This window comes from Streptomyces sp. NPDC046876 (assembly GCF_040645035.1).
In the GTDB taxonomy this organism is placed as follows: domain Bacteria; phylum Actinomycetota; class Actinomycetes; order Streptomycetales; family Streptomycetaceae; genus Streptomyces.
Map to the genome: position 1 here is coordinate 1 of NZ_JBEYXK010000022.1, position 56,468 is coordinate 56,468.

Genomic DNA, 56,468 nt, shown 5'->3' on the forward strand with positions numbered 1-56,468 from the left:
GCACCGGGCGCGGAGCGCCCTGGGGGTCCCCCCAGCGGTAGCTGGGGGAGGGTCCGGGCGGAGCCCGGTTTCTGGGGGCACCTCCCAGCGGTAGCTGGGGGAGAAGGGGCGGGTAGGGGACAGGCTCCGCGCAGCGGGACAGCGGCGGCGGCGGGCCGGGGCGGCCCGGTCAGTTCAGGAGGGCTCGGGCGGCGGCGGCCTCGGCGCGGATGCGGGCGGCGGCGTCGGCATCGATCGCCGCGACCACCTTCGCGTACGCGTCCAGCTCCGCGGCCCCCTCCCGGAAGGCCCCCCGCTCCACGAGGAGGCGGGCACGCTCGTACCGCAGCGACGCCGGGTGGGACGGCAGGAGCAGCGAGAGGTCCAGGGCCCACAGGGCGACCCCGGACTGCTCCGGCCGGGCCGCGGCCCACGCCCGGATGTTGTTCAGGATCCGCAGCACGATGTCCAGCGTGCGCGCAGGGGTACGGGGCGCGGCGGCCAGCTCGGCCGGCCCGGTCCCCAGCGCGGCCCCGCCCGCGAACGGGTCGACGACCACGCCCTCCTCCGGGTCCCCGAAGCCCACCACGAAGTGCCCCGGCAGCCCGAGCCCGTACACCGGAGCCCCCGCGCGCCGCGCAACCTCCAGCCACACCACCGACAGCAGGATCGGCAGCCCCCTCCGCCGCCGCAGCACCTCGTGCAGCAGCGAGGACGACAGCCGGTCGTAGTCGGCGGGCGTGCCGTGGAAGCCGAGCCGCCCGCCGAGCAGCTCGGTCACCGCCGACGCCCACGCCCGGGCCCCGCGCAGCCCGTACGGCAGCATGCCGGCCAGCCGGTCCAGCTCGATCTGGGCCCAGTCCATGGCCCGTTCGTCCAGCTCCGGATCCGCCTCGGCGGCCAGCAGCAGGCACAGCACCGCCAGGTCGGGCCGCTCGGAGCGGGCCTCCCGCGCGAACTGCTCCCGGATCTCCGAGGTCACTGCGCCGCCGCCCGGTAGTGGTGGTAGGCGTGGTGCGTCGCGAAGCCCAGCCCGTCGTACAGCCCGCGCGCGGCCCCGTTGTCCGTCTCCACCTGCAGCCAGGCCGCCGAGGCCCCCTCGTCGAGCGCCTGCCGGGCCAGCGCCGCCATCACCGCCGTCGCCAGGCCCCCGCGCCGGTGCCCGGGGTCGACCTCGACGGCCGCGAAACCGGCCCACCGGCCGTCCACGACCAACCGCCCGATGGCCCGTCCGGGCAGCGTCGCGAACCACACCGACGGCCCGGCGACCAGCACCTGCCGGGCCACGGCCGGGTCCTCGACCTTCCCGTAGCGGCCGAGCCACTCCTCGTCCGGGGTCCGGGCGAGCCGCACCTGCGCGGTGTCCGCGACCGTGTCCGCGATCGGCGCCAGCGCCGCGACGCGGACCTCGGCCGACACCTGCCGCGCCCAGCCGCGCCGCTCCAGCTCCGCGCACAGCAGCTCCTGGGTGCCCGCGGACCCGGTCGCGGCCTGCACGTACGCCGGAAGTCCTCGTTCCGCGTACCAGGACGTCACCCGCGCGAGTGCTTCGTCCAGCGGTATCCCGGGGTCGCCGAGCGGCAGGACCGAGTTGGCCCGCCGCGTGAAGCCGGCAGCGGCCCGCAGCGTCCACTCGCCCAGCGGTTCGCTCTCCAGCGGCTGCCAGGACCGCGCGGCCACCCGCGCCAGCTCCTCGAAGGAGGCCGCGGGGCCGCGCCGCCGGGCCGGAGCGGCGGGCACCACCTTGCCCGCTACCAGGGCCGATTCCGCGATGCGGACGGACTCGCCGTTCTTTCGTGTGATCGTCAGCACACCCTGGTACCAGGATGTGAGAACCCCTACCGTGTCCGTGAACGCGGGCGAACCGCCGGACGTGCTTTCCACCCGTCGTACAGAGACCCGTTTACCCACGTCAGCCGGGGTGATACGGATCTCCAGCAGCCCACCGGCAGTGATTTCCACAGCTCTGTCCGCCCCTCCTGTTCGGATCGTGCCCGGGAACGGAGATACTAGGCGTGGGCATCGACGACGCCGCGCTCCCGCGCGATATGGACAGCCCTACCGAGGAGGAACAGAGCGTGACCTACGTCATCGCGGAGCCTTGTGTCGACGTCAAGGACAAGGCATGCATCGAAGAGTGCCCCGTCGACTGCATCTACGAGGGCCAGCGGTCCTTGTACATCCACCCGGACGAATGCGTCGACTGCGGCGCCTGTGAGCCGGTCTGCCCGGTCGAGGCCATCTTCTACGAGGACGACACCCCGGAGGAGTGGAAGGAGTACTACAAGGCGAACGTCGAGTTCTTCGACGAGCTCGGTTCGCCCGGTGGTGCCTCCAAGCTGGGTCTGATCGAGCGCGACCACCCCTTCATCGCCGCGCTGCCTCCCATGGGCGAAGGCCACTGACGGCCCTGCCGCCCCAGGCACGCGCACCTCGGTCCCGTTCGGCCCCCGGGCCGCGCGGGACCGAGTCGTTTTTCCCGCAGTTCCAGGTACGCACGAGAGAGCAGAGAGCACCGTGGCCGCAGTATCCGCACGTCTTCCCGTCTTTCCCTGGGACAAGCTGGAGCCGTACAAGAAGACGGCCGCGGCGCACCCCGACGGCATCGTCGACCTGTCCGTCGGCACGCCCGTGGACCCGGTGCCGCAGCTGATCCAGGACGCCCTGGTCGCGGCCGCCGACTCCCCGGGCTACCCCACCGTGTGGGGCACCCCCGCCCTGCGCGACGCGATCACCGGCTGGCTGCGCGGCCGGCTCGGCGCGAGCGCCGCCGGGCACCGCAACGTCCTGCCGGTCGTCGGCTCCAAGGAGCTGGTGGCCTGGCTGCCGACGCAGCTGGGCCTGGGCGCCGGGGACAAGGTCGCCTACCCGCGGCTCGCCTACCCGACGTACGAGGTCGGCGCGCGGCTGTGCGGCGCAGAGGCGCTGGTCTACGACGACCCGACCGAGCTGGACCCGGCCGGCCTGAAGCTGCTGTGGCTCAACTCGCCCTCGAACCCGACCGGGAAAGTCATCCCGAAGGACGAGCTGGTCCGCATCGTCGCCTGGGCGCGCGAGCACGGGATCCTGGTGTTCAGCGACGAGTGCTACCTGGAGCTGGGCTGGGAGGCCGAGCCCGTCTCCGTCCTCCACGACGACGTCTGCGGCGGCTCCTACGAGGGCCTGGTCGCCGTCCACTCCCTCTCCAAGCGCTCCAACCTGGCGGGCTACCGGGCCGCCTTCATCGCCGGCGACGCCGACGTGCTGGGCGAGCTGCTGGAGATCCGCAAGCACGGCGGCATGATGACCCCGGCGCCCGTGCAGGCGGCCACCGTGGCAGCGCTCGGCGACGACGCGCACGTGGAGGAGCAGCGCGCGCGCTACGCGGCCCGGCGCGAGGCGCTGCGCACGGCGCTCGAGGCGCACGGCTTCCGGATCGAGCACAGCGAGGCCAGCCTCTACCTGTGGGTGACCCGGGACGAGCCCTGCTGGGACACGGTGGCGCACCTCGCCGCGCTCGGCATCCTGGTCGCGCCCGGCGACTTCTACGGCGAGGCGGGCGCGCAGTACGTCCGCGTCGCGTTCACGGCGACGGACGAGCGGGTGGCGGCGGCCGTCAAGCGGCTCGCCTGACACCGCCGGGCACACGGGCAGACGAGAGGGGCCGGGAGTCGCCACTCCCGGCCCCTCTCGTCTGCCCAGTGCTTCGATCAGCCGCCCAGGCCGTTCAGCGGCAGGGTGTTCAGCGGCAGGTTCTGCGTGGGCACCGCGCCGGTCAGCTCCCCGGCCGGCACGGAGTCGGTCACGCCGCCGGCCGGCAGCGCCTTGCCGGCCGGCAGCCCGCCGAGCAGGCCGCCCGCGGTGTCGGAGACCTGGCCGGGGCCGCCGGGCAGGACGTGGGTGGCGGTGTCGGTGGCCGTGTGGGCGGCGGCCTCGCCGGTGCCGACCGCGTCGCCCGCGGCGGCGGTGGCGTCCGAGCCGGTGAGCGCGCCCAGCTGGGGCACGGACTCCAGGCCCGCGGCGCTGGCCGCGCCGGCCGCACCGACCACGGGAGCTGCCCCGGCTGCGAGGAGCAGCGCGGTACGGGCGATCCGGCGGGTCAGGGGGAGGGACATGATGCTCCTAAGCGGTAGCGGCTGAGTACGCCCTGTACAACCGCTCGCGGGGCGGGGCGGGTTGCGGACCCGATCAGTAAAGGATCGGTAACGCATCGTTTTATCGGCTTCCCGGAAAAGTCCCGGGCGTACGTGTTGACCTGCGCTTTCGTGCCCTCCGTCGCCGTGCGGCCCCCTTTGGCGATCACCCCCGCGCGGGGGACGTGCCGTACGCCTGAGCGGGGCGCCGGGCGGCGCGTCACTTCTTGACGAAGATGCGCACCTCGCCCTGGTTCGCGTTGTGCGGGTCCCCGTCGCCCGCCTTGGCCCCCGCCAGGCCCTTGTTCTGCCACTGGCCCTTGGCCTGCCCGGCGACCCAGCCCCGCTGGTTGTAGGAGACCCGCGCGATGTTCAGCCCCTGCGCGTTCGCCACGGCCCAGCCCGCGATCGCCCGGCTGCCGCGCTCCGCGGGCTCCCCGCCGTCGCTCTTCTCCCTCACGAGGACCTCGGACTCCTTGACGGCCCGGCCGCCGCCCCCGTTGAGGCCCGGCGATGCGGGCGTCGTGTGCAGCGCGCCCTTGGCGAAGATCCGCTTCAACTCGCCGCGCACCTTCTCCGGATCGCCCGGCGCGGTCGGTGCGGGCCCGCCACAGGTCACCTCGCCGCCGCCGGCGAAGGCCGCCGTCAGGACCGTCGCGTCCGGCTCGTGCTTCGCGTACGCCTGCGGGAACCCGCTGAGCTGCACCCGCTGCGCGGCCTCCGTCAGCGGCAGCCGCGAGTACCCCTTGATCTCGACCAGCCGGTCGTAGAAGATCCCCGCCGAGTACACCGGGTCCATGATCTGCTCCGGGGTGCCCCAGCCCTGCGAGGGCCGCTGCTGGAACAGGCCCAGCGAATCCCGGTCGCCGTGGTCGAGGTTGCGCAGCGCCGACTCCTGCATCGCCGTCGCCAGCGCGATCGTCACGGCCCGGTCCGGCAGCCCCTTCGCAACGCCGACCGCGGCTATCGTCGCCGCGTTCGCCGCCTGCTCCGGCGTCATGTCGTACGACTGGCGCGCGCCCCGCCCGGCGACATTTCCGGCCGTATCGGAAGCCGTGCAGTGCGGCGCACCGCCGCCGCCCAGCGAGTTGAACTGCACCACGAGGTAGCCGACGAGCGCCAGCAGGACGCACAGGCCGGCGGCCGTCAGTACCCGACGGCGGCGGCGGGGGCGGGGAAGATCGCTCTGGGACACGCGGCCCACCGTACTTGAGCCAGATGCCACGTCCACCGGCCGGACGTGAGACGTTCGCCGCAGCCCGGCGCGTTAGGGTCGGCTCATGACCGAATCCGAGCTCGACCTCACCCTGGACGCCGCCGAGCTGACCGCCCGGCTCGTCGACATCCCCTCCGTGAGCGGCGACGAAAAGGTCCTCGCCGACGCCGTGGAGCTGGCCCTGCGCGCCCTGCCCCACCTCACGGTGGACCGCTACGGCAACAACGTCGTGGCCCGCACCCACCTCGGCCGCGCCGAGCGCGTCGTCCTCGCCGGCCACCTGGACACCGTCCCGATCGCCGACAACGTCCCCTCCCGCCTGGACGAGAACGGCGTGCTGTGGGGCTGCGGCACCACCGACATGAAGTCCGGGATCGCCGTCCAGCTGCGCATCGCGGCCACCGTGCCCGAGCCCAACCGCGACCTCACCTTCGTCTTCTACGACCAGGAGGAGGTCGCCGCCCACCTCAACGGCCTGGGCAAGGTCGCCGAGGCCCACCCCGACTGGCTCGCCGGCGACTTCGCCGTCCTGCTGGAGCCCTCCAACGCCGAGGTGGAGGGCGGCTGCCAGGGCACGCTGCGCGTGCTGCTGCGGACCTCCGGCGAGCGCGCCCACTCCGCCCGCAGCTGGATGGGCTCCAACGCCATCCACGCCGCCGCCCCGATCCTGGCGAAGCTGGCCGCGTACGAGCCGCGCAAGCCCGTGATCGACGGCCTGGAGTACCACGAGGGCCTCAACGCGGTCCGCATCGAGGGCGGCGTCGCCAACAACGTCATCCCCGACGCCTGCACCGTCACCGTCAACTTCCGCTACGCCCCCGACCGCAGCGAGGCCGAGGCCCTCGCCCACGTCCGCGAGGTCTTCGCGGACTGCGGCGTCACCGAGTTCCTCGTCGACGACTCCTCCGGCGGCGCCCTGCCCGGCCTCTCCCACCCCGCGGCGGCCGCGTTCATGGACGCGGTCGGCGGGCGCGCGATGCCCAAGTTCGGCTGGACGGACGTCTCCCGCTTCAGCGCGCTCGGCGTCCCGGCCGTCAACTACGGCCCGGGCGACGCCCTGCTGGCGCACAAGGTCGACGAGCGCGTGGAGACCAAGGCGATCCTGCACTGCGAGGAACGACTCCGCGCCTGGCTGACCTCCTGAATTCCGCTTGCCGTCACCTTCGTGCGCCTACGCTGATCCAACGATCAGCAGGAGGGAGCACATCATGGGCAACCACCGCAACTCCGATGGGTACGCTCGTCCCCGTCCCGAGGAGCAGCAGCTCGGGCCGGTGCTGCGCCGGCGGAGCCAGGTGCAGGCGGGCAGTACGACCGACCAGCGGCTGCTGGACTCGGCCGGCCCCAGCGAGTGGGTCCACACCGATCCCTGGCGGGTCCTGCGCATCCAGTCGGAGTTCATCGAGGGCTTCGGCACGCTGGCGGAGCTGCCGCCGGCGATCAGCGTGTTCGGCTCCGCGCGCACGCCCGCCGGCTCACCGGAGTACGAGGCCGGCGTCCGGATCGGCGGCGCCCTCGTCGAGGCCGGCTTCGCGGTGATCACGGGCGGCGGCCCCGGCGCGATGGAGGCCGCGAACAAGGGCGCCCGCGAGGCGGGCGGCATCTCGGTGGGCCTGGGCATCGAGCTGCCCTTCGAGCAAGGGCTCAACCCGCACGTCGACCTCGGGCTGAACTTCCGGTACTTCTTCGTCCGCAAGACGATGTTCGTGAAGTACAGCCAGGGCTTCGTGGTCCTGCCCGGCGGACTCGGCACGCTGGACGAGATGTTCGAGGCCCTGACCCTGGTCCAGACCCAGAAGATCACCCGCTTCCCGATCGTGCTGTTCGGCACGGACTACTGGAGCGGCCTGGTCGACTGGCTGCGCAACACCGTGATCGCCCAGGGCAAGGCCTCCGAGCGCGACCTGTACCTCTTCCACGTCACGGACGACGTGGACGAGGCGATCGGACTCGTGACGAAGGAAGTCGGGAAGTAGGGAAGCGGCCGCCGCCGGAGCGGTCCCCGGCCGTCCGGCCGGGGACCCGGCTCAGGCCAGTCCCCGGCGGGCGACCGCCGGCGCCCGCAAGCCCTGGATCGACCGGACCATCTCCAGGACCTGCCGGGTCTCGGCGACCTCGTGGACCCGGTAGACCTGCGCGCCCAGCCAGGCCGAGACCGCCGTCGTGGCGAGGGTGCCGAGCAGCCGCTCCTTGACCGGCTTGTCGAGGGTCTCGCCGACGAAGTCCTTGTTGGACAGCGAGACCAGCACGGGCCAGCCGGTGTCGGTCATCTCCGCCAGGCGCCGGGTGGCCTCCAGCGAGTGCCGGGTGTTCTTTCCGAAGTCGTGCCCCGGGTCGATCATGATCGCGTCCCGGCGGACGCCGAGTTCCACCGCCCGCTCGGCCAGACCCACCGTCACCCGCAGGATGTCCGCCATCACGTCGTCGTACGCCGTGCGGTGCGGGCGGGTGCGCGGCTCGACGCCGCCCGCGTGGGTGCAGACCAGGCCGGCGCCGTACCGTGCGGCGACCTCCGCCAGCTTCGGGTCGACCCCGCCCCAGGCGTCGTTGAGCAGGTCGGCCCCGGCCTCGCAGACCGCCTCGCCGACCTCGTGGCGCCAGGTGTCGACGCTGATCACCACGTCCGGGTGGCGGCGGCGGACCTCGGCGACGAAGCCGACCGTGCGCCGGGCCTCCTCGGCCGCGTCCACGTGTTCGCCCGGACCGGCCTTGACCCCGCCGATGTCGATGATCGCCGCGCCCTCGGCCACTGCCTGCTCCACGCGGTCCAGAGCGGGTTCGTCCCGAAAGGTGGCGCCCTGGTCGTAGAAGGAGTCCGGTGTCCGGTTCACGATGGCCATGATCACCGGCTCGTGGGTGTCGAACTCGCGCCTGCCCAGTCGCAGCATCCCGTTCTTTCCTCCTCAGGCGGCCCTCGCGCCTCGTCTGCGACCTTAACCTGGTGACCGGAGTGGGTCTCCCCGGCCGCCGCCGGAGGTGCCCCCAGCCACTGTCCCGGGGAGTTGATCGTGTTCTGGTTCTTGCTGATCGCGCTGGTCGTGGTCGTCGCGGCGGTCACCCTGGCGGTGGTCGGCGGCGGCTCCGAGCCGGTACTGCCCGAGGCGGAGCCGGACCGGGTGGCCGACGCGCTGCCGGAGAGCCGCCCCGTCGCACCGGCCGACATCGACGCCCTGCGGCTGCCGGTGGCACCGCGCGGCTACCGCATGGCCGAGGTGGACGACGTACTCGAGCGCCTCTCGGCCGAACTGGCCGAGCGCGACGCGCGGATCCTCGAGCTGACCGCGGCCGCGGCGCACGCGGCACGCGCGGCGCACACAGCACCGGCGGCCCGCCCGGCCTCCGCCGCTGCGGTGTCCGGGTCCACCGTGGTGGCGGACGCCGAGGCCGGGGAGGCCGTGGACGCGGGCGGGCCGCAGGACGCCGTACCCGCGGACGACGCCGGAACGGTCGACCTCTCGAAGAAGGACGACCGGTGAGCGCCCTCGCCGGGCCCGACGGGGGCCTGCGCTGCCCGTGGGCGCTGTCCACCGTGGAGTACACCGCCTACCACGACACCGAGTGGGGCCGTGCGGTGCACGGGGACGACGCCCTGTACGAGCGGCTGTGCCTGGAGGCCTTCCAATCGGGGCTGTCCTGGCTGACGATCCTGCGGCGGCGGGAGGGCTTCCGTACGGCCTTCGCGGGCTTCAGGATCGCGGCCGTCGCCCGCTTCGACGAGCGGGACGCCGAGCGGCTGCTGGCCGACGAGGGGATCATCCGCAACCGGGCCAAGATCGAGGCGACGCTCGCCAACGCGCGGGTGCTCGCGCAGTGGAAGCCCGGCGAGCTGGACGAGCTGATCTGGTCGCACGCCCCCGAACCGGGCCGCCCGGCCCCGACGAACATCGAGGACGTCCCGGCGGTGACGCCCGAGTCCACGGCCCTGGCCAAGGCCCTGAAGAAGGCGGGCATCCGCTTCGTCGGCCCCACCACGGCCTACGCGCTGATGCAGGCCTGCGGCCTGGTCAACGACCACCTGGCCGCCTGCACCGCCCGCACCCCCGCCGCCTGACGGGGGTACGGCCGGGGAGGTCGGCTCCTCCGGGGTGAACTAGCGGCCGGTGTACTTCGGCTTCTCCTTGGCCAGGAAGGCCGCGACCGCGATCGCGTGGTCCTCGGAGGCGCCCGAGCGGGTCTGGAGCTCGTCCTCCTTCTCCAGCGCCTCCGCGAGCGAGCGCCCCGCCCCGTACGCCAGCGCCTCCTTCAGCCCGGCGTAGGCCACGGTCGGCCCGTCCGCCAGCTGCCGCGCGACCTCGGCGGCGGTCTGCGCGAGCTCCGCCGCCGGCACGAGCCGGTTCACGAGGCCGAGCTCCTGCGCCTCCTGCGCGGAGATCGAGCGCGGGAACAGCAGCAGGTCCGCCGCCCGGCTGGTGCCGACCAGCCGCGGCAGCGTCCACGACAGCCCGGAGTCCGCGGACAGCCCGACCCCGGCGAAGGCGGTGGTGAAGCTGGCAGTGTCGGCCACCACCCGGTAGTCCGCGGCCAGCGCGAAGCCGAAGCCGGCCCCGGCGGCGACGCCGTTGACCCCGGCGACCACCGGCTTCGGCATCTCCGTGATCGCCCGCACGATCGGGTTGTAGTGCTCGCTCACGGTGCTCAGCGCGTTGCCCGAGCCGGACTGCCGGGCGGCCTCCAGGTTCCCGACGTGCTCCTTCAGGTCCTGTCCCACGCAGAAGGCCCGGCCGGTCGCGGTCAGCAGGACCGCCCGCACGCCAGGGTCGGCGCCCGCGGCCTGCAGGCCGTCCCGCAGGGCGACCTTCAGCTCCGTGTTGAGCGAGTTCATCGCGTCCGGGCGGTTCAGCGTGATCGTGGCGAGCCCGTCGGTCACGTCGTACAGCACGGTGTCGGCCATGGCAGGTGGTGTCCCCTCCGTCGCGGACCCGGCCAGCGGATCGGTACTGGCCGGTACAGGGTCAGCATGGCGGACGGGGCCGCTCCAGGGCATGTGATGTGCGTCAAAGAAAGAAGCCGCCGTGTGCGCGCAGAGCGGACACAGACGGGGCGAAGTATCGCAGGCAGGTCCCCGAAATGAGTGGTTTTGGCAGAGCGCGTTGCGCAAGCGTTCCCGGCCGATGTTGGTCATCGGGTCCTGACATGCGGGATAATGGCCGGGAAGCAATGTGTTCGATGCCGGGTTCCAGGCACCTGAATGGGGCCGTCGGCTGACGATGAGCTGGTTTCAGGAAGGGGAACGAGCATGGCGGCCATGAAGCCGCGGACGGGCGACGGCCCGCTCGAGGTCACCAAGGAGGGGCGGGGCATCGTCATGCGCGTACCGCTCGAGGGCGGCGGTCGGCTGGTCGTCGAGCTGACGCCGGACGAGGCGGACGCCCTGGGTGACGCCCTGAAGAAGGTCGTCGGCTGACCCACCCGTCGGCACCAACCTGCATACTCTGCGCTGCCCCGGCCGCACCCTGCGCCCGGGGCAGCGCTGTACCCCCCCCGCGCCGCCGCGCCGGCCTACCTCGCCGCCCCCGCCGCCCCGCCGCGCCGCGGGCCCGGTGCATCCAGCCCAGCCGGCCTCGCCACCACCTGAGCCGCGGGTCCGGCACATCCAGCCCAGCCGGCTCCGCCACCACCTGAGCCGGGGTACCGGCACATCCAGCCTTGCTCTTGCCTGAGCCGGGGGTCCGGCACTCCAGCCTCGCCGGCGTTTGAGGCGCGGGGTCTGGGGCAGCGCCCCAGAAGCCCAGCCGGCTCCGCCCGCCGCCTGAGCCGGGGTCGGCAAATCCAGCCTCGCCCTTCCCTGAACCGGGGGTCCGGCATGTTCAGCCTTGCCGGCGTTTGAGTGGGGGTCCCCCCGGACGGAGTCTGGGGGAGGGTCCGGGCGGAGCCCGGTGCCCGGCGGAGCCGGGTTTCTTGGGGCGCCGCCCCAAACCCTGCGCCTCAAACGCCGGCGGGGCTGGAATGCACGGACCCCGGCTGCGAAGGCCGGCGGGGTCGGGGTTGCTGGGGTGCCGCCCCAAACCCCGCGCCTCAAATGCCGGCGAGGCTGAATTTGCCGGACCCCGGCTGCGAAAGCCGGCGGGGTCGGGGTTGCTGGGGCGCTGCCCTGGACCCTGCGCCTCAAACGCCGGCGGGGCTGGAATGCCCGGACCCCTGCTGCGACAGCGATGGGCTGGGTCGCGGGCGCCGGCGGGGCTGGATTTTGCCGGCCCTCGGCTTCGGGGGTGCGGGCAGGGCCGGATGGGCCCCCGCTTCGGCGGCGGCGAGGCTCAGGGGCGTCAGCGGCGGACGGCGCACAGGAGGCCGTTGCCCACCGGGAGCAGGGCCGCCTCCAGGGCCGGGCTCTCGCGGACGCCGCGCAGCAGCTCCCGTACGCGCAGCACCTCGGTCTCCTGGGCGGAGGAGTCCACCGTCCGACCGTCGGCGAACACCCCCTCGAAGCACACCAGCCCCCCGGGCCGCAGCAGGCGCAACGATTCAGCGAGGTAGTCGAGGGACTCGGCGGGATCCCCGTCGCAGAAGACGAGGTCGTACCCGCCGTCGGCGAGCCGGGGGAGCACGTCCAGGGCCCGGCCGGGGATGAAGCGGGCCCGGTTGCCGGCGAACCCGGCGGCGCGGAAGGCCTGGCGGGCGAAGGCCTGCCGGTCGGCCTCCGGGTCCACGGTGGTCAGCACCCCGTCCGGCCGCATGCCGTGCAGCAGGTGGATGCCGGAGACGCCGGTCCCCGTACCGATCTCGGCGACGGCCTTGGCGTCGGCGGTGGCGGCGAGCAGGCGCAGCGCGGCCCCGGTGCCGGGGGAGACGGCGCGCAGGCCCGCTTCCCTGGCCCGGTCGCGGGCCCACCGCAGAGCGTCGTCCTCGGCGACAAACGCGTCGGCGAACGCCCAGCTCGTCTGCCGGTTGCCGGTAATGACCCTCTCCTGTCCCCATAGTTGGCGCAACGGTGACTGTATCCGCTGACGTCGGGAACCCGCAGATGGGACCGGGCGTTGGAGAGGAGAGGCGATCGGCCGCCGCGCCGCCGCAGCGACCTGTGCAAAGTTAGGGCAAAAACGCTTATCCAGAGCTGACGGGAGGGGTGGCTATGGTAGGGACTCCACTGGACACCACCAGAGCCGATAGGGGAGGTGCGGCTGCGCCTGTGGATCGTCGAGGCGCGCTGAGGCGCCTCTTCTGGTCGGCGGGTGAGCCGAAATCCGTGACCGACATCGCTGACCGTTTCCACACCGCCGCGAGCGCAACCACCGCGACCTTTGCCGCCGATGCGGGCTCCCAGGCGTGGACCCCTCCTTCATGGGAGGAGATCGTCAGCACGCACAGCGTCCGGGTCTACCGCCTCGCCTACCGCCTGACGGGCAATCAGCACGACGCCGAGGACCTGACGCAGGAGGTCTTCGTCCGCGTCTTCCGCTCGCTGTCCACGTACACGCCGGGCACGTTCGAGGGCTGGCTGCACCGCATCACCACGAACCTCTTCCTGGACATGGTCCGCCGCAAGCAGCGCATCCGCTTCGACGCGCTCGGCGAGGACGCCGCCGAGCGGCTGCCGAGCCGTGAGCCGTCCCCGCAGCAGGTGCTGCACGACACCCACTTCGACGCCGACGTGCAGCAGGCGCTGGACACGCTCGCGCCCGAGTTCCGCGCGGCCGTGGTGCTCTGCGACATCGAGGGCCTGTCGTACGAGGAGATCGCCGCCACGCTCGGCGTGAAGCTCGGCACCGTGCGCAGCCGGATCCACCGGGGCCGCTCGCACCTGCGCAAGGCGCTCAAGCACCGTTCGCCCGAGGCCCGCGCGGAGCAGCGGGCGCTGGCCGGGGTCGCGATGGGCGCGCCGGGCGCCGGGGGAGAGGGCGGAGCCGAGTGAGCGGAGTCAGTCCGTCCCCTGCCGAACAGCACCTCGGCGACCGTCTCGCCGCCCTCGTCGACGGGGAGCTGGGCCATGACGCGCGCGAGCGGGTCCTGGCACACCTGGCCACGTGCCCCAAGTGCAAGGCCGAGGCCGATGCGCAGCGCCGGCTGAAGACGCTGTTCGTGGAGAGCGCGCCGCCGCCGCTGTCGGCCGGGCTGCTGGCGCGACTCCAGCAGCTGCCCGGCGGGGGCCCCGACGGGCCGTCGGGACCGCCCGGTGCCGACCTCTTCGGGTACCCGGCCGCCCCCGAACCGCCGCAGCAGGGCTTCCGCATCCACGAGGTCGGCCGACCGCGGCGGCGCTTCGCATTCGTGGCGGCCGGAGCGGTGTCGCTGGCCGCGATCGCGCTCGGCGGCTCGCTGCCGCTGGACTCCGTCGAGCCGAACGTGCGGGGCGAGTCCCCGGCGTCCCGGCCCGGGCCCGCGGTGTCCGTCGCGCCCGCGTCCATCGCGCCCGGCCCGGCGGTCTCCGTGGCCGACGCCGTCGTCCGCGACCGAGAGCCCCGGTCGGGGTTCGCCGTCGCCCCGCGTCCGACCGGGCCCACTGCGCCGGCCGCACCCTCCGTGTCCCCCTCACCGCACCGGGTCTCGCTGCTGCGCTAGTTGTTCTGCGCCGTGGCGGATCGGGCGCCCCGGGCACTTCCGGCCGCGGGGGCGCCACCCCGGGCCGTGCGGCGACCTGGTTGAATCTGGCGGCAGACGCGCCGCCCTGCGGTGCCACAGGTATCCGGGGAGCGCCCATGGCCGACCAGCACCACTCCGAACCGGCTCCGGGCCGTCCCCTCCCCGCGGACGCGCCCGCCGCCGCCCCCGAGCCCGGCCCCGGCGGCCCCGCAGCACCTGCTGACGCGGAGCCCGCCCCGGCAGCCGGCCCTGGCGCCGCAGCCGTCCCCGCACCGGCGGACACTCCCGCCGGACAGAGCGCCCCGGCGGCCGAGGCCGTGGCAGCGGCAGCGGCCGACCCCGAGGCAGTGGAGGCTCCCCCTGCCGCGGAGTCCGGTGCCGTCGGCGCGGTCGGCCCCGGGGCGGCGGAGACCGCGGGGGAGCAGGGCGTGCCCGTGCCGGCTGCGTACGACCCCTGGGGTGCCGGGGCGGTGGGGCCGCTGCAGCTCGACGGGCAGCGGGCCAAGGCGGCCGGCGGGCGGGTGGTGCAGCTGCGGCAGGTGGTCCTGCTCGGGGTCGGGGTGGCGCTGCTCGCCGGCGGGATCGGCGGCTGGCTCGGCGTGCTCGCCGAGCGCAGCAGCAGCACCCGGCTGGAGCTCCCCCAGGCGGCCGTGGAGGGCAAGGACCGGGCCCCCGACAGCGTGGCCGGCATCGCCGCCACCGCGCTGCCCGGCGTGGTCACCCTGCACGTGCGCGGCAGCGGGGGCGGCGGCACCGGCACCGGCTTCGTCCTCGACCCCGAGGGGCACATCCTCACCAACCACCACGTCGTGGCCGGCGCCAAGGACATCACCGTCACCTTCAGCACCGGCGAGAGCGTCGCCGCCGAGCTGGTCGGCCAGGACAGCGGGTACGACCTGGCCGTCGTCCGGGTCGACGGCGTACGGGGCCTGAAACCGCTGGCCCTCGGCAACTCCGAGAACGTGAAGGTCGGCGACCCGGTGGTGGCCATCGGCGCGCCCTTCGACCTGTCCAACACCGTCACGGCCGGCATCATCAGCGCCACCGGCCGCCCCATCACCGCGGGCGGCGACAAGGGCGACGGCAGCGACATCAGCTACGTCGACGCCCTGCAGACCGATGCCCCCATCAACCCCGGCAACTCCGGCGGCCCGCTCCTCGACGCCAAGGCGCGGGTGATCGGCATCAACAGCGCCATCCGCGGGGCCGACAAGGCGGACGCCGAGAAGCAGAGCGGCAGCATCGGCCTCGGCTTCGCCATCCCCGTCAACCAGGGCAAGCGCGTCGCCGAGGAGCTGATCCGCACCGGCCGCGCCACCCACCCCGTCATCGGCGTCACCCTCGACATGGAGTACACGGGCGACGGCGCCCGCGTCGGCACCAAGGGCGAGGGCGGCAAACCGGCCGTCACCCCCGGCGGGCCGGCCGCCCGCGCCGGGATCAAGGGCGGCGACGTGATCACCAAGGTCGACGGCACGCGCGTTCACGGCGGCGACGAGCTGATCATCAAGATCCGCTCGCACCGCCCCGGCGACCCGCTGGCCCTGACCGTGCTCCGCGACGGCCAGGAGCGCACCCTGCAGCTGGTCCTCGGATCGGCGGACGGGGCATGACGGGAAACACCTGGTGAAGTAGTGCCGAAAACCGGGCCGAAGTAGCACCGATGTAGGGGAGCGGTGACAACGCCGGGTACCGTGTGTGGTGGCCTGGAGTGAAGAGAGCCGAGGAGCGGCAAGGTGTTCAACGACATAGGCGCACTCGAGCTTGTCACCATCGTGGTGCTGGCCATCCTCGTCTTCGGACCGGACAAGCTGCCCAAGGTCATCCAGGACGTCATGGGCGTCATCCGGAAGATCCGCGCCTTCTCCGAGAGTGCCAAGCAGGACATCCGCTCCGAACTCGGCCCGGACTTCAAGGACTTCGAGTTCGAGGACCTGAACCCGAAGACGTTCATCCGCAAGCAGCTCACCGAGAACGAGGACCTGCGGGAGATCCGCAGCAGCTTCGACCTGCGCCAGGAGCTGAACGAGGTCACCGACGCGGTCAACAGCCGCGAGACAGGTCCCGAGCCGGCCGCCGCGGGCACCTCCACCACCGGGCCCGACCTGCTGAAGAAGCCCGCCGTCCCGGCCGCCGAGCAGCGCACCCCGTTCGACGCCGACGCCACCTGAGCCCGAGCCTGCCCGGCGATCCGGTGTCCGGTGGCTATCCTCCATGAGTCCGGACACAGGACGCCCGAGGTGGGGGTCCCCCCGACGAAGTGTGGGGGAGGGCCGTTCCGGACCCAACGGAACGAGAGGCCGCATCGATGGAGACGACGAGCAGTAGCCGGGTGGGCACCCAGCCCGCCGAAGCAGCAGAGGCACCCGCCGCCGCACCCGCCGCACCCACTGCACCCGCCGCCGCACCCACTGCACCCGCTGCCGCATCTGCCGCACCCGCCGCATCTGCGCAGACGACCCCTGCCCCGCCGCAGGAAGCCGCCGCGCCCGTCCCGGCGGCCCGCCGGACGGCCGAGGGCTTCCTGCGGGCCGACTTCCCCTGGTACGGGCTGGACGGGGCCTTCACCGGCCCCCGCTGGCTGATGCAGGTGGGCACCGGCGCCGACGGGACCGTCGAGCACGGTTCCACCGGCCACGGGGACGAGCCGTCCGTGCGCGGCGAGATCGTCACCGGTGAGAAGGAGCGCTTCGCGGTGGTCATCACCGTCGCGAGCAATCCGCTGCGCCGCAGCAGTGACGGCACCGGCACCCTGGAGGCCACCTCGGTCTCCTCCGCGGCCTGGCTGGCTGGCTCCGGGCTGCTGGCCTACAGCTGGCCCGGCCAGATGGACCACAGCCTGCGCGACGACTGGCTGGAGCAGCAGACCGAGGCCGCCTGGGAGCTCGCCGACGACCTTGGCGGCCCCGACTGGTCGACGCTCTCGCTCCCCGTGGACGGCGAGCCGACCCCGTTCCACTACCGTGAGTCCGAGTTCGGCTGGGTGCTCGCCGGGTCCGCCCCGGGCGGCGTCCACCTGGGCGCCTACGGCCGCGGCATGAGCGCGTACGGGCTCGGCTTCTCGGTGATCGCCGACCTCACGGCGTACGAGGCCTAGGGCGTCTCTTTCGGATCTTGCCGGTAAAGCCCGCGTCGTCCGGTGCCGGGCATCGGCGCGTTGGCGGGGCGCCCTTGTACTGGACGTACTCGGGTGCTCCGCCAACGCGGCGAGGTGCGGTGCCGGGCGGCGCGGGTGAGGCAAGATCCGGAAGAGACGGCCTAGGGCGGCAGGGGTACGGGACCCGACCCGGCATGGGGTCCGGCAGGGGTCCCGCGCCACGCGAAAGGGCACCGCCCGCAGGCGGTGCCCTCGCCGGAGTGCGGCCCGTCCCGGGGCGCACCGCTGTCAGGACTCAGAACTTGTTGCGCGGGGTGATGCCCAGCGACATGCCGGCCAGGCCGCGGGCGCGCCCGCCCAGCTTGCCCGCGATCGTGCGCAGCGCCGCACCGGCCGGGGAGTCCGGGTCGGACAGCACGACCGGCTTGCCCTCGTCGCCGCCCTCGCGCAGCCGCACGTCGATCGGGATGGAGCCGAGCACCGGGACGGTCGCGCCGACCGTCTTGGTCAGGCCGTCGGCGACCTTCTGCCCGCCGCCCGTGCCGAACACGTCGACCATCTCGTCGCAGTGCGGGCAGGGCAGCCCGGACATGTTCTCGACGACGCCGACGATCTTCTGGTGGGTCTGGACGGCGATCGAGCCGGCCCGCTCGGCCACCTCGGCCGCGGCCTGCTGCGGCGTGGTGACGACCAGGATCTCCGCGTTCGGTACCAGCTGGGCCACCGAGATCGCGATGTCGCCCGTGCCTGGCGGCAGGTCGAGCAGCAGCACGTCCAGGTCGCCCCAGAACACGTCCGCCAGGAACTGCTGCAGCGCGCGGTGGAGCATCGGACCGCGCCACACCACGGGCGCGTTGCCCGGGGTGAACATGCCGATGGAGATGACCTTCACGCCGTTCGCCGACGGCGGCATGATCATGTTCTCGACCTGGGTGGGCTTGCCGTCCACGCCCAGCATGCGGGGCACGCTGTGGCCGTAGATGTCGGCGTCCACGACACCGACCTTGAGGCCGTCGGCGGCCATCGCCGCGGCCAGGTTGACCGTCACCGACGACTTGCCGACGCCGCCCTTGCCGGACGCGACCGCGTAGACGCGGGTCAGCGAGCCGGGCTTGGCGAACGGGACCTCGCGCTCGGCGGTGCCCCCGCGCAGCGAGGCCGCCAGCTCCTTGCGCTGCTCGTCGCTCATCACGTCCAGCGACACGGCGACGGAGGTGACGCCGGGGACCTTCTCCACGGCCTCGGAGACGTTCTTGGTGATCGTCTCGCGCATGGGGCAGCCCGACACCGTCAGGTAGACCGTGACCGCGACCGCGCCGCCGTCGCCGATCTCCACCGATTTGACCATGCCGAGCTCGGTGATCGGCCGGTGGATCTCGGGGTCGTTCACCGTCGCCAGCGCGTCCAGGATCGCGTCCTGCTCGGGCACGGCGGCGGAGCTTGTGTCGGTAGCCATGCCCCCGATGGTACGGCTCGGTAGCCTGCCGCAGGAAAGGCCGCTAACGGTCGCCTTCGTCACTCTCGGACGGGAATAGGCGCCGCTCGTCCATCTCCTTGATCAGGTCCTGGAACTCCGAGCGGATCCAGTCGCGCGTCGCGACCTCGCCCAGGCCCATCCGCAGCGCCGCGATCTCCCGCGTCAGGTACTCGGTGTCGGCGATGGACCGCTCGTTCTGCTTGCGGTCCTGCTCCAGGTTGACGCGGTCGCGGTCGTCCTGCCGGTTCTGCGCGAGCAGGATCAGCGGGGCCGCGTACGAAGCCTGCAGCGACAGCATCAGCGTCAGGAAGATGAACGGGTACCGGTCGAAGCGCAAGGCGTCCGGCGCGAAGATGTTCCACAGCACCCACACCACGATGACCAGCGTCATCCAGACGATGAACCGGCCCGTGCCGAGGAACCGCGCCACCCGCTCCGACAGCCGCCCGAAGGCCTCCGGGTCGTATTCCGGCAGCAGCGAGCGCCGCGGCGCCCGCGGCTGGTCCAGCCGGGCCCGCGAGCGCGACAGCGCGCTCGCCCCGGTCGACTGCCCGGCCCGGGCCCGCTCGGCCCGCTCTGCGGCCCGCTCGGCCACCCGCTCCGAGGCCTCCACGAGCCCGCCCTGCTCGCGTGCCTGGGCGCGCGCCTGCTCGCGCCGCTCCCGGATCTGCTCGCGGCGCCGCTCGCGGGCCTGCTCGCGCTCGCGCCCCCGGTCACTGGCCACGGACGACCTCCTCGGAGTGGTGGAAGTCCGTCTCGCGCCAGTCGTCCGGCAGCAGGTGGTCCAGTACGTCGTCCACGGTGACCGCGCCCAGCAGGGCGCCGCCCTCGTCGACCACCGGCACGGCCACCATGTTGTACGCGGCCAGGTAGCTGGTCACCGCCGGCAGCGGGGCGTCCGGGCGCAGCGGCGGCAGGTCCGTGTCCACGATCGAGCTGACCAGCGTGAACGGCGGGTCGCGCAGCAGCCGCTGGAAGTGCACCGTGCCCAGGTACTTCCCGGTCGGCGTCTCGTCCGGCGGCCGGCACACGTACACCTGCGCGGCAAGCGCCGGCGACAGGTCCGCCTGCCGTACGCGGGCCAGCGCGTCGGCGACCGTGGCGTCGGGCCGCAGCACGATCGGCTCGGTCGTCATCAGACCGCCCGCGGTGTTCTCCTCGTACGACAGCAGGCGGCGCACGTCGGCCGCGTCGTCGGGCTGCATCAGCGTCAGCAGCCGCTCCTTGTCGTCCTCCGGCAGCTCCGACAGCAGGTCGGCCGCGTCGTCGGGGTCCATCGCCTCCAGGACGTCGGCGGCCCGCTCCTCCTTCAGCTTGCCGAGGATCTCGACCTGCTCGTCCTCGGGCAGCTCCTCCAGGACGTCCGCCAGCCGGTCGTCGTCGAGGGCGCTGGCCACCTCGGCGCGCCGCTTCGGCGTCAGGTGGTGCAGTACGTTCGCCACGTCGGCCGGGCGCATCTGCTCGAAGGTGGCGACCAGGTTCTCCGCGCCCTGGCCCTCCTCCTCCAGCGAGAAGCCGGTCACCGCGGACCACTCCACCGTCAGGGTCTCGCCGCGGCGGCGCAGCGCGCCCCCCTTGCCCTTGCGCACGAAGATCTTGTCGATCTCCCAGTCGCGGCGGGCCGGCAGCTGCTGGATGGCCACGTCGAGGACGGTGACCTCCTCGCCCGTCGCGGTCAGCCGCACCCGCCGGTCGAGCAGTTCGCCCAGGACCAGCCGCTCGGTGGGCCGCTGCTCGAAGCGCCGCATGTTCACCACGCCCGTGGTGATGACCTGGCCGGACTCCACGCCCGTCACCCGGGTCATCGGCAGGAAGATCCGGCGCCGGCTGACCACCTCGACCACCAGGCCCAGCAGCCGCGGGGGGCGGCCGCCGACGCGGAGCATGGCGACGAGGTCCCGGACGCGGCCCACCTGGTCGCCGTTGGGGTCGAAGACGGGCACACCCGACAGATGCGATACGAAGATCCGCGGGGCGCCTCCGGCCATTCCAGCGCCTCCTAGCGTCGATCACCACTCCTGCGGACCCTCAATCTAGCCCGTGGGGCGCACGGGCGTCCTGGTGGGGCGGTCCGCCCGGGCGCCGCGGCCCGAGCGCGGGCCGCGGCCGGTGCGTGCCCCCGCGGGGGAGGGCCGCCGAGCGGGGGCGGGTACGCTGCCTGCTGCCCGAAGACGTACGACGAGAGGCACCTGCCCGTGACCGCCCACCTTCCCGCAGCACGGCTGCGCCGGGCCGCCTTCGCCGGCGTCCTGTTCGCCGGCCTGGCCGTCACCGGCACGGGATGCGGGGCGGACCCCGACGAGGGCACGAACGGCGTCGGCAAGCTGTCCGCCGCGCAGATCGAGGGCAAGGCGAAGGCCGCAGCGGCCGCCGCCTCCTCGGTGCACCTGTCGGGCACCCTCGTCAGCGGCGGCAAGACCTACGCGCTGGACGTCCGCCTGGGCAAGGACGGCGGATCGGGCGAGGTGAAGTCCAAGGAGGACACCTTCCAGCTGCTGCGGGTGGGCGAGCAGCTCTACCTCAAGGCGAGTGCCGCCTTCTGGGGCAAGTCCGACTCGGCCGGCAAGCTCGGCGACAAGTACGTGAAGGTCCCCGACAGCGACCCCACCTACAAGCAGTTCCGCGGCTTCACCGACATGCACGTCCTGCTCGACGGGCTGCTCGGCCTCGACGGCAAGCTCGCCAAGACCGAGGAGTACACCAAGGTCGGCGCCACCCGCGCGGTCCAGGTGACGGCGGGCGACAAGGGCAAGGGCGGCAAGCTGTCGGTCTCCCTGGAGGGCACCCCGTACCCGCTGCGGATGGAGCGGGCCGGCGGCGCGGGGGCGGTCGACCTCTCCGACTGGGGCAAGCAGTTCCCGCTCCAGGCGCCCGCGCAGGACCAGACCGTCGACTACGGCTCCCAGCTGCCCACGACGAAGGACCAGAGCGGCGGCCCCGCACCGGCGCCCAGCGGCAGCAAGGGCACGGGCCAGGGCTCCGACCCGACGAAGTAGCCCCGGGCGGGACCTACGGGGTGGTGCGGGCCGCCTTCTTGCGCTTCAGCAGCAGCTTCGGCAGCCCCGCCGGGACGGGCCGGCGGGTGACAGCCGGGGAGCCCACCGGGACCGCGGCCAGCGAGCCGGCCGGCAGGTCGGTGCTCGCCGCGACCGGCTCCAGCCGCAGCAGTCGGCACTCGCGCGCCCACCGCTCGGTCATCTCCTCGGAGTCGGGCGCGTTCAGCCGCTTGCCCTTCAGCTCGGCCACGGCCGCCTCCCAGGCCTCGCCGCGCGGGGCGAGCTCCCGTACGGCCGCCGTCCAGGCCACGAGCCGGCCGCCCTTGTCCTTGCTGCGGACCGTCACCTCGGCGGCCGCGCCGTCCGCGAGCCCGGGCAGCGGCTGCTCGCCGGGGCCGTCGCCCAGCACGTGGGCCGCGCCGTCCACCCAGGCGTGCCACAGGGCGCGCTCGCCCCCGGAGCCGCGGACCCAGATCAGGCCGGACTTCTTGGTGGCCTCCTCGACGAGGGCCAGGTCGAGCGTGCTGAGAGTCATGCGCACCAGAGTAGGGGGTGCGCCGCCGTCCCCTTCAGGGCCCCGGGGGGCCGTTGCTAGAGCCAGCCGTGGCGGCGCAGTGCGCGGTGGATGGTGAAGCAGGAGCCGACGATGGCGGCCATCACCATCGGGTAGCCGTACTTCCAGTGGAGCTCGGGCATGTGATCGAAGTTCATCCCGTAGACCCCGCAGATCATGGTGGGCACGGCGATGATCGCCGCCCAGGAGGTGATCTTGCGCATGTCCTCGTTCTGGGCGACGGTCGCCTGGGCGAGGTTGGCCTGGAGGATGGAGTTCAGCAGCTCGTCGAAGCCGACGACCTGCTCGTGCACGCGGGCCAGGTGGTCGGCCACGTCGCGGAAGTACTTCTGGATGTCCGGGTCGACCAGCCGCATCGGGCGCTCGCTGAGCAGCTCCATCGGCCGCAGCAGCGGGGCGACGGCCCGCTTGAACTCCAGCACCTCGCGCTTGAGCTGGTAGATGCGCCCCGCGTCGCCGCCGCGGGCGACGCCCTTGGCGGGTGCGGCGAAGACCGCGTTCTCCACCTCGTCGATGTCGTCCTGCACGGCCGCCGCGACCGCGATGTACCCGTCGACGACGTGGTCGGCGAGGGAGTGCAGGACCGCCGAGGGCCCCTTGGACAGCAGCTCGGGGTCGTCCTGGAGGCGGTGGCGCAGGCCCCGCAGGGAGCCCTGGCCGCCGTGCCGGACCGTGATCACGAAGTCGGGGCCGGTGAAGCACATCACCTCGCCGGTCTCCACGACCTCGCTGGTGGCGGTGAGTTCGGCGTGCTCCACGTAGTGGATGGTCTTGAAGACCGTGAAGAGGGTGTCGTCGTAGCGCTCCAGCTTGGGGCGCTGGTGGGCGTGCACCGCGTCCTCCACGGCCAGCGGGTGCAGGCCGAAGGCGGCGGCGATCCCCGCGAACTCCTCCTCGGTCGGCTCGTGCAGGCCGATCCAGGCGAAGCCGCCGTCCTCGCGGACGCGTCGGATCGCCTCACGCGGCGTCAGGCGCGCCGGGCCGAGGGCGCGCCGGCCGTCGCGGTAGACGGCGCAGTCGACCACGGCACTGCTGGCCGAGGGGTCGCGGGTGGCGTCGTAGGCGGGCTGGACGGCGGCGGACCTGCGCAGGGCCGGACGTACGGCGGCACGCAGGTAGGGCAGCATCGACATGGCAGGCTCCTTCTCGCGCACGGATGAGGACCGCACGGGTGGGAGACCCTCCGCTCGGCAAACCCGGCGGGCAGGCCGGGGCAGGGCGGAAGGAACAGGACGGGAGGACAAGACGTTCTGCCGTCGCTCTTCTGCTGATCGGACGATCAAAAGGCGCGGGATGCACCCGCACAGGGAGCGGAAGAGCGGTTGGTACTGCACGATCGACTTCGGTCCATGACAGTCCCCACCTCCTCCGGCCGGTCCCCCGTGGGGGACTTCCTGTCGCCGGGGCCTCGAAACAACGCTTCTGCGTGCGGCCCCGACCAGCGGTCAACACTATCAGCCGACGGATGGTCAAGACCCGCCCTTTACCCGCCTGATACGAGTTCTATGCTCGCCCCATGGCAGAAATTCTGGCTCTCGTCGAAGCCCGGCTGCGCAGCGCGCTCGGCGAACCCGACGCCCGCGCCGCCGTCACGTTCCTCGGCACCGACCGCATCGAGGTGCTCCGCTTCACCGAGGGCGACCTCGTGCGGTACGCGACGCTCGGCATGTCCGCGAACCCGATGACCGACCCGACCGCCGTGGTCGCCGATCCGCTGCGCGGGCCGCGCGCCGAGCTGGTGCTGACGGTGCGCTCGGGCCTCGCGCCCACCGACCGGCTGCTGCGGCCGCTCGCCGTGCTGGCCGCGTCGCCGCAGGTCGAGGGGCTGGTGGTGGCCCCCGGCGCCTCCCTCGACGTGGGCGAGCCGCTGTGGGAGGGGGCGCCGTTCACCTCCGTGCTGGTCGCCGAGCCGGGCGGGCTGGTGGAGGACCTGGAGCTGGACGAGCCGATGGAGCCGGTGCAGTTCCTGCCGCTGCTGCCCATGACGCCGAACGAGGCGGCGTGGAAGCGGGTGCACGGCGCGGCCGCGCTCCAGGAGCGCTGGCTCGCCCACGGCACCGACCTGCGCGACCCGTTGCGTACGGCCGTGACGCTGGACTGAGGCATCCGGACGGGTGATCGTGTCTTGACGGCGCGCCGGGCGGGGAGGAGCGTGGCTTCTTATGAGGGGCGAACCAACTTGCCCGAAGTGCGGTGGCCGGGTCAGGGCGCCCGGTCTGTTCTCCGACTCCTGGCAGTGCGCGGTGCACGGCGCGGTGCAGCCGCTGCAGCCCGTCATCCCGCCCAGCGTCGAGGCCCTGGGGGTGGTGGTCCACCGGGCGCAGGTGCCGGTGTGGATGCCGTGGCCGCTGCCGTTGGGATGGCTCTTCACGGGGGTGGCGGCTGCCGGTGACGACCGCAGCGGGGGCCGGGCGACGGCCGTCGCCTGCTCGGGGCCCGGGCCGCTGGGCGGAGTCGGGGAGCTGCTGCTGATCGCCGAGGAGCTGGGCGTCGGACTCGGCGCGCGGTACGCGGGGATCGACGGCCCCGACCCCGGCGCGTACATCGACATGTCGTCCCCGCCCCACACCAAGGTCGTCGCGGCGGGCCGCCCCACTCCGCTGTGGCACCTGAAGGGCGTCCCGGACGACCGGGCCGTCTTCGCCGGGGAGGCGCGGGGGATCTGGCTGTGGGCCATCGCCTGGCCCGAGCAGTCGGGCCTCCTGCTGTACGACGAGCTGGTCCTGACGGACATGCGGGACCTGGGCGCGGAGGTCGAGATGATGCCCTGCGGCGCGCTGAGCCCCCGCCTCCTGAGCCCTTAGCCTCCGGGGCCGGCCCGGCCGCCCGATCCGCCCTCTTCGCCGGGCCGGTCGGCCGCCGGTGCGGCCGGGCGTTATCCTGGGGTGTCCCCCCGTACCCGCGACCCCTGGAGCCATGGCCGTGCGCATCGACCTGCACGCCCACTCCACGGCCTCGGACGGCACCGACACCCCCGCCGAGCTGGTCCGCCACGCGGCCGCCGCCGGGCTCGACGTGGTCGCGCTGACCGACCACGACACCGTCGCCGGACACGCCGAGGCCATCGCCGCGGCCCCGGCCGGGCTCACCGTCGTCCCCGGCATGGAGCTCTCCTGCCGCCTCGACGGCATCCCGATGCACCTGCTCGCGTACCTCTTCGATCCCGAGGAGCCCGAACTCGCCCGCGAGCGCGAGCTCGTGCGCGACGACCGTACGCCGCGGGCGCAGACCATGATCGGCAAGCTGCAGGCGCTGGGCGTCGGCATCACCTGGGAGCAGGTCTCCCGGATCGCCGGCGGGGGCTCCGTCGGCCGACCGCACATCGCCACCGCGCTCGTCGAACTGGGCGTCGTGCCCACCGTCTCCGACGCGTTCACCGCGGACTGGCTCGCCGACGGCGGCCGCGCGTACGCCGAGAAGCACGAGCTCGACCCCTTCGAAGCCGTCCGCCTGGTCAAGGCCGCCGGCGGCGTCACCGTCTTCGCGCACCCCGCCGCCGTCAAGCGCGGCCGCTGCGTGCCCGAGAGCGCGATAGCCGAGCTCGCGGCCGCCGGCCTGGACGGGATCGAGGTGGACCACATGGACCACGACACCGACACCCGCGCCCGGCTGCGCGGACTCGCCGGCGAGCTGGGACTCCTCACGACCGGCTCCAGCGACTACCACGGCAGCCGCAAGACCTGCCGCCTCGGCGACTACACGACCGACCCCGAGGTCTACGGCGAGATCACGCGCCGCGCGTTCGGCGCCTTCCCCGTTCCGGGCGCCGGCGGAGCCGCGGGCGCCTGAGGCCCCCTGCCCTCCTGTCCGGCCGCCCGCGCCGGGAGGACGGACGCCGACGTGCGCGCCCTGCGCCCCCTCTTCCTTTCCCTCGTCACACCTCTCACCCCATGCAAGGCATCACTGTGTTCGACTTCGCCGTCTTCGGATCCCTATTTCTCACGCTTTTTGTGATTATGGACCCTCCGGGGATCACGCCGATCTTCCTCGCCCTGACCTCCGGTCGGCCCGCCAAGGTGCAGCGCCGGATGGCCTGGCAGGCCGTCTGCGTGGCCTTCGGCGTCATCGCGGTTTTCGGTATCTGCGGCCAGCAGATCCTGGACTACCTGCACGTCTCCGTCCCGGCGCTGATGATCGCCGGTGGTCTGCTGCTCCTGCTCATCGCGCTCGACCTGCTCACCGGCAAGACCGACGAGCCCAAGCAGACCAAGGACGTCAACGTCGCCCTCGTGCCGCTCGGCATGCCGCTGCTGGCCGGACCCGGTGCGATCGTCTCCGTCATCCTGGCCGTGCAGAAGGCGGACGGGTTCGGTGCCCAGCTCTCGGTCTGGACCGCCATCGCCGCGATGCACGTGGTCCTGTGGCTCACGATGCGCTACTCGCTGGTGATCATCCGGGTCATCAAGGACGGCGGCGTCGTCCTGGTGACGCGGCTCGCCGGCATGATGCTCTCCGCCATCGCCGTCCAGCAGATCATCAACGGCGTGCTCCAGGTGGTGCACGGCGCCTGACGCCCGCCCCGCCTCTTCGGCCCCGTGCCCGCGGCACGTCGAACGCCCCCGCACCGAGAGCTCGGTGCGGGGGCGTTCGACGTCGTGGTGGTGCCGCGTGTCAGGAGGACGCACTCTCGGCCGGTCGGATCAGGATGCGCTGGCCGATGGCGGCCGCCTGCTGCACGATCCGGTTGACGGAGGCCGCGTCCACGACGGTGCTGTCCACGGCGGTCCCGTCGACATCGTCCAGGCGCAGAATCTCGAAGCGCACGGGCTTCTCCCTTCGTCAGTGTTCTCCTTGCACCGTTCCCAACGAAGTGTATGAGGCAAACATTCCCTACGCTAACGAAATTTTTTCTTTAGCTAACTACAAGGTGTGTGCGGAGTCCCAGAACTCGACCAGCGCCCGGGCCGTGACCTGCGGGTTCTCCGCATTGGGGGAGTGCTCGGTGCCCGGTACGACGACCCGCCGCGCCTTGAGCCGCTGTGTCATGTCGTCCATCACCGGGACCGGCCACGCGTAGTCGACCTCGCCGGAGAGCACCAGCTTCGGCAGCTCCACCGCGCTCAGCTCCTCCACCCGGTCCGGCTCGGAGACCAGGACCCGCCCCGTGGCGATCAGCTGCTCGGGAACCGTGGCCAGCCAGCGCTCGCGCAGGAACTCCGCCAGCTCGGGCCCGTCCGGCACCGCGTCCTCCGGGTCGTGCGCGCGCATCGCCGTCCAGACGCCCGGCATGTCCTCCCGCATCACCTCCAGGGCGGCGACCAGCAGCTTGGTCCGCTCCTGCTGTGCGGTGCAGATCGCGGCGGGCCCGCTGCTCATCAGGGTCAGCGATGCGAACGGCGCCGGGTCCCGCAGCACCGCGGCCCGGGAGATCAGCCCGCCGAGCGAGTGCCCGACCAGGTGGACCGGGCCGCCGCCGCCCAGCGCGGCCGCCTGCGCCAGCACGTCGAGCGCCAGCTCCTCCAGGGCGTACGCCGACTCCTCGCGCGGACCGGGGGTCTCGTACTGGCCCCGCCCGTCGACGGCGACGACCCGGTACCCGGCGGCTGCCAGCGGCTCCAGAAGGCCGATGAAGTCCTCCTTGCTGCCGGTGAAACCCGGGACCAGCAGGGCCGTGCCGCGCACCGGCTCACCGGCCTCGTGCACGGCGAACTCGCCGCGGGCGGTCGTGAGGCGGTACGCACGGGCGTCGGACGGCAGCGTCAGGCGGGGCGGCTTGCTCATGGCCCGAGGTTACCGGCCCGTAGCCAACTGTCCAGACCGAGTACGGCCCGTACGCGGCGAGGCCCCGGCCCCCTGGGACAGGGGACCGGGGCCTCGCTTCACGGCGACGGCGGGGCTCAGGCCTCCGCGGCCGGCGCGACGGCCTTGCGGGTCCGGGTGCGCTTCGGCTTGGCCGGAGCCTCCTCGGCCGCGGCGGCCTCGGCCACCGGAGCCTCGGCAGCCGCGGCGGTCTTGCGCGTACGGGTCCGCTTCGGCTTCGCCGGAGCCTCCTCGGCCACGACCGCCTCGGCAGCCGGAGCCGCCTCGGCCGCCGGCGCGACGGCCTTGCGGGTCCGGGTGCGCTTCGGCTTGGCCGGAGCCTCCTCGGCGACGGGCGCCTCGGCGACCGGGGTCACCGCGGCCGCGGCGGCCTGGCGCGGGGCCCGCGTACGGCGGACGCGGACCGGCTCGGACGGCGGGGCGATCTGGAAGTCCGGCTCCGGCCCGGCCGGCACCGCCGCCGGCGCCTCGACGGGCGAGGCAGCGGCTGCGGCCAGGATCGAGGTCTGCGTGGGCTTGCGGGTACGGGCCCGGCGCGCGGCCGGAGCCTTCGCCGCCGGGGCCTTCGCCGCGGGAGCCTCGGCGACCGGAGCCCGGTCCACCGGGGCCTCGGCGGTGCGCGCCTCGACGACACGGGCCTCGGCCACCTTGACGGCGGTGGTGCCCTCGGACGCGGGCGCCTCGGCGACCGGGGTCACCGCGGCCGCGGCGGCAGCGGATGCCGACACCCGGGTGCGGCGGCGGCGCGGACGGCGCGGCTCGTCGGCGGCCGGGGCCTCGGGGGCCTCGGCGACGGCCGGGACCACCGCAGCGGCGGTCTCGGCGGCAGGAGCGGAACCGGCCTCCACCTCGGAGCCACCGCGCGTACGGCGGCGCTGGCGCGGGGTCCGGGCCGGGCGCTCGGCGGGCTGCGCGGAGGCGGCCGCACCACGGCCGCCACGGCCGCCGCGGCCCCCGGTCTCGCCCAGGTCCTCGATCTCCTCGGCCTTCAGGCCCGCCCGCACGCGCTCGGCGCGCGGCAGGATGCCCTTGGTGCCGGCCGGGATCTTCAGCTCCTCGAACAGGTGCGGGGACGTGGAGTACGTCTCGACCGGGTCGTGGAAGTCGAGCTCCAGCGCCTTGTTGATCAGCTGCCAGCGCGGGATGTCGTCCCAGTCCACCAGCGTGATCGCGGTGCCCTTGTTGCCCGCGCGGCCGGTGCGGCCCACGCGGTGCAGGAACGTCTTCTCGTCCTCGGGCGTCTGGTAGTTGATGACGTGCGTCACACCGTCGACGTCGATGCCGCGCGCGGCCACGTCGGTGCACACCAGCACGTCGACCTTGCCGTTGCGGAACGCGCGCAGCGCCTGCTCGCGCGCGCCCTGGCCCAGGTCGCCGTGGACGGCGCCCGAGGCGAAGCCGCGGCGCTCCAGCTGCTCGGCGATGTCGGCCGCCGTGCGCTTGGTGCGGCAGAAGATCATGGCCAGTCCGCGGCCCTCGGCCTGCAGGACGCGGGCCACGAGCTCCGGCTTGTCCATGTTGTGCGCGCGGTAGACGTGCTGCGTGATGTTGGCGACGGTCGCGCCCTCACCGTCGGGCGAGGTGGCGCGGATGTGCGTCGGCTGGGTCATGTACCGGCGGGCCAGGCCGATGACCGCACCCGGCATGGTCGCCGAGAACAGCATCGTCTGCCGCTTGGCCGGCAGGTGGTTGATGATCTTCTCGACGTCGGGCAGGAAGCCCAGGTCGAGCATCTCGTCGGCCTCGTCCAGGACCAGGGCCTTGACGCGGGAGAGGTCGAGCTTGCGCTGGCCGGCCAGGTCGAGCAGGCGGCCGGGGGTGCCGACGATCACGTCGACGCCCTTCTTCAGCGCCTCGACCTGGGGCTCGTACGCGCGGCCGCCGTATATGGCGAGGACGCGGACGTTGCGGACCTTGCCCGCCGTCAGCAGGTCGTTGGTGACCTGTGTGCACAGCTCGCGCGTCGGGACGACGACCAGGGCCTGCGGGGAGTCGGTCAGCTGCTCGGGCGTGGCCCGGCCGGCCTCGACGTCCGCGGGGACGACGACCCGCTCCAGCAGCGGAAGGCCGAAACCGAGCGTCTTGCCGGTTCCGGTCTTCGCCTGGCCGATGACGTCCGTGCCGGAGAGGGCGACGGGAAGGGTCATCTCCTGGATCGGGAAGGGGGTCACGATGCCGACGGCTTCGAGGGCCTCGGCGGTTTCGGGAAAGATCCCGAGTTCTCGGAACGTAGTCAGGGTGCTGCCTCTTCTGTGAGACGCGGCGCGAGGCGGCGAGAGGGGGGTCCTACCGTGCCGGGCTTGCAGTACTGCGACGTACGTACGAAGCTGCGCGGGACCACTGGCCTTCGCTCAAGCGCTTGTGCCGCTGAGGGGGCCCCTCGTGGACGCGGTACGCATGGACGTACGCATCTCCCGAGGGCGGTCGGGTTGGAGCCGATCGGGCCACCGACCGGGCATCCTCATTCGGATGGCCCGCCGAGAATCCGGCAGGCGCTTTACCACTGTACCCCGGAATCGCGCAGGCGTGTCGGGCGAATTCACCTGGTCGTCGCGTTTAGGTGGACGGACGCCGCTGTGACGTGGTGACCTCGAGCGTGGTCCGGCGGGCTATTGTGCGGTGCATGCCGACCGTAGAAAACGCCTCGCCCGCCGACGACAGCACCCCCGCGGACGCGAGCGGGATCGCCGCCCAGGACTGGGCGACCGCCTCTGCCTCGCCGCAGTACCGGGCCGCCGTCGTGGACCTGCTGGGCGCCCTCGCGTACGGCGAGCTCGCGGCCTTCGAACGCCTCGCGGAGGACGCCAAGCTCGCGCCCACCCTCGACGACAAGGCCGAGCTCGCGAAGATGGCCTCCGCGGAGTTCCACCACTTCGAGCGGCTGCGCGACCGGCTCGCGGCGATCGACGTCGAGCCCACCGCCGCCATGGAGCCCTTCGCCAAGGGCGTCGACGACTTCCACCGCCAGACCGCGCCGTCCGACTGGCTGGAGGGCCTGGTCAAGGCCTACGTGGGCGACTCCATCGCCAGTGACTTCTACCGCGAGGTCGCCACGCACCTCGACGCCGACACCCGCGCCCTCGTCGTCGGCGTCCTCGACGACACCGGCCACGGCGGCTTCGCCGTGGAGAAGGTCCGCGCCGCCATCGAGGCCGACCCGCGCTGCGGCGGCCGGCTCGCGCTGTGGGCGCGCCGCCTGATGGGCGAGGCGCTCTCGCAGGCCCAGCGCGTGGTCGCCGAGCGCGACGCGCTGTCCACCATGCTGGTCGGCGGCGTGGACGGGATGGCGGCCGGCTTCGACCTGGCGGCCGTCGGCGAGATGTTCGCCCGGATCACCAAGGCGCACACCAAGCGGATGGCGGCCCTCGGCCTCGCCGCCTGACGCTGCTGCATTCTGACGGCCCGACGGCCCGAGGACTCTGTTTTCTGACGGGCCGACGGCCTGACGGGCCGACGCCCCGACACACCCCGGCCCCGGCGCGCGAGGAGCGCTCCGGGGCCGGGGTGTCTTCAGTTCTCGGGGGGTTCGGTGGGGTCGGGCGGGGGCTCGGGTGGCTCCTCCTCGGGCGGCGGCCGGTCAGCCGCGCGACGGGAGAGAAAACGACGCCCGGGGGGACGGCCTGCGGCCCTCGGTGCCCGGCCGCAGCAGCAGCGACAGGACCACCGCCGCCACCAGCACCGAGCCGACCAGCGTCGCGGTCAGGGTGTTGTGCCCCGGGCCGAGCGCGTACTGCGTGAGGTATGCACCGAACAGGGCGCCCAGCACCCCGCTGAGGAGCACCACCCGCGCGGACGGCAGCCGCCGGGCGAGCAGGCGCGCGGCCAGGGCCGCCAGGGCCAGGCCCAGCAGGGCGGAGCCGAGTGCTTCCATCAGCACCATGAGGGCCTCCCGCAGGTCAGGGGGCGAACCGGGTCACTGCCGTCCTACCCGAAGCGGAACAAAGGGAAACGGCCCGGCGGAATCATCCGCCGGGCCGTTCCACCCGCTTCTTCCGGCCGTCGGCACGGGCCGCGGCGCGGTGGCTCGCGATGCCTCAGAGCGCGCCGAAACCGACCTTGCGCGCGGTCGGCTCGCCCAGGTCGACGTACGACAGGCGGTCGGACGGCACCAGGACCCGGCGGCCCTTGGTGTCGGTGAGGCTCAGCAGCGGCTCCGAACCGGTCAGCGCGGCGGAGACGATGCGCTCGAGCTCATCGGCGCTCAAGTCGCTCTCCAGCACGATCTCCCGGGGTGCGTGCTGCACGCCGATCTTGACCTCCACGGCTTTGTCCCTCCGACGGTCGTTGTGCGCGATCAGTCGCGCTGTACACCGGACCACATTAGCCCGGAGAGGGGACGCGGAGGCGGCGGTGCGGGCACGCTCGCAGCGAACACCGGCCACACCGGCCCCATCTGCCCGCGGCCCCCTACCGCGACCGGCTCGCCGCTCGGGCCTGCCCGCGCTCAGGCCTGCCCGGCCCCGGTCCCGTCCGCGCCGTGCAGCGGGAAGCCGGCGATGCCGCGCCAGGCCAGCGAGGTCAGCAGCCCCACCGCCTTGTCGCGGGCCACCGGGCTCTCGCTGGACAGCCAGTACCGGGCCACGACCTGCGAGACGCCGCCCAGGCCCACGGCCAGCAGCATCGACTCGTCCTTCGACAGGCCCGTGTCCTCGGCGATCACGTCGGAGATGGCCTCGGCGCACTGCAGCGAGACGCGGTCGACGCGCTCGCGCACCGCCGGCTCGTTGGTCAGGTCGGACTCGAAGACCAGCCGGAACGCGCCGCCCTCGTCCTCCACGTACGCGAAGTAGGCGTCCATCGTCGCGGCCACGCGCAGCTTGTTGTCCGTCGTGGACTCCAGCGCACCGCGCACCGACTGCAGCAGGTTCTCGCAGTGCTGGTCCAGCAGCGCCAGGTACAGGTCGAGCTTGCCCGGGAAGTGCTGGTACAGCACCGGCTTGCTGACCCCGGCACGCTCCGCGATGTCGTCCATCGCCGCCGCGTGGTACCCCTGCGCCACGAATACCTCCTGGGCCGCGCCCAGGAGCTGGTTGCGTCGGGCTCGGCGCGGCAGGCGCGTGCCCCGGGGACGCGCTGCCTCCGTCTGCTCGATGGCTGTCACGCCGCCTCCCACTTTCTCTAAGAACACAGTGCGCTCTGCGCCGCGCCCGCCATCGTACTTTTCGGTAACCGAATCTGTAGGGTTCAGGCCGAGTTTTCTCGCTGTACGGACCACCCGGATGTGCTGGTCAGCGGTGCTCGGCGGGGTTACCAAACGGTAGTCTCCCGGGTCGTCGCCCTCAGCGGTACTCGTCCTCGTCCAGGGTCACCACCCGCGCCTGCTCGACGGCGTCCCCGTCCGTCGCCTCGTCTCGGTCCACACCGGTGACGCGCTCGTCGTCGTCGTCGGGCTGCAGCTCGGCCAGCTGCTCCGCCGCATCCGCTTCGGGCGCCTCGGCATCGAGGGCCTCCTGGATCCGGCCCCGGAAGGTGTCCGGCTCTGCGGGGTCGACACTCATCTGGCTCCCCTTCTTCCCTCACCCCTCGTGGTCCTGCTCCACCTATGAGCCTAGGAGGATCGCGGTTGCGCCGCTATGCGTATCCCTGCCCGACCTGTGATGCCGAACACAAGAGTCCGGACGTGATCGTCTCGTAACATTGCCCCCATGTCTTCGACCGAGCTGCCGGGTGTGCGGTCCGCCGCCGAGCCTTCCGTCCGGGCGGGAACCGCCCGGGTGGCCGAGGGGGAGCAGCTGCGCACCGCCCTGCTGCCGGGCCTGGAGCTGGCCGTGCGCTCCCGCCCCGGAACCCGGGTCGGACTGCCGCCCGCGCTGTACGTGCACGGGCTGGGCGGCTCCTCCACCAACTGGTCGAGCCTGATGAAGCGGCTCGAGGACAGCGTCGACGGCGAGGCCCTGGACCTGCCCGGCTTCGGCTGGTCGCCGCCCCCCGCCGACCGGGACTACTCGGTCCGGGCCATGGCCCGCGCGGTCATCCGCCACCTCGACGCCGCCGGCCGCGGCCCCGTCCACCTCTTCGGCAACTCCCTCGGCGGCGCCGTCACCACCCGCGTCGCCGCCGTCCGCCCCGACCTGGTGCGCACCCTGACGCTGGTCTCGCCCGCGCTGCCGGAGCTGCGCGTGCAGCGGGCGGTCGTGCCGACCGCGCTCATCGCCGTGCCCGGCATGGTCGGCCTGTTCGGTCGGCTCACCCGCGGGCTGACCGCCGAACAACGCACCCGCGGGGTGATGGAGCTCTGCTACGGAGACCCCTCCCGGGTGACACCGGAGGACTTCGCCGGCGCCGTGGAGGAGATGGAGCGGCGCACGGCCCTCCCCTATTTCTGGGAGGCGATGACCCGCTCGACCCGCGGGATCGTCGACGCCTACACCCTCGGCGGGCAACACGGACTGTGGAGCCAGGCGCAACGCGTGCTCGCCCCCACCCTGCTGGTCTACGGTGGCCGCGACCAACTCGTCTCGTACCGTATGGCGCGCAAGGCGGCCGCGGCCTTCCGGGGCTCGAGGCTGCTGAGCCTGCCCGAGGCCGGGCACGTGGCGATGATGGAGTACCCCGAGGTGGTCGCCGGCGCGTTCAGGGAACTGCTGCGCGACACCGCACGGGACACCGACCGGGACACCGAAGACGGCAGAGGCTGACGACTGTGGGACGACATAGCCGCAAGGGCCCTGCCCCTGCCCCTGCCCCTTCCCCTGCCTCCGCGCCCGTCCACCCGGCGCCGCAGCCCGCACCGCAGGCGCCCGCCGCCGCGTACGGGGAGCGCCCCGCCTACGAGGACCACCGTCCGCCGTTCGGGGGGTTCCCGGCGTACGGGGAACACCTCGAGTACGGGGAACCCCCGGCGTACGAGGCCGCCCCGGCGTACGAGCAGCCCGCGGCCCAGGACGGGCGCCCGGCGTACGGGGACCCGGCGGCTCCTGACGGGTCGTCCGCATATAGTCCGACCACCGCCCATGACGGCCCGTCGGGGTACGAGCAGTCCGCGGTCCACGACGACCCCTCGGCGTACGAGCGGGCCGCGGATCATGACGGCCCCTCGGCCCACGAGGTGCCCGCGGCTCAGGACGGGCCCCGGGCGTACGGGGCGGCCCAGGTGCCCGAGGCCGCCCTGCGCCGAGAGGCGCACCAGGCCTCCGGCGACGCCCCGCGCCGGGAGGAGCCGCTGCCGTACGGGAGCGCCCCGATGTACGGCGGGCCGCGCGGGCGGCTGCGCGGCGCACCCGCCGCCCACCAGGGGTACGCGCCGCCCGCCGCCCCGGGGTCCGGTGCGCGCCGCGGCGGCCACCCCGAGCAGCGCGAACCCGGCGGCGCCTGGGGCTCCGGCTCCACCACCGGCGCGGTGTACGGCGACTGGCGCGGCGTCCCGCGCGCGCCCCGCCCGGCCGCCGCGGCTGTGCTCGACACCGACACCCCGGCCTTCGGCACCCCCGCCCTCGGATTCCCGCAGGTCACCGTGGCCGTGCCGGGACCGGCCGCCGCCCCGGCCGCCGCGCCCGCCGCCTCCGCCCCGGCGCCCGCGCCCGCGCCCGACCGCGACCCCCTCACCTCCACCGGCGCGCGCCGCCGCGTGCCCGGCCCCCGCGAGTCGGCCGCCGAAGCGCCCGCCGACGGGCCCGCCGCGAGGAAGTCCGGCTCCGGCCGCGGCTCGAAGGTCCGTACGTACACCGGGTTGGCCGCCGCGGCCGTCACCACCGTCATCGCCGTCGTCGTCGCCGGGCAGGCCTTCACCGAGACCGACGGCAAGAACCCCGCCCCGCGCGCCGCCGGCGAGCACCCCGACCGCGCCCTGCCCGGCCAGTCCGCCGCCTCCCGCTCCGACGGCCGGGCCACCCCGCAGCCCCCGGCCGCGGCCGCGCCCGCGCCGGAGCTGTCGTACGAGCAGAAGATGGCCGCGCAGCTCCCGATCGACGAGAAGCTCAAGGGGCCCGGCACCTTCGACACCGTGCCCGGCCTGGCCCCCGCGCCCGGCAAGGGCAAGGTGGTCCGCTACCGGGTCGACGTCGAGCAGGGGCTCGGCCTGGACCCGCAGCTGTTCGCCGAGGCCGTCCACCGCACCCTCAACGACGACCGCAGCTGGGGCCACGGTGGCAGCAAGACCTTCGAGCGGGTGCCGGGCGGTGAGGCCGACTTCGTCATCACCCTGGCCAGCCCCGGGACCACCGGCGTGTGGTGCGCGAAGTCGGGCCTGGACACCACCATCGACAACGTCTCCTGCGACTCCGCGTCCACCGAGCGCGTGATGATCAACGCGTTCCGCTGGGCGCAGGGCTCGCCGACGTACGGGCCGGACCAGATGTTCGCCTACCGCCAGATGCTCATCAACCACGAGGTCGGCCACCGGCTCGGCCACGGGCACGTGAACTGCCAGACCCCCGGCGCCCTCGCGCCGATCATGCAGCAGCAGACGAAGTCCCTCGACATCGACGGAATTCAGTGCAAGCCCAACCCGTGGGTTTTCCCTGGGAATTGACGTGCGAAAGGCGGCACACGGCGGAATCCGTCGTTGACAATGCGTTCGATGATCGGTAATTGTTCTCCGCATGTCGCACCGTCACGCCACCACCGCGAGCGCCGCCATTGAGCTGGCGCTGCTCGGCGTGACCGCGCACAGCGTGGCCGACGTCTTCTGTCGCTGACGCTCCCTGCCCCCGGGCCGCCCGACGGCCCGGAGGTGCCCGGGCCCGCACGCGCCGCGACCTCCACGCTCCTCCTCCGCCGCGCCCCGGGCCCGTGTGCCCGCGAGGTGCGGCTTCCGCCGTTTCCGCCGGATGCCGGCTGCCGGATGTCGGCTGCCGGATGCCGGATGCCGGATGCCGGACGTCGGCTGCCTGATGCCTGACTCCTGACGCCTGATGTAGGTCGTCGGTCGTCGTCGTCCCCTCGCGTGGCTGCTCCCTCCCGTTTCCGCAGTCCACCCACGCCGAGAGGTCCCCTTCCCATGTCCCGTCAGTCCCACATATCGCGCCGCGCCGCCGCCGTCGCCGTCAGCCTCGTACTGGCCGGGGGCGCCGCGGCGTGCGGGCCCAAGGGCGCAGGCGCGGACGGCTCCGGCGGCGGCTCGACCGGCGCCGCGGGCGGCGCCCCGCAGCAGGGCGGCACGCTGACCGTCCTCAACTCCGAGCCGCAGAACGACTTCGACCCCGCCCGCCTGTACACCTCCGGCGGCGGCAACGTCCCCTCGCTGGTCTTCCGTACGCTCACCACCCGCAACCGCGAGGAGGGCGCCGCCGGCACCGCGGTCGTGCCCGACCTGGCCACCGACACGGGCCGGCACAACGCCGACGCCACCGAGTGGACGTACACGCTGAAGGACGGGCTGAAGTACGAGGACGGCACCCCGATCACCACCGCCGACATCAAGTACGGCATCGAGCGGTCGTTCGCCGCCGAGCTGTCCGGCGGAGCCCCCTACCTGCGGGACTGGCTGGTGGGCGGCGAGAGCTACCAGGGCCCCTACAAGGACGGCGGCAAGGGCCTCGACTCCATCGTCGTGCCCGACGCGAAGACGATCGTCTTCAAACTCCGCAAGCCCGAGGGCGACTTCCCCTTCGTCGCCACCCAGACGCAGTTCGCCCCCGTCCCCAAGGCCAAGGACACCGGCGTCACGTACGAGGAGCACCCCGTCTCCTCCGGCCCGTACAAGGTCGTCAAGAACGAGAACGACGGCGAGCACCTCACCCTGGAGCGCAACCCGCACTGGGACCGCGCCACCGACGAGGAGCGCAAGGCCTACCCGGACCGGATCGACGTACGCTCCGGCCTCGACTCCGCGGTCATCAACCAGCGGCTGACCACCAGCTCCGGCCCCGACGCGGCCGCCATCACCACCGACACCAACCTCGGCCCCGCCGAACTCGCCCGGATCGGCTCCGACAAGCAGCTCGCGGCCCGCGTCGGCACCGGCCACTTCGGCTACACCAACTACCTCGCCTTCAACCCGAAGGTGGCCCCCTTCGACAACCCGAAGGTGCGTCAGGCCATCTCGTACGCCGTCAACCGCACCAGCGTCGTCAACGCGGCCGGCGGCTCCGCGCTCGCCGAGCCCGCCACCACCTTCCTGCCCGAGCAGAAGGCCTTCGGCTTCACCCCGTACGACCACTTCCCGGCCGGCAGGTCCGGCGACCCCGCCAAGGCCAAGGAGCTGCTGAAGGAGGCCGGGTTCGGCGACGGCCTCACCATCACCCTGACCCACTCCACCGCCCAGAACCGCCAGACGAGCCCCGAGGTCGCCACCGCCGTGCAGCAGGCCCTCGCCGCCGCCGGCATCACCGTCAAGCTGGAGGGCCTGGAGAACAACGCCTTCAACGAGCGGCGCTGGGACGCCAAGAACACCCCCGGCTTCTTCCTCTCCCGCTGGGGCGCCGACTGGCCCTCCGGCGGCCCCTTCCTCGCCCCGATCTTCGACGGCCGACAGATCGTCACCAACGGCACCAACTACAACCACGCCCAGCTCGACGACCCGGCCGTCAACGCCGAGATCGACGAGATCGCCAAGCTGACCGACCCCGGCGAGGCCGCCAAGCGCTGGGGCGCCCTCGACAAGAAGATCGGCGAGCAGGCCCTGGACGTGCCGCTGTTCCACCCGGTCTACAAGCGGGTCGTCGGCAAGGACGTCAAGAACGTCGTCATCAGCGACTGGACCGGCGTCCTCGACATCTCCCAGGTCGCCGTCAAGTGAGCGCACTGACCGAACGTCGGGCGGCCGGTGCCGGTGCCGGCGCGGGCGCCGGTGCGGGTGCGGGTGCCGGTGCGGGTGCCGGTGCTCGTGAGGGCACCGGCACCCTGCGCCGGGTGCGGCAGCTGCGCAGGCGGCCCTCCGCCCTCGCGGCCGCCGCCGTCCTGGCCCTGCTCGTCCTCCTCGCCCTCGCCGCGCCGCTGGCCGCCCAGCTCACCGGCCAGGACCCGAACGCCTACCACGACGACCTCGTCGACTCCGCCCGCGGCGGCGTCCCGCTCGGCCCCGCCGGCGGGATCTCCGCCGACCACTGGCTCGGCGTCGAGCCCGGCACCGGCCGCGACCTGCTGACCCGCCTCCTGTACGGGGCGCGGATCTCGCTGCTCGTCGCCCTCGGCGCCACCGCCGTCCAGGTCCTCGTCGGGCTGGCCGCCGGGATCGCCGCCGGGCTCGGCAACCGCTTCACCGGCGCCGTCCTCGGCCGGATCACCGACGTGCTGATCGCCCTGCCCATGCTGGTCCTCGGCATCGCCCTGACCGCCGTCGTCCCGCCCGACGTCCCGCGGCCGCTGCTGCTGGTCCTCGTCATCGGCCTGGTCGGCTGGGGCAGCGTCGCCCGCCTGGTGCGCGCCCAGACCCTCGCCCTGCGCGGGCTCGACTTCGTCGCGGCCGCCCGGCTCGCCGGCAACGGGACGCTGCGGATCGCCCGGCGCGAGCTGCTGCCCTCGCTGGCCGCGCCCGTCATCACGTACGCCGCCGTCCAGATCCCCTCCAACATGGTGGCCGAGGCCTCCCTGTCCTTCCTCGGCGTCGGCGTGAAGCCGCCCACCCCGTCCTGGGGGCAGATGCTCTCCACCGCCCAGACCTGGTTCCGGGCCGACCCCGCCTACGTGCTGCTGCCCGCCGGGCTGCTCTTCACCACCGTCCTCGCCTTCACCGTGCTCGGCGACGCCGTCCGCACCGCCCTCGACCCGCGCGAGGGCTCGCGGCTGCGGGTCGGCACCGGAAAGGAGCGCTCGGCGTGACCGGCTTCGTGCTCAAACGGACCGGCGGGGCGCTCCTGGTGCTGCTCACCCTGTCCGTCGCCGTCTACCTCCTCTTCTACGCGGCCCCCGCCGACCCCGCCCGGCTCGCCTGCGGGGAGCGCTGCAACCCCGTCCAGGTCGCCCAGGTCCGCGAGCAGCTCGGCCTGAACGACACGCTCCCGGTGCAGTACCTGCACTTCCTCCAGGGGCTCGTCGCCGGACGCGAGTACTCCGGCGGCGCCGGTACCGTCCTGCACTGCAACGCCCCCTGCCTGGGCTTCTCGTACCAGACCGACCAGCAGGTCACCGCCATGCTGCTGGACCGGCTGCCCGCCACCCTGTCGCTGGCCCTCGGCGCGCTCGTCATCTGGCTCGCCGTCGGCGTCGGCACCGGGCTGCTGTCCGCCCTGCGGCGCGGCGGAATCACCGAGCGGGCCCTGACGGTGCTGACCCTGGCGGGCACCGGCACGCCCGTGTTCATCCTCGGACTGCTGCTGCTCATGGCCGTCTGCGCCTACCTGCAGTGGCTGCCGTTCCCGACGTACGTGGCCTTCGGCGACGACCCCGAGCAGTGGGCCTGGAACCTGCTGCTGCCCTGGGTCACGCTCGGCCTGTTCGAGAGCGCCAAGTACGCCCGGCTCACCCGCAGCGCCACCCTGGAGACCCTCGCCGAGGACCACATCCGCACCTTCCGCGCCTACGGGGTCCCGGAGCGGGCCGTCGTGACCCGGCACGCCCTGCGCGGGGCCGTCGCCCCCGTGATCGCGCTGAGCGCCGTCGACTTCGGCACCATGATCGGCGGCGCGGTGCTCACCGAGTCCCTGTTCGGGATACCGGGGCTCGGCAAGACGCTCATGGACGGGGTCCGGGTCGCGGACCTGCCCGTGGTCGTCGGTGTCGTCCTGGCCATCGGCACCGCCGTCGTCGTGGCCGGAGCCGTCGGCGACATGCTCCACGCCCTCGCGGACCGGAGGGTGGCCCTCGTATGACGAACACGACGAACACGACGAACACGACGAACATGACGAACATGACGAAGACGCCGGAGCAGCCACCGCTGGTGGAGGTCGACGGCCTCACGGTGGACTTCCCGGTCGGCGCAGCAGGGAAGAGGCGAGGGGGCCCGGGGGGTCCGGGGGAGTACGTACGGGCCGTCGACGGGGTGTCCTTCGGCCTGGCGGCCGGGGCCGCCCTGGGCATCGTCGGCGAGTCCGGCAGCGGCAAGTCCACCGTCGCCGCGGCCCTGCTGGGCCTGCACCACGGGACCGGGGCCCGCATGAGCGGCTCCGTGCGCGTCGCCGGCACCGACGTCGGCGCGGCCGGCCCGGCCGGACTGCGCGCCCTGCGGGGCGCCGTCGCCGCCATGGTCTTCCAGGACCCGCTCGGCGCCCTGGACCCGTACCAGGCCGTCGGCGACCAGATCGCCGAGGTGTACCGGGTCCACGCCGACGTCTCCCGGCGGGCCGCCCGGCAGCGGGCCGCCGAGGTCCTGGACCGGGTCGGCATCCCCGACGCGGCCCGCCGCTCCCGGGCCCGGCCGCACGAGCTCAGCGGCGGCATGCGCCAGCGCGCGCTCATCGCGATGGCCCTGGCCTGCGAGCCGCAGCTGCTGATCGCCGACGAGCCGACCACCGCCCTCGACGTCACCGTCCAGGCCCAGATCCTCGACCTGCTGCACGGGCTGCGCGAGGAGCGCGGGCTCGCCCTGCTGCTGGTCACGCACGACGTCGGGGTCGCGGCCGAGAGCGTTGACGGGCTGCTCGTCATGCGGGACGGGCGCGTGGTGGAGCGGGGCCCGACGGCCGGGCTGCTGGCCGCCCCCCACCACCCGTACACGCGCGCGCTGCTGGCGGCGGTCCCCCGCATCGACGCCCCGCGGGCGGCAGCCGCCGCCGCGGCCCCGCCGGGGGCCGGTGCCGGCAGCGCCGGGGTGCCCGTCGTCGAAGCCTTCTCCGTGCGCCGGGAGTTCGGTCGCGGAAAGCGGCGCGTCGCCGCCGTCGGAGGGGTCTCCCTCGCCGTCCGCGCCGGCGAGACGCTCGGCATCGTCGGGGAGAGCGGCAGCGGCAAGAGCACCCTCGGGCGGATGCTCGTCGGGCTCCTGGAGCCCGGCTCCGGGCAGGTCCGCCACCACGGCCGGGAGGCGGAAGGCGTGGTGCCGGGCGTCCAGATGGTCTTCCAGGACCCGGTGTCCTCCCTCAACCCGCGACGCTCCGTCGGCGAGTCCATCGCCGACCCGCTGCGCGCGGCGGGGGAGCGGGACGCGGCCGCGCTCCGGGCCCGGGTCGGGGAGCTGCTGGTCCGGGTCGGCCTGGAGGCCGGCCACTACGACCGCTACCCGCACGAGTTCAGCGGCGGCCAGCGCCAGCGCGTCGGCATCGCCCGGGCGCTCGCGCCGCAGCCGCGGCTGATCGTCTGCGACGAACCCGTCTCCGCCCTCGACGTGACCACGCAGGCCCAGGTCACGGCCCTGCTGGCCGAGCTCCAGCGGGAGCTCGGGATCGCGCTGGTCTTCATCGCGCACGACCTCGCGGTGGTCCGGCAGGTCAGCGACCGGGTCGCCGTCATGCGCGGCGGGCTGGTGGTGGAGGAGGGCCCGGTGGACGAGGTGTACGACCGGCCGCGGCACGCCTACACCCGGCAGCTGCTGGCCGCCGTACCGGCCCTGGACCCGCAGCTCGCGGCGAGGCGGCGCACGGCCCGGCAGGAGGCCCTGGTGCAACGGGGCGGGAGGCCCGGCTAGCGCGCTCGAACGCGAACCGTACGGGAAAGTTACGACTCTTCACCCCTTCCGGTGGCGCGACGGACAACCGTCCGCCGCGCCACGGGCACATCCGCTTGAGTTTTCCCCGCGGCGGTCACCGGATCCGACGGCGGCCGCCAGGACGGGAGATCGGGGGTGCCACTCGTGCGGATCGGACTGCTCACCGAAGGTGGTTATCCGTATGCGACGGGAGAGGCCAGGCTCTGGTGCGACCGCCTCGTGCGCGGGCTGCCGCAGCACGAGTTCGAGCTGTACGCGCTGAGCCGCAGCGCCGAGCAGGAGGAACGCGGCCGGGTCGTGCTCCCCGAGCACGTCACCCGCGTCTGGACCGCCCCGCTGTGGGCCCCCGCCGACGACGGGCGCAGCTACTCCCGGCGCGAGCGGCGCCGGTTCGCCGACGTCTTCAGGGAGCTGGTCCGCGGCATCTGCGCCGGCGACGCCGAAGCCTTCGCCGCCGGGCTCTACGGCCTCGCCGAACTCGCCCGGGACCAGGGCGGGCTGTACGCGGCCCTGCGCTCGGAGACCGCCGTGCGGGCGGTGGAGTCCGCCTGCCGGGCCCCCGGCGCGCGGCGCTCCGTACAGCGCGTGCAGGTGGCGGACCTGCTGGAGTTCGTCGACGCCCTCGAGCGGCTGCTGCGGCCGCTGTCCCTCGACTGGTACGAGGACCTGCGCGAGGTGGACGTCTGCCACGCCACCGCGGGCGGGGTCGCGGCCCTTGCCGGGCTCCTGGCCAAACGCTTCTTCGGGGTTCCGCTGCTGGTCACCGAGTACGGAGTCCGGCTGCGCGCCCACTACCTGGAACGGTCCGAGGACGCCCGGCCCGCCGTCCGGGCCCTCCTCGCGGCCTTCCACGTACGGCTCGCCTGCGAGATCTACGCCCGGGCCGACCTCCTCACCCCCGGCAACGCGCACGCCCGCCGCTGGCAGGAGCGGTGCGGGGCCACGCGGGACCGGCTGCGGACGGTGTACCCCGGGATGGAGGCGGACCGATTCGCCACCGTCGGCGAGGCCCCCGACTGCGGCGACCCGGACACCCTGGTGTGGGTCGGGCGGATCGAACCGGCCAAGGACCTGATCGCCCTGCTGCACGCCTTCGCCGACGTCCGGCGGGCCGCACCGGGCACCCGGCTGCGGATCTTCGCCACCGCGGCGGTGCCCGGCTACCTCGCCGACTGCCGCTCGCTCGCCGCGCAGCTCTTCCCCGACGAGGCCGCCGACGCGGTCACGGCGGGGGAGAACCCCGTCACCTTCGAGGAGATCGGCGGGCCCGAGGCCCCGACGGCGGCCGACGCGTACGGCTGCGGGCCCGTGGTGGTGCTGTCCTCCGTCATCGAAGGCTTCCCGATCACGCTGGCCGAGGCGATGTTCTGCGGCCGGGCCACCGTGTCCACCGACGTCGGCGCGGTGTGCGAGGTCATCGGCGGCACCGGGCTCGTCGTCCCGCCCCGCAACCCGCGCGCCCTGGCCGACGCCTGCGTGGCGCTGCTGAAGGACCCCGAACGGGCCCAGCGGCTCGGCGCGGCCGCCCGGGCGCGGGCCCTGGAGCTGTTCACCGTGGAGCAGAACGTGGCCGCCTTCCGGGAGATCTACCTCCACCTGCTGGCCCGCGGCCCGGCCCGCCCCGACCCCGCGGTCCCCTTCGGCCGCCCCCCGGAGGCCCGCGTCCCGGGCCACTGGACGAGCCCGACGTGGACCCCGGCGCCGGAGCCCGCGGCGGGCGCTCCCGCGGACGGCTTCGGCGAGGCCTCCGCGGACGGCTTCGGCGACGCCTCCGGGGATCCCTTCGGTGACGCCGGCGGGCATCCCTTGGGCGACGGCAGCGGGGGTGGCTTCGGCGACGCCTGCGCGGGTGCCTCCGGGGACGGGGCCCGTGGCGCCGCACGGGCCGCTGCCGCCGGCCGCGGCCCGGCCGCGGGGGCGACCGGCGCGCCGGTGCCGGTCCCGGGCCCGGGACCGGCCCCCGCTCCGACCCTCGGCGAGACGCCGGCTGCGACCCCGACCCCGACCCCTGTCGCGGTCCCGACCACGGAGGCGACCGTATGACCCTCGACGAATCAGCCCCGCTCGCGGCGGCGCCCCGGCGGCGGCCCGGCGGGGATCCCGTCAAGGCGCTGCTGCACCGGCACCGGGTGCTGTGCGAGCAGGCCGTGGATCCGCTGGAGATCGCCGCCGGGCTGGAGGCCCACGGGATCACCGACCGCACCGCCGCCCGCTTCCGGCACCGCGACGTGTTCTCCCTCGCCGAAGAGCTCTACGCCCGCACCCCGCGCGGGGACGAGCCCGCCGCCCCGGCCGCCGCCGGCCCCGCCGACGCCCGCGCCTTACGCGGATTCGGCTGTTCCCTGCTGCCCGGCGCCCTCGCCCTCGGGGCGGCCGCCGCCGGGCTGCCGCACGCGGGCCCCCTCGCCGCCCTCGCGGCCGTCGCCGCCCTGGTCCGGCCGGGACCGGCGCCGCGGGACCTCTCCGGCCGGGCCGCCCTCGGCGCCGTCTACCTGCTCGCCGCGGCCGTCGTCGGCTGGGCCGTCCACCGCCACGGCGCCGCCCTCGGGGTGTGCCTCGCCCTGGCCGCGGCCCCCGCCCACCTGGCCGCCGCCGCCTTCGCCGCCCGCGCCCGGCGCCGGCTCGCCGCGAGCCGCGCCCTGGAGGACTTCGCGGACGGGGCCCGGCCGCTGCTCCTGTGCTGCGTCGCCGCCTTCACCGCGGCCGCAGCGGGGGCGGCCGCGCTCGCCGGGACCCCGCTCCCCGTCGCGGTGCCGCTCGCCGTGCTGCTCTTCCTGACCCGGCTGCTCCTCGGCCACGGCGCCCCGCGCCGGCCCGTCGCCGCGGCCCTGGCCCTCGCCCTGGTCCCGGCCGCCCCGGCCGCGGCCGCCGCCGCGGCCGGGCTCCTCCTGCTCGCCGTCCCCGTGCTGGCCCGCGCCTCCGCGCACGCCCGGCCCTGAGCGGCGTACCGCCCAGCTCGAAACCGAACCGAAGCGCCGCACTGCCTTCTGCACCGCCCCCCGGACCCACCGGATCCCTCAACCCGAACCGTCGACCAAGGAGACACACGATGACCGGCCAGCCAACCGACCAAGGGGCCGCGCGATGAGGGTGCTGCTGATCGGAGCCAACGGATACCTCGGCCGCTACGTCGCCGACCGGCTGCTCGCCGACCCCGCCGTGCAGCTCACCGCGCTCGGCCGCGGCGACGACGCGGACGTCCGCTTCGACCTCGCCACCGGCAGCCCCGGGGCCCTCACCCGGTTCCTCGACGCCGTCCACCCCGGCGTCGTCATCAACTGCGCGGGCGCCACCCGCGGCGGCGCCCGCGAGCTGACCCGGCACAACACCGTCGCCGTCGCCACCATCTGCGAGTCCCTGCGCCGCAGCGGCTGCGGGGCCCGGCTCGTCCAGCTCGGCTGCGCCGCCGAGTACGGGCCCAGCCAGCCCGGATCGTCCACGGCCGAGGACGCCGTCCCCAGACCGGGCGGGCCGTACGGCGTGAGCAAGCTCGCCGCCACCGAGCTCGTGCTCGGCTCCGGCCTCGACGCCGTCGTCCTGCGGATCTTCTCGCCCGTCGGCCCCGGCACCCCCGCCGGCTCCCCGCTCGGCCGCCTCGCCGAGGCCATGCGGCGCGCCATGCAGTCCGGGGACGGCGAGCTCAAGCTCAGCGGGCTCGGCGTCCAGCGCGACTTCGTGGACGTACGGGACGTGGCGCGGGCCGTGCACGCCGCCTCGCTCTCCGCCGCCCAGGGCGTCGTCAACATCGGCACCGGCCGCGCGGTCCGGCTGCGCGACGCGGCCGCCATCCTGGCCCGGGTCGCCGGGTACGGGGGCGCCCTGCACGAGCTCGACCTGCCGCACGGCGGCCCCGGCGGCCCCGGCGGCCCCGGAGACCGGCAGCCGCACGGGCAGCACGGCCACGGCCACCCGGGTCACCCCGGCCGGGCCTCCGCCCTCGCGGCCATCGGCGCCCCCCGCTCCGAGGCCACCCCCGAGCAGCTGGCCGCCGCGGGCCCGCCGCCGGCCTCGTACCCCTACCCCGACGGCTGCGGCGCCTGGCAGCAGGCCGACGTGCGCACCGCCCGGGACCGGCTCGGCTGGCGGCCCCGGATCAACCTGGAGGAGTCCCTCGCGGACATCTGGATGGAGGCGGCATGCCGCATCTGACCACGCGGGCCGCGGCCGCCGCCGCCACCGAGGCCGGCCGCCTCGGCCTCGGCATCCCCGGCTACGCGCACCCGCTGCTCGCCCCCGTGGAATGGGCCGAGCTGACCCGCCCCGGCACCCCGCTGCACTGGGCCGTGCTCAACGTCACGGACGGCCCCGGCGCCCGCCCCGACCCGCACTGCACCGAGGCCGTCGGCCGGCTCCGGGAGGCCGGCGGCCCCGTGCTCGGGCATCTCGCCATGCGGGACGGGGCGCGGTCCTTCGGGGAGCTGCTCTCCGACGCCCACCGCTACGCCGACTGGTACCGGGTCGACGGCTTCTACCTGGACCGGGCCCCCGCCGGGCGCGACGAGCTCGCCGCGGTGCGCCGCGTCGCCGACAGCCTGCGCGGCCTCGGCGAGGGGGTGCGGATCGTGCTCGGGCACGGCACCCACCCGTACGAGGGCTATGCGGAGGCCGCCGACCAGCTGGTCACCTTCGCGGGGGCGTGGGCCGACTACCGCTGGTCGCAGGTGGCGGAGTGGACCGCCGAGCACCCGCCGGAGCGGTTCTGCCACCTCGTCCACGGGGTGCCGCGCACCCACCTGGAGGAAGCCCTCCGCATCGCCCGCTGGCAGGGTGCCGGCACCATCTGGTTCACCGACCGGCGCGGGGCCCGCGATCAGGATCCATGGGCGTCAATGCCCGCGTACTGGGACGAAATCGTCTCACGTATCGGACCGGGTGTCTCGGAATGAAGAAGGGCGTGGCAGTGTTACGGAAAGAGCCACCGTTCATGCATACCCATCTACGGAGTCCCCGTGTCGCTGCCACCCCTGGTCGAGCCAGCTGCTGAGCTCACCGTTGACGAGGTCCGTCGGTACTCCCGCCACCTGATCATCCCCGATGTCGGGATGGACGGCCAGAAGCGCCTGAAGAACGCCAAGGTGCTGGCCGTGGGCGCGGGCGGCCTCGGCTCGCCCGCCCTCATGTACCTGGCCGCGGCCGGTGTCGGCACGCTGGGCATCGTGGAGTTCGACGAGGTCGACGAGTCGAACCTGCAGCGCCAGATCATCCACAGCCAGTCGGACATCGGCCGCTCCAAGGCCGAGTCCGCCCGCGACACCGTGCTGGGCATCAACCCGTACGTGAACGTGATCCTCCACGAAGAGCGGCTCGAGGCCGAGAACGTGATGGAGATCTTCAGCCAGTACGACCTGATCGTCGACGGCACGGACAACTTCGCCACGCGCTACCTGGTCAACGACGCCTGCGTGCTGCTGAACAAGCCGTACGTGTGGGGCTCGATCTACCGCTTCGACGGCCAGGCCTCCGTCTTCTGGTCCGAGCACGGCCCCTGCTACCGCTGCCTCTACCCGGAGCCCCCGCCGCCGGGCATGGTCCCGAGCTGCGCCGAGGGCGGCGTGCTGGGCGTGCTCTGCGCGTCCATCGGCTCCATCCAGGTCACCGAGGCCATCAAGGTCCTCGCCGGCGTCGGCGAGCCGCTCGTGGGCCGTCTGATGATCTACGACGCCCTGGAGATGCAGTACCGCCAGGTCAAGGTCCGCAAGGACCCCGACTGCGCGGTCTGCGGCCCGAACGCCACCGTCAAGGAGCTCATCGACTACGAGGCCTTCTGCGGCGTCGTGTCGGAGGAGGCCCAGGAGGCGGCGCTCGGCTCGACGATCACTCCGAAGCAGCTCAAGGAGTGGATCGACGAGGGCGAGAACATCGAGATCATCGATGTCCGCGAGAAGAACGAGTACGAGATCGTCTCGATCCCGGGCGCCAGGCTGATCCCCAAGGGCGAGTTCCTGATGGGCAACGCCCTTCAGGACCTCCCGCAGGACAAGCGCATCGTCTTGCACTGCAAGACGGGTGTCCGCAGTGCGGAAGTCCTCGCGGTCCTGAAGTCCGCGGGCTTCGCTGACGCGGTCCACGTGGGCGGCGGCGTGATCGGCTGGGTCAACCAGATCGAACCGCAGAAGCCGGTCTACTAGCAGCCGGATCGCGTGATGTGCATGAAGGGCCGTACCTGCGACGGGGTACGGCCCTTCGCCGCATGCAACCGAGATCAGGCGGCTGCATTGGGCGGCGGGGCGGTGGGCGTGGCGGTGGGGGCGCTGCACACGGCATTGCGGCCGGGCGCCTTCCCCTCCAGGAAGTAGCGGTCGACGGCCTTCTGCACGCACTCGTCGCCGCTGTTGTACGCCCCGTGCCCCTGCCCCTTGTACGTGAGCTCCACGCCCACGCCGGGGCCGAGCCGCTCGACCATCCTGCGGGCACCCTCGTACGGGGTCGCCGGGTCCCCGGTGTTGCCGATCACCAGGATCGGCGCGGAGCCGGGCGCGGACACGTCCGGCGTCTGCCAGGCCCCGGCCACCGGCCAGTTGGTGCAACTCATCAGCGCCCACCCCAGGAAGTCCCCGAAGACGGGCGATGCCGCCCGGAACCGCGCCAGCCTGGCCTTGGTCTGCTCCAGCGTGAACCGGTCCTTGGAGTCGGCGCAGTTGATGGCGGTGTTGGCGGCACCGATGTTGCTGTAGCGGCCGTAGCGGTCCCGCCCGTTGAGCGCGTCGGACAGCGCCATCAGCAACTGCCCCTGCCCGCCCTCGGCTTCGTCGAGCCCCTGCTCCAGCAGCGGCCACAGCTCCTTGGAGTAGAGCGCCTGGGCGATGCCGTTCGTGGCGGCGGAGTCGGTCAGCTTGCGGCCGCCGAGCCCGGCGATGGGCTTCTGCGCGAGCCGCTTCTGCAGCGCGACGATGTTGTCCTCGATCTCCTTCGCGGTGGTGCCCTGCAGCCGGCACTCCTCGCCCCGGTCCACGCAGTCCTGCGCGAAGTTGCCGAGCGCGAGCTGGAACCCCTTGGCCTGGGCCAGTGCCCCTTCCTCGGAGGTCTTGGTCGGGTCGACGACGGCGTCGAAGACGGCCCGCCCGACGTTCTTCGGGAAGAGGTGGGCGTACACCCCGCCGAGCTCGGTGCCGTAGGAGATCCCGAAGTAGTTCAGCTTCTCGTCGCCGAGGGCCTGCCGGATCCGGTCGAGGTCCCGGGCGGCGTTCTCGGTCCCCACATACGGCAGCACCTTCCCGGACCGCTTCTTGCAGGCTTCCTGGTACTTCCGAATCCCATCGACGAACGCGGCTTCTTCCTGGCGGGTCTCGGGCGAGGAATCCTGTGCGTAATACCGGTCGAGCTCCTTGTCGGTCTCGCACAGCACGGGCGCGCTGCGGCCCACCCCCCGCGGATCGAAGCTCACCAGGTCGTACCGGCTGCGCAGGGCCTCGTACTCCTTGGCGGCGCCGGGCAGCGTACTGATCCCGGACCCTCCGGGCCCGCCGAAGTTGAACACCAGCGACCCGAGCCGCTTGCCCTTGTCCCGGGCCCGCGCCCGGATGAGCGCGAGGGGGATGGTCTCCCCCTCGGGCTTGGCGTAGTCCAGCGGCACCCGGAGCGTGGCGCACTCCCAGTCCTTGGGCGGCGCCTGCCCGCCCCCCTGGGCGGCATCGGGAGCCGCGCACTCCCCCCACTTCAGCGGCGGGGGCCCCTTGGTCCCCCCGGCCCGCGGCGCAGCCCCCGGCCCGGAACACCCGGCCACCACGACGCCGACCACCCCGACAGCGACCACCCACACACCACGTCTCGCCATACCCCCATCCTCCGCGCCCCCCACACCCCCCGCCCCCGCACTGACCCGTCCGGGTCAGGAGGGCCGACAGCCGTCCCCGTCCCGGCTGTCGACGAGCCTGAAGTCATCGAGGGCGGCCAAGAAGTCCTCCTTGACGCCATCGGCGGGCAGATCGTCCAGGCGTTCCCGGGCCAGCTCTTCAGCGGCGGACGCCACCACCCGCGCGAGTACGCCCGGGCTGACGAGCGCGATCGACCGGCACCCAGCGCTCACGCTGACGCCCTTCTTCGTCGATCTGAACCTCAGCTCGAACGAGCTGTCGACGCCCGTGAAGGACCCCGTGCGCGTGCGTCCTTGCAGCAGCTCGCGCAGGCAGTCGAGGAGCTGGGCCACCGACACGTAGATCATCATTCCCTGATCGGGTGTCCGCCCTGAGCTGTCCGCTTCCCCGAACTTCCCGCGCCAGACCATGTCGCCGAGGTCGAACCCGCTCGGGTCGCCCTGCCCCTGCCGAACGGTGAATTTCACATTCACGGAAATGTTGCTCTCTCCTACGGGGAAAGAATTGCGGGTCCGGTCGGCGGTTGTTGCGGGGCGGGATACCGGGCGGCTAGATGGCTTCCTTGCGGGTGAGGTAGTTGAAGGAGATCCAGCCCGGGAGGACCGGGAGCCAGAAGGTCATCAGGCGGAACAGGAGGACCGCGGAGATGGCGACCTCCTTTTCCAGGCCGGCTGCGATCAGGCCCAGGGTCAGGGTGGTTTCCACCGCGCCGATGCCGCCCGGGGTCGGGGCCGCCGAGCCCAGGGCGTTGCCGGCCAGGAAGACCACCGCGATGCTCGCGTAGCTGAGGGTCTCGCCGCCGCCGAAGGCACGGATCGACGCGTCCAGGCACATCACGAAGCAGCCGGTCAGCAGCAGCATGCCGCCGATGCCGGTCATCAGCTTCTGCGGCCGCTGCAGGACGTCCAGCATGCGCGGGACCACGCCCGCGAACAGCGCCCGGACCCGGGTGACGACGAACTTCCGGAGGAAGGGGACCGCCGTCACCACCAAGACCAGGACCGCGACCGTGAGGAGGCCCGCGATGACCGTCCTCGACGGGGTCATCTCCGGGGTCTTCTCGGTGCCCGTCAGGTAGCCGAACGCCAGCAGCAGGAGGATGTGGCTCGCCAGGCCGAACAGCTGCGAGGCGCCGACGCTCGCCACGGCCAGGCCCGGCCGGACCCCGGCCCGCTGCAGGAAGCGCGTGTTCAGGGCGACACCGCCGACCGCGGCCGGCGCGACCAGCTTCACGAAGGAGCCGGCCACCTGCGCGAGCACGGTCCGCAGGAACGGCACCCGCTCCGGCACGAAGCCCAGCAGGCTCATCGCGGCCGCGCAGTAGCTGAGCGCCGAGAAGGCCAGCGCGGCCCCCACCCAGCCCCAGTCCGCCGTGCCGACGATCGTCGCGAAGTCCACGTGGGCCAGCTGCGTCAGCAGGAAGTACGCACCGAACGCGCCCGCGATGAACGACACCAGCGTCCGCGGCCGGATCCGCTCCAGCCGGGCCGGCTCCACCGGCGCCTGCGGCCGGATCAGCAGGACCTGGGCGCGGATCTGGCTCAGCAGGTCCTCCTCCCGCGCCCCTTCCAGCGCGTCGTCCAGGGCCCTCTTCTCGGCCTTGCGGTCCGCCGCCGAGGTGGCCGCCGCATTGGCCCCGGCCGCCTCCCGCGCGGCCTTCGCCGCCCGCGAGGACTCCAGTACGGCCTCGCGCTGCCGGTCGGCGCGCTCCCGGGCCAGCCTGCGCAGCGTCGCCCGGGTGGAGCGGCTCAGCGCGATCGGCTGGAGCAGCGGGAGGCAGTCCGCCACCGTGTCGGGGCCGAGCACCGACACCGCCGAGGCCACCGCCCGCTCCGCCCCGACGCGCAGGCCGAGCGTGGTCAGCAGCTGGGCGATGTCCATCCGGAGCACCAGGTCGCCGGCCGCGATCTCGCCGCCGCGCAGGTCCGTGAGGACCACCGCGCCGGAACGATCCACCACCAGCGCGTCCCCGGTGAGCCGGCGGTGCGCGATCCGGCGCGACTGCAGGGCCCGTACCTGCTGCCAGGCGTTGTGGGTCAGCTCGTCGGTGATCTCCTCGTCGGCGAGGGCGTCCAGCGGTCGGCCGTCCAGGTGCTCGTACACGAGCATCACGGCGTCCGGGCCGAGCTCGGAGGTGGCGATCAGCTTCGGCGCGTTCGCCCCGGCCGCGATGGCCGCGTACGCGAGGAGCGCCTCCTGCTCCAGCGCCTGTCGCAGCGACTGAAGCGAGCGCCGGGTCGTGATCCCGCGCAGCGTCATCCGGCGCCAGACCCGGTAGAAGAACCCGTGCGCCTGCTGCTCGCGGTCGACGACGGTCACGTCCAGCGGCGGGCCGTCCTCCAGCGTGACGTGGTAGCGGCGGCCCCGGTCGCTGGCCTCGGAGGCGTCGGCGCCCTCGGGGAGCTCGGCGCGCATCGCACTGACCGGCTGGAAGCCGACGCGGCGCAGGCCGGCCAGCAGGTTCTGCCCGGTGGGCCGGACGTTGGGCGAGCCGACGGCGTACAGCGTCCCGTACGCGACGCTCCAGCCGATCAGCACCGTCAGGATGATCGAGAACGGGGTGGTGTAGCCGCTGACCAGCATCGCGAACGCGTCCAGCAGCAGCACCACCCACAGCGCCACCCGCCAGCGCGGCCGGCGCGTCATCCCGACGGCCGTCATGTACGCGATGACCGGCGCGAGGTAGCCGTGCACCGGGTCGGTGGGCGCCCCGCCGGCGCCGGCGGCCCGGGTCAGGGCGTCCTGGATGGTCTCCGGGGCGCCCTGCGAGACCCACAGGTCGGTGGCCAGGGTGACGCCGTGGGCGAGGACGGCGGCGAGCACCCCGTCGGCGATGCGGAGCCCGTCGCGCTTGATCAGCCGCTCGATCGCGAAGGCGACGGGGACGAGCAGCACGGCGATGCTCGACATCAGCCCGGCGACCTTGATCAGCAGGTCGGGGGCGGCGCCGGTGCCCTGGGAGATGTCGGCCTCGAGGCCGGCGGTGGTGCCGTGGGCGAAGGCGGCGATGCCGAGGACGACGGCGATGCCGAGGATGCCGACGAGGAGGCGGACCAGGTCGGACGGCCGGTGCACGCGGGCGGCGAGCAGCGGCTCGTCCACCTCGACGGCCCCCTCGGGGTGCTCGGCGGGGAGCGGGTCGGACAGCTCTGCGGAAGGCTCGGCCGCGGGTCCGGCGGCGGGTCCGGTCGCGGGTCCGGCTCCGGCTGCGGGCTCAGACACGGGCTCGGCTCCGGACTCGGATACGGGTCCGGCGGCGGGCTCGGACACGGGCTCGCCGTGGAGTCCGCCGGGGAATTCGTCGCCCGGCCCGGCGGAACTCTCGGCCGCGGGCTCCCCGGAGCGCTCGGCCGCGGGCTCCCCGGAGCGCTCGGTCGCGGGCTCGCCGGAGGGCTCGGTCGCGGGCTCCCCGGAGCGCTCGGTCGCGGGCTCGCCGGAGGGCTCGGTCGCGGGCTCGCCGGGACGCGGGCCCGGCCGCGTGCCGCCGTCCTCGCTCGCGCCGTCCGGAGGGCTCACACCCTGCTCCTTCGTCGTCACATCCGTCTCTTCTTGATCACGTATCACCAGTCACCGCCCGGAAGATGGTGGCACGGACGGGCGGGCCTGCGGGGCATCAGGGTGCGCGCCGGTGCGGAAGCAAAGGCTCCGCGAAGCCGCCCGGGCCGGTCCGGCACCATGGGCGGAATGAGCGAAGAGCTGCCCGCGTACGCGGAGCGCGTGCTGGACGTGGCCGACCGGATTCCGCCCGGGCGGGTGATGACCTACGGGGACGTCGCCGAGTGGCTCGGCGAGGGCGGCCCGCGCCAAGTCGGGCGCGTGATGGCCCTGTACGGGGGAGCCGTGCCCTGGTGGCGCGTGGTCCGCGCCGACGGGCGGCCCCTGCCGGGCAGCGAGCCCCGCGCCCTGGAGCACTACCGCGCCGAGTCCACCCCGCTGCGGCTGACCGCCGACGGGGAGGCCCGGCTGGACATGCGGCGGGCCCGCTGGGACGGCAGCGGGGCCGGCGGTGCGGGCGGTGCGGGCGGAGCGGGAGGCTCGGGGAGCGACGGGGGTCACACCTGACAGCTTCCGCCATCGGGCGCCCGCGCGTCCGGCCCGGGGCCCGGCCGGAGGCCCGTACGGGGGACGCGCGGCGGCCGCGGCGGGGTCCCGCCGCCGACCTCGGGGAACTGCGCGGGGCGGGCCGCTTGCCGTAGCGTTGCCTCTTCGGCGGTCGCCGCCGGGGCCCGTCGCGGCGCCCGTGCAGCGGCCCCGGCGCCCGTACGCACCACCGCAGCAGCAGACCCACCAGGACCGGCACCCCACGTGATCACCTCCTCCTCCGACCGCTCCGAGCGGCGGCGTACGCGGATCCCCGACGCGTACCGCCTCGTGCGCAGCGGACCGAAGCGGGTGGATCCCCCTGTCCTGGACGCAAGCCAGCAGGCGGTGGTTGATCACACCTCCGGCCCGCTGCTGGTCCTGGCCGGACCGGGCACCGGGAAGACGACCACCCTGGTCGAGGCGGCCGCGGCCCGCGTCGAGGCCGGCACGGACCCGGCCCGGATCCTGATCCTCACCTTCAGCCGCAAGGCGGCGGTCGAGCTGCGCGACCGGGCCGCACTGCGGCTCGGCGGGGCCCGCGCCCCGCAGGCCACCACCTTCCACTCCTTCTGCTACGGGCTGGTCCGCGCCCACCAGGACACCGACCTGTTCGCGGACCCGCTGCGGCTGCTGTCCGGACCCGAGCAGGACGTCATGGTCCGCACCCTGCTGGAGGGCCAGCGCGAGATCCGGTCCATCCGCTGGCCCGACGACCTGCGCGCCGCGCTGACCACCCGCGGCTTCGCCGACGAGGTGCGCGCCGTGCTCGCCCGCGCGCGCGAGCTGGGGCTCGGCCCGGCGGCGCTGGACGCGTTCGCCGACCGGATCGGCCGCCCCGACTGGAAGGCCGCGGCCGCCTTCCTCTCCGAGTACCTGGACGTCCTGGACATGCAGGGCACCCTCGACTACGCCGAGCTGCTGCACCGGGCCGTGCTGCTGGCGGAGCGGACGCCGGCGCTGGCCTCCGCGTACGACGTGATCTACGTCGACGAGTACCAGGACACCGACGCCTCGCAGCTGCGGCTGCTGCGGGCGCTGGCCGGGCCCGGCGGGACGCTGGTCGCCTTCGGCGATCCCGACCAGTCGATCTACGCCTTCCGCGGCGCCGACATCAACAACATCCTCGACTTCGAGGGCTCCTTCCCCGGGGCCGCGGTCCGCGCCCTGACGGTGGGCCGCCGCTCGGCGTCCGAGCTGCTGGCCGCCACCCGCCTGCTGGCCGCGCGCATGCCGGTGCCGCGGCTGCCGGCGCAGGCCGTACGGGCGCACCGCGGGCTCGCGCCGACCCGCGAGGGCGGCCGGGTGGAGGTGTACACGTACCCGACGGCCGGCGCCGAGCTGGACAACATCGCCGACATCCTGCGCCGGGCCCACCTCGAGGACGGCGTGCCCTGGCAGGACATGGCCGTCCTGGTCCGCTCCGGCGGCCGCACCCTGCCGGCGATGCGGCGCGCCCTGATCGCGGCGGGAGTCCCGGCGGAGACGGACGGCACCGACACCCCGCTCCGCCACGAGCCGGCCATCACCCCCCTCCTGACGGCCCTGCGCACCGCGGCGCTGTCGCTGACCGCACCCGAGCCCGGCATCATCGCCTCCGCGGCAGAAGGTGCGCAGGACACGTCGGCGGCCGCCGCTGACGCCGCGTCCCCGGCCATGCGGCCGGCCGACGGGCCGGGGCCCGCAGTCGACGGCGCGCAGGACGAGACCCCCTCCGAGGACGGAGGCGGGATGCCCGGCTCCGCCCCGTGGCCCGACGCCGAAGGCGCGGCCGCGGCGGTCGCGCCGGGAGACGCCGACCCCGCGGACGCGTCCCCGCCGGCCGGCCGGCCGGAGGCCGCGGTCGACGGCGTGCAGGACGCCACCGCCTCCCGGGGCGGAGGCGGGGTGCCCGGCTCCGCCCCCTTGCCTGACGCCGAACGGGCGGCCGCGGCAGACCCCCGGACCGCTGCCGCCGACGCTGGGTCCCCCCTGGCCGTGCAGCCCGCCGGAGTCGCCGCTGAGGGCGACGGTGCGGACGAGGCCACCGCCCACGGGACCGCCCCCGCGGGCGAGGCTGACGCCGCCGCGGAGCAGGTCGGCGTGCCCGCGCACCCGTCCGGCGGCGACGACACAGCCTCGGGCGGCAGCGACGAGGTCGGCGCCGGTACGTCCCGGAGCGGGCAGGCGGTCGGCGCGGACGCCGGGGCTGCGCCCGCCGGCGGCGGTGGGGGCGAGGGTGCCGCCGCAGAGGCCGGGCCCGGAGCCGCGGTCGACGCCGGGTGGGTCGGGGTCGAGGCGGCGCTGCTGTTGCTGACCTCGCCGCTCGGCGGGATGGACGCCGCCGATCTGCGCCGCCTCGGGCGGGCGCTGCGGGACGAGGAGCGCGCCGCCGGCATCGCCGTG

Annotated in this window: 54 protein-coding genes (1 of these 54 running past the window's edge); 32 read left to right on the forward strand and 22 right to left on the reverse strand. The window is 74.0% G+C overall.

Annotation, left to right across the window (positions count from 1 at the left end; translation table 11 throughout):
* Positions 1–169 precede the first annotated feature (169 nt).
* A complete protein-coding gene (locus ABZ924_RS15055; RefSeq protein WP_361908576.1) occupies positions 170–961 on the reverse strand; it encodes a transglutaminase-like domain-containing protein in 792 nt (263 codons plus the stop codon).
* Positions 958–1,941, reverse strand: a complete 984-nt coding sequence (locus tag ABZ924_RS15060; protein ID WP_361908579.1) for a GNAT family N-acetyltransferase — start codon at positions 1,939–1,941, stop codon at positions 958–960. The genes ABZ924_RS15055 and ABZ924_RS15060 overlap by 4 nt, the downstream gene beginning before the upstream one ends.
* 116 nt (positions 1,942–2,057) lie before the next feature.
* Here ABZ924_RS15060 and fdxA point away from each other — a divergent pair, with 116 nt between their 5' ends.
* Positions 2,058–2,384, forward strand: a complete 327-nt coding sequence (fdxA, locus tag ABZ924_RS15065; RefSeq protein WP_114054017.1) for a ferredoxin — start codon at positions 2,058–2,060, stop codon at positions 2,382–2,384.
* A 112-nt stretch (positions 2,385–2,496) separates the two neighbouring features.
* Positions 2,497–3,591: a succinyldiaminopimelate transaminase gene (gene dapC / locus ABZ924_RS15070; protein WP_361908583.1), complete on the forward strand. Its 1,095-nt coding sequence runs from the start codon at positions 2,497–2,499 to the stop codon at positions 3,589–3,591.
* A 77-nt stretch (positions 3,592–3,668) separates the two neighbouring features.
* Here dapC and ABZ924_RS15075 read toward each other — a convergent pair whose 3' ends face one another.
* Positions 3,669–4,073 (reverse strand): ATP-binding protein, encoded by a 405-nt coding sequence (locus ABZ924_RS15075; protein WP_361908586.1) that lies wholly within the window; start codon positions 4,071–4,073, stop codon positions 3,669–3,671.
* A gap of 238 nt (positions 4,074–4,311) precedes the next feature.
* Positions 4,312–5,286, reverse strand: coding sequence for a hypothetical protein (locus ABZ924_RS15080; RefSeq protein WP_361908589.1), 975 nt, complete (start codon positions 5,284–5,286; stop codon positions 4,312–4,314).
* Between the two features lie 85 nt (positions 5,287–5,371).
* Here ABZ924_RS15080 and dapE point away from each other — a divergent pair, with 85 nt between their 5' ends.
* Together dapE and ABZ924_RS15090 are read left to right on the forward strand one after the other, a co-directional pair.
* Positions 5,372–6,451, forward strand: a complete 1,080-nt coding sequence (gene dapE / locus ABZ924_RS15085; protein ID WP_361908592.1) for a succinyl-diaminopimelate desuccinylase — start codon at positions 5,372–5,374, stop codon at positions 6,449–6,451.
* A 64-nt stretch (positions 6,452–6,515) separates the two neighbouring features.
* Positions 6,516–7,283 carry a TIGR00730 family Rossman fold protein gene (locus ABZ924_RS15090; RefSeq protein ID WP_361908595.1) on the forward strand — a complete coding sequence of 256 codons (768 nt, stop codon included), beginning with the start codon at positions 6,516–6,518 and terminating at the stop codon, positions 7,281–7,283.
* A gap of 51 nt (positions 7,284–7,334) precedes the next feature.
* Here ABZ924_RS15090 and folP read toward each other — a convergent pair whose 3' ends face one another.
* Positions 7,335–8,195, reverse strand: a complete 861-nt coding sequence (gene folP, locus ABZ924_RS15095) for a dihydropteroate synthase (protein ID WP_361908598.1) — start codon at positions 8,193–8,195, stop codon at positions 7,335–7,337.
* Between the two features lie 114 nt (positions 8,196–8,309).
* Here folP and ABZ924_RS15100 point away from each other — a divergent pair, with 114 nt between their 5' ends.
* Both ABZ924_RS15100 and ABZ924_RS15105 read left to right on the forward strand, forming a co-directional pair.
* On the forward strand, positions 8,310–8,783 hold the full coding sequence (locus tag ABZ924_RS15100; RefSeq protein ID WP_361908601.1) for a DivIVA domain-containing protein: 474 nt from the start codon (positions 8,310–8,312) through the stop codon (positions 8,781–8,783).
* Positions 8,780–9,358 carry a DNA-3-methyladenine glycosylase I gene (locus ABZ924_RS15105; RefSeq protein ID WP_361908604.1) on the forward strand — a complete coding sequence of 193 codons (579 nt, stop codon included), beginning with the start codon at positions 8,780–8,782 and terminating at the stop codon, positions 9,356–9,358. Before ABZ924_RS15100 ends, ABZ924_RS15105 begins: the two co-directional genes overlap by 4 nt.
* A gap of 39 nt (positions 9,359–9,397) precedes the next feature.
* On the opposite strand, the gene ABZ924_RS15110 is transcribed toward ABZ924_RS15105, so the two are convergent.
* The gene (locus ABZ924_RS15110) at positions 9,398–10,198 is read right to left on the reverse strand and encodes an enoyl-CoA hydratase-related protein (protein WP_361908607.1); all 801 of its coding nucleotides are present in this window, start codon (positions 10,196–10,198) and stop codon (positions 9,398–9,400) included.
* 345 nt (positions 10,199–10,543) lie between these two features.
* Here ABZ924_RS15110 and ABZ924_RS15115 point away from each other — a divergent pair, with 345 nt between their 5' ends.
* The gene (locus ABZ924_RS15115; RefSeq protein WP_003966491.1) at positions 10,544–10,711 is read left to right on the forward strand and encodes a DUF3117 domain-containing protein; all 168 of its coding nucleotides are present in this window, start codon (positions 10,544–10,546) and stop codon (positions 10,709–10,711) included.
* Between the two features lie 859 nt (positions 10,712–11,570).
* Here ABZ924_RS15115 and ABZ924_RS15120 read toward each other — a convergent pair.
* Positions 11,571–12,233 (reverse strand): class I SAM-dependent methyltransferase, encoded by a 663-nt coding sequence (locus tag ABZ924_RS15120; RefSeq protein ID WP_361908610.1) that lies wholly within the window; start codon positions 12,231–12,233, stop codon positions 11,571–11,573.
* A 143-nt stretch (positions 12,234–12,376) separates the two neighbouring features.
* Here ABZ924_RS15120 and sigE point away from each other — a divergent pair, with 143 nt between their 5' ends.
* From sigE to ABZ924_RS15145, 5 genes are all read left to right on the forward strand, one after another.
* Positions 12,377–13,156 (forward strand): RNA polymerase sigma factor SigE, encoded by a 780-nt coding sequence (sigE, locus tag ABZ924_RS15125; RefSeq protein WP_361908613.1) that lies wholly within the window; start codon positions 12,377–12,379, stop codon positions 13,154–13,156.
* Positions 13,153–13,803, forward strand: a complete 651-nt coding sequence (locus tag ABZ924_RS15130; protein ID WP_361908615.1) for a zf-HC2 domain-containing protein — start codon at positions 13,153–13,155, stop codon at positions 13,801–13,803. The genes sigE and ABZ924_RS15130 overlap by 4 nt, the downstream gene beginning before the upstream one ends.
* Before the next feature lie 137 nt (positions 13,804–13,940).
* Positions 13,941–15,437, forward strand: coding sequence for a trypsin-like peptidase domain-containing protein (locus tag ABZ924_RS15135; RefSeq protein WP_361908618.1), 1,497 nt, complete (start codon positions 13,941–13,943; stop codon positions 15,435–15,437).
* A gap of 123 nt (positions 15,438–15,560) precedes the next feature.
* On the forward strand, positions 15,561–15,995 hold the full coding sequence (locus ABZ924_RS15140) for a sec-independent translocase (RefSeq protein WP_361908621.1): 435 nt from the start codon (positions 15,561–15,563) through the stop codon (positions 15,993–15,995).
* A gap of 137 nt (positions 15,996–16,132) precedes the next feature.
* Complete coding sequence (locus ABZ924_RS15145) at positions 16,133–16,921, forward strand: hypothetical protein (protein ID WP_361908624.1); 789 nt, start codon at positions 16,133–16,135, stop codon at positions 16,919–16,921.
* 295 nt (positions 16,922–17,216) lie between these two features.
* Here the strand turns inward: ABZ924_RS15145 and ABZ924_RS15150 are convergent, their stop codons facing one another.
* From ABZ924_RS15150 to ABZ924_RS15160, 3 genes are all read right to left on the reverse strand, one after another.
* Entirely contained in the window at positions 17,217–18,377 is a 1,161-nt protein-coding gene (locus ABZ924_RS15150; protein WP_361908626.1) for an Mrp/NBP35 family ATP-binding protein, read from the reverse strand.
* A gap of 43 nt (positions 18,378–18,420) precedes the next feature.
* The gene (locus tag ABZ924_RS15155; RefSeq protein ID WP_361908771.1) at positions 18,421–18,927 is read right to left on the reverse strand and encodes a DUF1003 domain-containing protein; all 507 of its coding nucleotides are present in this window, start codon (positions 18,925–18,927) and stop codon (positions 18,421–18,423) included.
* A gap of 184 nt (positions 18,928–19,111) precedes the next feature.
* Positions 19,112–20,386, reverse strand: a complete 1,275-nt coding sequence (locus tag ABZ924_RS15160) for a CBS domain-containing protein (RefSeq protein ID WP_361908629.1) — start codon at positions 20,384–20,386, stop codon at positions 19,112–19,114.
* A gap of 207 nt (positions 20,387–20,593) precedes the next feature.
* Between ABZ924_RS15160 and ABZ924_RS15165 the strand changes: the two genes are divergently transcribed.
* Positions 20,594–21,394, forward strand: a complete 801-nt coding sequence (locus ABZ924_RS15165) for a hypothetical protein (protein ID WP_361908632.1) — start codon at positions 20,594–20,596, stop codon at positions 21,392–21,394.
* Positions 21,395–21,407: 13 nt separating this feature from the next.
* Here the strand turns inward: ABZ924_RS15165 and ABZ924_RS15170 are convergent, their stop codons facing one another.
* Both ABZ924_RS15170 and ABZ924_RS15175 read right to left on the reverse strand, forming a co-directional pair.
* Positions 21,408–21,929, reverse strand: coding sequence for a hypothetical protein (locus tag ABZ924_RS15170; protein WP_361908635.1), 522 nt, complete (start codon positions 21,927–21,929; stop codon positions 21,408–21,410).
* Between the two features lie 56 nt (positions 21,930–21,985).
* Positions 21,986–23,101 carry a magnesium and cobalt transport protein CorA gene (locus tag ABZ924_RS15175; RefSeq protein WP_361908638.1) on the reverse strand — a complete coding sequence of 372 codons (1,116 nt, stop codon included), beginning with the start codon at positions 23,099–23,101 and terminating at the stop codon, positions 21,986–21,988.
* 383 nt (positions 23,102–23,484) lie between these two features.
* On the opposite strand from ABZ924_RS15175, the gene ABZ924_RS15180 reads away from it, so the two are divergent.
* From ABZ924_RS15180 to ABZ924_RS15195, 4 genes are all read left to right on the forward strand, one after another.
* Positions 23,485–24,069 carry a suppressor of fused domain protein gene (locus ABZ924_RS15180; RefSeq protein ID WP_361908641.1) on the forward strand — a complete coding sequence of 195 codons (585 nt, stop codon included), beginning with the start codon at positions 23,485–23,487 and terminating at the stop codon, positions 24,067–24,069.
* Positions 24,070–24,130: 61 nt separating this feature from the next.
* A complete protein-coding gene (locus ABZ924_RS15185) occupies positions 24,131–24,772 on the forward strand; it encodes a DUF6758 family protein (protein ID WP_361908643.1) in 642 nt (213 codons plus the stop codon).
* 118 nt (positions 24,773–24,890) lie between these two features.
* Positions 24,891–25,757: a PHP domain-containing protein gene (locus ABZ924_RS15190; RefSeq protein WP_361908774.1), complete on the forward strand. Its 867-nt coding sequence runs from the start codon at positions 24,891–24,893 to the stop codon at positions 25,755–25,757.
* Between the two features lie 116 nt (positions 25,758–25,873).
* Positions 25,874–26,479 (forward strand): MarC family protein, encoded by a 606-nt coding sequence (locus tag ABZ924_RS15195; protein WP_361908777.1) that lies wholly within the window; start codon positions 25,874–25,876, stop codon positions 26,477–26,479.
* Between the two features lie 100 nt (positions 26,480–26,579).
* Here ABZ924_RS15195 and ABZ924_RS15200 read toward each other — a convergent pair whose 3' ends face one another.
* From ABZ924_RS15200 to ABZ924_RS15210, 3 genes are all read right to left on the reverse strand, one after another.
* Positions 26,580–26,732: a hypothetical protein gene (locus tag ABZ924_RS15200; RefSeq protein ID WP_007266367.1), complete on the reverse strand. Its 153-nt coding sequence runs from the start codon at positions 26,730–26,732 to the stop codon at positions 26,580–26,582.
* Between the two features lie 96 nt (positions 26,733–26,828).
* Positions 26,829–27,689, reverse strand: a complete 861-nt coding sequence (locus tag ABZ924_RS15205; RefSeq protein WP_361908646.1) for an alpha/beta fold hydrolase — start codon at positions 27,687–27,689, stop codon at positions 26,829–26,831.
* Positions 27,690–27,805: 116 nt separating this feature from the next.
* Positions 27,806–29,899 (reverse strand): DEAD/DEAH box helicase, encoded by a 2,094-nt coding sequence (locus ABZ924_RS15210; RefSeq protein ID WP_361908649.1) that lies wholly within the window; start codon positions 29,897–29,899, stop codon positions 27,806–27,808.
* A 452-nt stretch (positions 29,900–30,351) separates the two neighbouring features.
* Here ABZ924_RS15210 and ABZ924_RS15215 point away from each other — a divergent pair, with 452 nt between their 5' ends.
* Positions 30,352–31,110, forward strand: coding sequence for a ferritin-like fold-containing protein (locus ABZ924_RS15215; RefSeq protein WP_361908651.1), 759 nt, complete (start codon positions 30,352–30,354; stop codon positions 31,108–31,110).
* A 195-nt stretch (positions 31,111–31,305) separates the two neighbouring features.
* Here ABZ924_RS15215 and ABZ924_RS15220 read toward each other — a convergent pair whose 3' ends face one another.
* From ABZ924_RS15220 to ABZ924_RS15235, 4 genes are all read right to left on the reverse strand, one after another.
* On the reverse strand, positions 31,306–31,605 hold the full coding sequence (locus tag ABZ924_RS15220) for a hypothetical protein (RefSeq protein ID WP_361908780.1): 300 nt from the start codon (positions 31,603–31,605) through the stop codon (positions 31,306–31,308).
* 157 nt (positions 31,606–31,762) lie between these two features.
* Positions 31,763–31,990 carry a DUF3107 domain-containing protein gene (locus tag ABZ924_RS15225; RefSeq protein ID WP_361908654.1) on the reverse strand — a complete coding sequence of 76 codons (228 nt, stop codon included), beginning with the start codon at positions 31,988–31,990 and terminating at the stop codon, positions 31,763–31,765.
* Positions 31,991–32,172: 182 nt separating this feature from the next.
* A complete protein-coding gene (locus ABZ924_RS15230) occupies positions 32,173–32,829 on the reverse strand; it encodes a TetR/AcrR family transcriptional regulator (protein WP_361908657.1) in 657 nt (218 codons plus the stop codon).
* A 178-nt stretch (positions 32,830–33,007) separates the two neighbouring features.
* A complete protein-coding gene (locus ABZ924_RS15235) occupies positions 33,008–33,226 on the reverse strand; it encodes a hypothetical protein (RefSeq protein WP_361908660.1) in 219 nt (72 codons plus the stop codon).
* A 147-nt stretch (positions 33,227–33,373) separates the two neighbouring features.
* Between ABZ924_RS15235 and ABZ924_RS15240 the strand changes: the two genes are divergently transcribed.
* From ABZ924_RS15240 to moeZ, 12 genes are all read left to right on the forward strand, one after another.
* A complete protein-coding gene (locus tag ABZ924_RS15240) occupies positions 33,374–34,366 on the forward strand; it encodes an alpha/beta hydrolase (protein ID WP_361908663.1) in 993 nt (330 codons plus the stop codon).
* Positions 34,367–34,371: 5 nt separating this feature from the next.
* A complete protein-coding gene (locus tag ABZ924_RS15245; protein ID WP_361908665.1) occupies positions 34,372–36,198 on the forward strand; it encodes a DUF3152 domain-containing protein in 1,827 nt (608 codons plus the stop codon).
* A gap of 70 nt (positions 36,199–36,268) precedes the next feature.
* Complete coding sequence (locus ABZ924_RS15250) at positions 36,269–36,364, forward strand: Ms4533A family Cys-rich leader peptide (RefSeq protein ID WP_361908667.1); 96 nt, start codon at positions 36,269–36,271, stop codon at positions 36,362–36,364.
* 302 nt (positions 36,365–36,666) lie between these two features.
* Positions 36,667–38,406, forward strand: a complete 1,740-nt coding sequence (locus tag ABZ924_RS15255) for an ABC transporter substrate-binding protein (protein ID WP_361908670.1) — start codon at positions 36,667–36,669, stop codon at positions 38,404–38,406.
* Positions 38,407–38,510: 104 nt separating this feature from the next.
* Positions 38,511–39,428, forward strand: a complete 918-nt coding sequence (locus ABZ924_RS15260) for an ABC transporter permease (protein WP_361908783.1) — start codon at positions 38,511–38,513, stop codon at positions 39,426–39,428.
* The gene (locus ABZ924_RS15265; protein WP_361908673.1) at positions 39,425–40,417 is read left to right on the forward strand and encodes an ABC transporter permease; all 993 of its coding nucleotides are present in this window, start codon (positions 39,425–39,427) and stop codon (positions 40,415–40,417) included. Before ABZ924_RS15260 ends, ABZ924_RS15265 begins: the two co-directional genes overlap by 4 nt.
* Before the next feature lie 41 nt (positions 40,418–40,458).
* On the forward strand, positions 40,459–42,168 hold the full coding sequence (locus tag ABZ924_RS15270; RefSeq protein ID WP_361908785.1) for an ABC transporter ATP-binding protein: 1,710 nt from the start codon (positions 40,459–40,461) through the stop codon (positions 42,166–42,168).
* 165 nt (positions 42,169–42,333) lie between these two features.
* Complete coding sequence (locus tag ABZ924_RS15275; protein WP_361908676.1) at positions 42,334–44,232, forward strand: DUF3492 domain-containing protein; 1,899 nt, start codon at positions 42,334–42,336, stop codon at positions 44,230–44,232.
* Positions 44,229–45,128 carry a hypothetical protein gene (locus ABZ924_RS15280; RefSeq protein WP_361908679.1) on the forward strand — a complete coding sequence of 300 codons (900 nt, stop codon included), beginning with the start codon at positions 44,229–44,231 and terminating at the stop codon, positions 45,126–45,128. Before ABZ924_RS15275 ends, ABZ924_RS15280 begins: the two co-directional genes overlap by 4 nt.
* A 145-nt stretch (positions 45,129–45,273) precedes the next feature.
* Entirely contained in the window at positions 45,274–46,338 is a 1,065-nt protein-coding gene (locus ABZ924_RS15285; RefSeq protein WP_361908682.1) for an NAD-dependent epimerase/dehydratase family protein, read from the forward strand.
* Positions 46,326–47,075, forward strand: coding sequence for a spherulation-specific family 4 protein (locus ABZ924_RS15290; protein ID WP_361908685.1), 750 nt, complete (start codon positions 46,326–46,328; stop codon positions 47,073–47,075). Before ABZ924_RS15285 ends, ABZ924_RS15290 begins: the two co-directional genes overlap by 13 nt.
* A 63-nt stretch (positions 47,076–47,138) precedes the next feature.
* Positions 47,139–48,317: an adenylyltransferase/sulfurtransferase MoeZ gene (gene moeZ / locus ABZ924_RS15295; protein ID WP_361908688.1), complete on the forward strand. Its 1,179-nt coding sequence runs from the start codon at positions 47,139–47,141 to the stop codon at positions 48,315–48,317.
* Between the two features lie 74 nt (positions 48,318–48,391).
* On the opposite strand, the gene ABZ924_RS15300 is transcribed toward moeZ, so the two are convergent.
* From ABZ924_RS15300 to ABZ924_RS15310, 3 genes are all read right to left on the reverse strand, one after another.
* Complete coding sequence (locus ABZ924_RS15300; protein WP_361908690.1) at positions 48,392–49,963, reverse strand: alpha/beta hydrolase; 1,572 nt, start codon at positions 49,961–49,963, stop codon at positions 48,392–48,394.
* A 54-nt stretch (positions 49,964–50,017) separates the two neighbouring features.
* Entirely contained in the window at positions 50,018–50,470 is a 453-nt protein-coding gene (locus ABZ924_RS15305) for a hypothetical protein (protein ID WP_361908693.1), read from the reverse strand.
* An 82-nt stretch (positions 50,471–50,552) separates the two neighbouring features.
* The gene (locus tag ABZ924_RS15310) at positions 50,553–53,519 is read right to left on the reverse strand and encodes a flippase-like domain-containing protein (RefSeq protein WP_361908695.1); all 2,967 of its coding nucleotides are present in this window, start codon (positions 53,517–53,519) and stop codon (positions 50,553–50,555) included.
* A 168-nt stretch (positions 53,520–53,687) separates the two neighbouring features.
* Here ABZ924_RS15310 and ABZ924_RS15315 point away from each other — a divergent pair, with 168 nt between their 5' ends.
* Both ABZ924_RS15315 and ABZ924_RS15320 read left to right on the forward strand, forming a co-directional pair.
* Entirely contained in the window at positions 53,688–54,065 is a 378-nt protein-coding gene (locus tag ABZ924_RS15315) for an MGMT family protein (RefSeq protein ID WP_361908697.1), read from the forward strand.
* Between the two features lie 243 nt (positions 54,066–54,308).
* Positions 54,309–56,468, forward strand: the 5' portion of a protein-coding gene (locus tag ABZ924_RS15320) for a UvrD-helicase domain-containing protein (protein ID WP_361908700.1). 1,761 nt of this gene lie beyond the right edge of the window; 2,160 of the gene's 3,921 nt are visible here — the first part of the coding sequence; its start codon is at positions 54,309–54,311; its stop codon lies off the right edge, out of view.

What these genes read in the sequence shown, in the direction of transcription:
- ABZ924_RS15205 (WP_361908646.1), bottom strand. Translation starts at nt 27,689, where the DNA reads ATGAGCAAGCCGCCCCGCCTGACGCTGCCGTCCGACGCCCGTGCGTAC.
- ABZ924_RS15135 (WP_361908618.1), top strand. Translation starts at nt 13,941, where the DNA reads ATGGCCGACCAGCACCACTCCGAACCGGCTCCGGGCCGTCCCCTCCCC.
- sigE (WP_361908613.1), top strand. Translation starts at nt 12,377, where the DNA reads ATGGTAGGGACTCCACTGGACACCACCAGAGCCGATAGGGGAGGTGCG.
- dapE (WP_361908592.1), top strand. Translation starts at nt 5,372, where the DNA reads ATGACCGAATCCGAGCTCGACCTCACCCTGGACGCCGCCGAGCTGACC.
- ABZ924_RS15185 (WP_361908643.1), top strand. Translation starts at nt 24,131, where the DNA reads ATGAGGGGCGAACCAACTTGCCCGAAGTGCGGTGGCCGGGTCAGGGCG.
- ABZ924_RS15270 (WP_361908785.1), top strand. Translation starts at nt 40,459, where the DNA reads ATGACGAAGACGCCGGAGCAGCCACCGCTGGTGGAGGTCGACGGCCTC.
- ABZ924_RS15170 (WP_361908635.1), bottom strand. Translation starts at nt 21,929, where the DNA reads ATGACTCTCAGCACGCTCGACCTGGCCCTCGTCGAGGAGGCCACCAAG.
- ABZ924_RS15090 (WP_361908595.1), top strand. Translation starts at nt 6,516, where the DNA reads ATGGGCAACCACCGCAACTCCGATGGGTACGCTCGTCCCCGTCCCGAG.
- ABZ924_RS15075 (WP_361908586.1), bottom strand. Translation starts at nt 4,073, where the DNA reads ATGTCCCTCCCCCTGACCCGCCGGATCGCCCGTACCGCGCTGCTCCTC.
- ABZ924_RS15315 (WP_361908697.1), top strand. Translation starts at nt 53,688, where the DNA reads ATGAGCGAAGAGCTGCCCGCGTACGCGGAGCGCGTGCTGGACGTGGCC.
- ABZ924_RS15290 (WP_361908685.1), top strand. Translation starts at nt 46,326, where the DNA reads ATGCCGCATCTGACCACGCGGGCCGCGGCCGCCGCCGCCACCGAGGCC.
- ABZ924_RS15160 (WP_361908629.1), bottom strand. Translation starts at nt 20,386, where the DNA reads ATGGCCGGAGGCGCCCCGCGGATCTTCGTATCGCATCTGTCGGGTGTG.
- ABZ924_RS15285 (WP_361908682.1), top strand. Translation starts at nt 45,274, where the DNA reads ATGAGGGTGCTGCTGATCGGAGCCAACGGATACCTCGGCCGCTACGTC.
- ABZ924_RS15110 (WP_361908607.1), bottom strand. Translation starts at nt 10,198, where the DNA reads ATGGCCGACACCGTGCTGTACGACGTGACCGACGGGCTCGCCACGATC.
- ABZ924_RS15250 (WP_361908667.1), top strand. Translation starts at nt 36,269, where the DNA reads ATGTCGCACCGTCACGCCACCACCGCGAGCGCCGCCATTGAGCTGGCG.
- folP (WP_361908598.1), bottom strand. Translation starts at nt 8,195, where the DNA reads ATGCTGCGACTGGGCAGGCGCGAGTTCGACACCCACGAGCCGGTGATC.
- ABZ924_RS15145 (WP_361908624.1), top strand. Translation starts at nt 16,133, where the DNA reads ATGGAGACGACGAGCAGTAGCCGGGTGGGCACCCAGCCCGCCGAAGCA.
- ABZ924_RS15300 (WP_361908690.1), bottom strand. Translation starts at nt 49,963, where the DNA reads ATGGCGAGACGTGGTGTGTGGGTGGTCGCTGTCGGGGTGGTCGGCGTC.
- ABZ924_RS15150 (WP_361908626.1), bottom strand. Translation starts at nt 18,377, where the DNA reads ATGGCTACCGACACAAGCTCCGCCGCCGTGCCCGAGCAGGACGCGATC.
- ABZ924_RS15280 (WP_361908679.1), top strand. Translation starts at nt 44,229, where the DNA reads ATGACCCTCGACGAATCAGCCCCGCTCGCGGCGGCGCCCCGGCGGCGG.
- ABZ924_RS15215 (WP_361908651.1), top strand. Translation starts at nt 30,352, where the DNA reads ATGCCGACCGTAGAAAACGCCTCGCCCGCCGACGACAGCACCCCCGCG.
- ABZ924_RS15175 (WP_361908638.1), bottom strand. Translation starts at nt 23,101, where the DNA reads ATGTCGATGCTGCCCTACCTGCGTGCCGCCGTACGTCCGGCCCTGCGC.
- ABZ924_RS15235 (WP_361908660.1), bottom strand. Translation starts at nt 33,226, where the DNA reads ATGAGTGTCGACCCCGCAGAGCCGGACACCTTCCGGGGCCGGATCCAG.
- ABZ924_RS15240 (WP_361908663.1), top strand. Translation starts at nt 33,374, where the DNA reads ATGTCTTCGACCGAGCTGCCGGGTGTGCGGTCCGCCGCCGAGCCTTCC.
- ABZ924_RS15255 (WP_361908670.1), top strand. Translation starts at nt 36,667, where the DNA reads ATGTCCCGTCAGTCCCACATATCGCGCCGCGCCGCCGCCGTCGCCGTC.
- ABZ924_RS15180 (WP_361908641.1), top strand. Translation starts at nt 23,485, where the DNA reads ATGGCAGAAATTCTGGCTCTCGTCGAAGCCCGGCTGCGCAGCGCGCTC.
- ABZ924_RS15115 (WP_003966491.1), top strand. Translation starts at nt 10,544, where the DNA reads ATGGCGGCCATGAAGCCGCGGACGGGCGACGGCCCGCTCGAGGTCACC.